The sequence below is a fragment of the Nonomuraea sp. NPDC003804 genome, from assembly GCF_040610675.1.
In the GTDB taxonomy this organism is placed as follows: Bacteria; Actinomycetota; Actinomycetes; order Streptosporangiales; family Streptosporangiaceae; genus Nonomuraea.
This window is the reverse complement of sequence record NZ_JBEXMT010000018.1, coordinates 56,230-112,021: the sequence shown is the minus strand read 5'-3', so window position 1 is coordinate 112,021 and position 55,792 is coordinate 56,230. Positions and strand designations below refer to the sequence as shown.

At 72.0% G+C, this 55,792-nt stretch carries 55 protein-coding genes (2 of these 55 running past the window's edge); 33 read left to right on the top strand and 22 right to left on the bottom strand.

The window, feature by feature from the left end; translation table 11 throughout:
* Nucleotides 1–778: the 5' portion of an aryldialkylphosphatase gene (locus ABZX22_RS24700; protein WP_354913065.1), read on the bottom strand. It extends 125 nt beyond the left edge of the window; the window shows 778 of its 903 coding nt (coding positions 1–778); its start codon is at nt 776–778; the stop codon falls past the left edge of the window.
* A gap of 158 nt (nt 779–936) precedes the next feature.
* Here ABZX22_RS24700 and ABZX22_RS24695 point away from each other — a divergent pair, with 158 nt between their 5' ends.
* The 3 genes from ABZX22_RS24695 (at nt 937) to ABZX22_RS24685 (ending at nt 3,218) form a co-directional block, all read left to right on the top strand.
* Entirely contained in the window at nt 937–1,371 is a 435-nt protein-coding gene (locus tag ABZX22_RS24695; RefSeq protein ID WP_354913197.1) for a TIGR02611 family protein, read from the top strand.
* Nucleotides 1,372–1,432: 61 nt separating this feature from the next.
* Nucleotides 1,433–2,299, top strand: coding sequence for a hypothetical protein (locus tag ABZX22_RS24690; protein WP_354913064.1), 867 nt, complete (start codon nt 1,433–1,435; stop codon nt 2,297–2,299).
* 13 nt (nt 2,300–2,312) lie between these two features.
* The gene (locus ABZX22_RS24685; protein ID WP_354913062.1) at nt 2,313–3,218 is read left to right on the top strand and encodes a hypothetical protein; all 906 of its coding nucleotides are present in this window, start codon (nt 2,313–2,315) and stop codon (nt 3,216–3,218) included.
* A gap of 28 nt (nt 3,219–3,246) precedes the next feature.
* Here the strand turns inward: ABZX22_RS24685 and ABZX22_RS24680 are convergent, their stop codons facing one another.
* Nucleotides 3,247–3,567, bottom strand: a complete 321-nt coding sequence (locus ABZX22_RS24680; RefSeq protein WP_354913060.1) for a co-chaperone GroES — start codon at nt 3,565–3,567, stop codon at nt 3,247–3,249.
* Nucleotides 3,568–3,679: 112 nt separating this feature from the next.
* On the opposite strand from ABZX22_RS24680, the gene ABZX22_RS24675 reads away from it, so the two are divergent.
* Together ABZX22_RS24675 and ABZX22_RS24670 are read left to right on the top strand one after the other, a co-directional pair.
* Complete coding sequence (locus tag ABZX22_RS24675; RefSeq protein WP_354913058.1) at nt 3,680–4,351, top strand: spherulation-specific family 4 protein; 672 nt, start codon at nt 3,680–3,682, stop codon at nt 4,349–4,351.
* Nucleotides 4,352–4,361: 10 nt separating this feature from the next.
* Complete coding sequence (locus ABZX22_RS24670; RefSeq protein ID WP_354913057.1) at nt 4,362–4,934, top strand: DUF1349 domain-containing protein; 573 nt, start codon at nt 4,362–4,364, stop codon at nt 4,932–4,934.
* A 48-nt stretch (nt 4,935–4,982) separates the two neighbouring features.
* On the opposite strand, the gene ABZX22_RS24665 is transcribed toward ABZX22_RS24670, so the two are convergent.
* Together ABZX22_RS24665 and ABZX22_RS24660 are read right to left on the bottom strand one after the other, a co-directional pair.
* Nucleotides 4,983–5,912, bottom strand: coding sequence for an endonuclease/exonuclease/phosphatase family protein (locus ABZX22_RS24665; RefSeq protein ID WP_354913055.1), 930 nt, complete (start codon nt 5,910–5,912; stop codon nt 4,983–4,985).
* Nucleotides 5,913–5,987: 75 nt separating this feature from the next.
* Nucleotides 5,988–6,323, bottom strand: coding sequence for a rhodanese-like domain-containing protein (locus ABZX22_RS24660; protein ID WP_354913053.1), 336 nt, complete (start codon nt 6,321–6,323; stop codon nt 5,988–5,990).
* A gap of 36 nt (nt 6,324–6,359) precedes the next feature.
* Here ABZX22_RS24660 and ABZX22_RS24655 point away from each other — a divergent pair, with 36 nt between their 5' ends.
* Nucleotides 6,360–7,049 (top strand): TetR/AcrR family transcriptional regulator, encoded by a 690-nt coding sequence (locus ABZX22_RS24655; protein WP_354913051.1) that lies wholly within the window; start codon nt 6,360–6,362, stop codon nt 7,047–7,049.
* 68 nt (nt 7,050–7,117) lie between these two features.
* Here the strand turns inward: ABZX22_RS24655 and ABZX22_RS24650 are convergent, their stop codons facing one another.
* From ABZX22_RS24650 to ABZX22_RS24640, 3 genes are read right to left on the bottom strand one after another with little or no spacing between them, the layout of a single operon-like run.
* A complete protein-coding gene (locus ABZX22_RS24650; protein WP_354913050.1) occupies nt 7,118–7,918 on the bottom strand; it encodes an ABC transporter ATP-binding protein in 801 nt (266 codons plus the stop codon).
* Complete coding sequence (locus ABZX22_RS24645) at nt 7,918–8,931, bottom strand: iron chelate uptake ABC transporter family permease subunit (protein ID WP_354913048.1); 1,014 nt, start codon at nt 8,929–8,931, stop codon at nt 7,918–7,920. Before ABZX22_RS24645 ends, ABZX22_RS24650 begins: the two co-directional genes overlap by 1 nt.
* The gene (locus ABZX22_RS24640) at nt 8,928–9,983 is read right to left on the bottom strand and encodes an iron ABC transporter permease (RefSeq protein ID WP_354913046.1); all 1,056 of its coding nucleotides are present in this window, start codon (nt 9,981–9,983) and stop codon (nt 8,928–8,930) included. Before ABZX22_RS24640 ends, ABZX22_RS24645 begins: the two co-directional genes overlap by 4 nt.
* A gap of 145 nt (nt 9,984–10,128) precedes the next feature.
* On the opposite strand from ABZX22_RS24640, the gene ABZX22_RS24635 reads away from it, so the two are divergent.
* A complete protein-coding gene (locus tag ABZX22_RS24635; RefSeq protein ID WP_354913044.1) occupies nt 10,129–11,136 on the top strand; it encodes an ABC transporter substrate-binding protein in 1,008 nt (335 codons plus the stop codon).
* Here ABZX22_RS24635 and ABZX22_RS24630 read toward each other — a convergent pair.
* The gene (locus ABZX22_RS24630; protein ID WP_354913042.1) at nt 11,120–13,522 is read right to left on the bottom strand and encodes a helicase-associated domain-containing protein; all 2,403 of its coding nucleotides are present in this window, start codon (nt 13,520–13,522) and stop codon (nt 11,120–11,122) included. The genes ABZX22_RS24635 and ABZX22_RS24630 overlap by 17 nt on opposite strands.
* Before the next feature lie 247 nt (nt 13,523–13,769).
* Nucleotides 13,770–14,279: an ATP-binding protein gene (locus tag ABZX22_RS24625; protein WP_354913040.1), complete on the bottom strand. Its 510-nt coding sequence runs from the start codon at nt 14,277–14,279 to the stop codon at nt 13,770–13,772.
* A gap of 224 nt (nt 14,280–14,503) precedes the next feature.
* On the opposite strand from ABZX22_RS24625, the gene ABZX22_RS24620 reads away from it, so the two are divergent.
* From ABZX22_RS24620 to ABZX22_RS24605, 4 genes are all read left to right on the top strand, one after another.
* Nucleotides 14,504–15,325: a helix-turn-helix transcriptional regulator gene (locus tag ABZX22_RS24620; protein WP_354913195.1), complete on the top strand. Its 822-nt coding sequence runs from the start codon at nt 14,504–14,506 to the stop codon at nt 15,323–15,325.
* The gene (locus ABZX22_RS24615; protein ID WP_183658472.1) at nt 15,326–15,562 is read left to right on the top strand and encodes a DUF397 domain-containing protein; all 237 of its coding nucleotides are present in this window, start codon (nt 15,326–15,328) and stop codon (nt 15,560–15,562) included.
* Nucleotides 15,563–15,649: 87 nt separating this feature from the next.
* Complete coding sequence (locus ABZX22_RS24610) at nt 15,650–15,907, top strand: hypothetical protein (RefSeq protein ID WP_354913038.1); 258 nt, start codon at nt 15,650–15,652, stop codon at nt 15,905–15,907.
* Nucleotides 15,908–15,950: 43 nt separating this feature from the next.
* On the top strand, nt 15,951–16,715 hold the full coding sequence (locus ABZX22_RS24605; RefSeq protein ID WP_354913036.1) for a hypothetical protein: 765 nt from the start codon (nt 15,951–15,953) through the stop codon (nt 16,713–16,715).
* Here ABZX22_RS24605 and ABZX22_RS24600 read toward each other — a convergent pair.
* Nucleotides 16,712–17,293: a histidine phosphatase family protein gene (locus ABZX22_RS24600; protein ID WP_354913034.1), complete on the bottom strand. Its 582-nt coding sequence runs from the start codon at nt 17,291–17,293 to the stop codon at nt 16,712–16,714. The genes ABZX22_RS24605 and ABZX22_RS24600 overlap by 4 nt on opposite strands.
* Nucleotides 17,294–17,425: 132 nt before the next feature.
* Here ABZX22_RS24600 and ABZX22_RS24595 point away from each other — a divergent pair, with 132 nt between their 5' ends.
* On the top strand, nt 17,426–18,370 hold the full coding sequence (locus ABZX22_RS24595) for a zinc-binding dehydrogenase (protein WP_354913032.1): 945 nt from the start codon (nt 17,426–17,428) through the stop codon (nt 18,368–18,370).
* A 53-nt stretch (nt 18,371–18,423) separates the two neighbouring features.
* On the opposite strand, the gene ABZX22_RS24590 is transcribed toward ABZX22_RS24595, so the two are convergent.
* Both ABZX22_RS24590 and ABZX22_RS24585 read right to left on the bottom strand, forming a co-directional pair.
* A complete protein-coding gene (locus ABZX22_RS24590) occupies nt 18,424–19,335 on the bottom strand; it encodes a TIGR03621 family F420-dependent LLM class oxidoreductase (RefSeq protein ID WP_354913030.1) in 912 nt (303 codons plus the stop codon).
* 62 nt (nt 19,336–19,397) lie between these two features.
* Nucleotides 19,398–20,060 (bottom strand): hypothetical protein, encoded by a 663-nt coding sequence (locus tag ABZX22_RS24585; RefSeq protein ID WP_354913029.1) that lies wholly within the window; start codon nt 20,058–20,060, stop codon nt 19,398–19,400.
* Between the two features lie 89 nt (nt 20,061–20,149).
* Between ABZX22_RS24585 and ABZX22_RS24580 the strand changes: the two genes are divergently transcribed.
* From ABZX22_RS24580 to ABZX22_RS24540, 9 genes are all read left to right on the top strand, one after another.
* Nucleotides 20,150–20,914, top strand: coding sequence for a phytanoyl-CoA dioxygenase family protein (locus tag ABZX22_RS24580; RefSeq protein ID WP_354913027.1), 765 nt, complete (start codon nt 20,150–20,152; stop codon nt 20,912–20,914).
* Entirely contained in the window at nt 20,899–21,900 is a 1,002-nt protein-coding gene (locus tag ABZX22_RS24575; protein WP_354913025.1) for a phosphotriesterase-related protein, read from the top strand. The genes ABZX22_RS24580 and ABZX22_RS24575 overlap by 16 nt, the downstream gene beginning before the upstream one ends.
* Nucleotides 21,846–23,033, top strand: a complete 1,188-nt coding sequence (locus ABZX22_RS24570; protein WP_354913023.1) for a cytochrome P450 — start codon at nt 21,846–21,848, stop codon at nt 23,031–23,033. The genes ABZX22_RS24575 and ABZX22_RS24570 overlap by 55 nt, the downstream gene beginning before the upstream one ends.
* Entirely contained in the window at nt 23,030–23,143 is a 114-nt protein-coding gene (locus tag ABZX22_RS24565; protein WP_354913021.1) for an SDR family NAD(P)-dependent oxidoreductase, read from the top strand. Before ABZX22_RS24570 ends, ABZX22_RS24565 begins: the two co-directional genes overlap by 4 nt.
* Nucleotides 23,144–23,181: 38 nt before the next feature.
* Nucleotides 23,182–24,042, top strand: a complete 861-nt coding sequence (locus ABZX22_RS24560; protein WP_354913019.1) for a Gfo/Idh/MocA family oxidoreductase — start codon at nt 23,182–23,184, stop codon at nt 24,040–24,042.
* A gap of 200 nt (nt 24,043–24,242) precedes the next feature.
* Nucleotides 24,243–25,208, top strand: coding sequence for an ABC transporter substrate-binding protein (locus ABZX22_RS24555; RefSeq protein ID WP_354913017.1), 966 nt, complete (start codon nt 24,243–24,245; stop codon nt 25,206–25,208).
* An 8-nt stretch (nt 25,209–25,216) separates the two neighbouring features.
* Nucleotides 25,217–26,236, top strand: a complete 1,020-nt coding sequence (locus ABZX22_RS24550; RefSeq protein WP_354913193.1) for an iron ABC transporter permease — start codon at nt 25,217–25,219, stop codon at nt 26,234–26,236.
* Entirely contained in the window at nt 26,233–26,997 is a 765-nt protein-coding gene (locus ABZX22_RS24545; RefSeq protein ID WP_354913015.1) for an ABC transporter ATP-binding protein, read from the top strand. Before ABZX22_RS24550 ends, ABZX22_RS24545 begins: the two co-directional genes overlap by 4 nt.
* Complete coding sequence (locus ABZX22_RS24540; RefSeq protein ID WP_354913013.1) at nt 26,994–27,629, top strand: adenosylcobinamide amidohydrolase; 636 nt, start codon at nt 26,994–26,996, stop codon at nt 27,627–27,629. Before ABZX22_RS24545 ends, ABZX22_RS24540 begins: the two co-directional genes overlap by 4 nt.
* Here the strand turns inward: ABZX22_RS24540 and ABZX22_RS24535 are convergent, their stop codons facing one another.
* Nucleotides 27,630–29,498: a hydantoinase B/oxoprolinase family protein gene (locus tag ABZX22_RS24535; RefSeq protein ID WP_354913011.1), complete on the bottom strand. Its 1,869-nt coding sequence runs from the start codon at nt 29,496–29,498 to the stop codon at nt 27,630–27,632.
* Nucleotides 29,495–31,651, bottom strand: a complete 2,157-nt coding sequence (locus tag ABZX22_RS24530; RefSeq protein WP_354913009.1) for a hydantoinase/oxoprolinase family protein — start codon at nt 31,649–31,651, stop codon at nt 29,495–29,497. The genes ABZX22_RS24535 and ABZX22_RS24530 overlap by 4 nt, the downstream gene beginning before the upstream one ends.
* A 92-nt stretch (nt 31,652–31,743) precedes the next feature.
* Here ABZX22_RS24530 and ABZX22_RS24525 point away from each other — a divergent pair, with 92 nt between their 5' ends.
* The 3 genes from ABZX22_RS24525 to ABZX22_RS24515 all read left to right on the top strand — a co-directional run bounded on the left by ABZX22_RS24525 (nt 31,744) and on the right by ABZX22_RS24515 (nt 35,501).
* Nucleotides 31,744–33,231 carry a hypothetical protein gene (locus ABZX22_RS24525; RefSeq protein ID WP_354913007.1) on the top strand — a complete coding sequence of 496 codons (1,488 nt, stop codon included), beginning with the start codon at nt 31,744–31,746 and terminating at the stop codon, nt 33,229–33,231.
* Nucleotides 33,231–34,775 (top strand): serine/threonine-protein kinase, encoded by a 1,545-nt coding sequence (locus tag ABZX22_RS24520; protein WP_354913005.1) that lies wholly within the window; start codon nt 33,231–33,233, stop codon nt 34,773–34,775. Before ABZX22_RS24525 ends, ABZX22_RS24520 begins: the two co-directional genes overlap by 1 nt.
* Before the next feature lie 63 nt (nt 34,776–34,838).
* A complete protein-coding gene (locus ABZX22_RS24515) occupies nt 34,839–35,501 on the top strand; it encodes a response regulator transcription factor (protein ID WP_354913003.1) in 663 nt (220 codons plus the stop codon).
* Here the strand turns inward: ABZX22_RS24515 and ABZX22_RS24510 are convergent.
* Nucleotides 35,441–36,142 carry a hypothetical protein gene (locus ABZX22_RS24510; protein WP_354913001.1) on the bottom strand — a complete coding sequence of 234 codons (702 nt, stop codon included), beginning with the start codon at nt 36,140–36,142 and terminating at the stop codon, nt 35,441–35,443. The two genes, ABZX22_RS24515 and ABZX22_RS24510, sit on opposite strands and share 61 nt — an antisense overlap.
* 176 nt (nt 36,143–36,318) lie before the next feature.
* Between ABZX22_RS24510 and ABZX22_RS24505 the strand changes: the two genes are divergently transcribed.
* The 3 genes from ABZX22_RS24505 (at nt 36,319) to ABZX22_RS24495 (ending at nt 40,143) form a co-directional block, all read left to right on the top strand.
* The gene (locus ABZX22_RS24505) at nt 36,319–38,373 is read left to right on the top strand and encodes a DUF6421 family protein (protein ID WP_354912999.1); all 2,055 of its coding nucleotides are present in this window, start codon (nt 36,319–36,321) and stop codon (nt 38,371–38,373) included.
* 73 nt (nt 38,374–38,446) lie between these two features.
* Entirely contained in the window at nt 38,447–39,076 is a 630-nt protein-coding gene (locus ABZX22_RS24500) for an SDR family NAD(P)-dependent oxidoreductase (RefSeq protein ID WP_354912997.1), read from the top strand.
* A complete protein-coding gene (locus ABZX22_RS24495) occupies nt 39,073–40,143 on the top strand; it encodes a low specificity L-threonine aldolase (protein ID WP_354912995.1) in 1,071 nt (356 codons plus the stop codon). The genes ABZX22_RS24500 and ABZX22_RS24495 overlap by 4 nt, the downstream gene beginning before the upstream one ends.
* On the opposite strand, the gene ABZX22_RS24490 is transcribed toward ABZX22_RS24495, so the two are convergent.
* Together ABZX22_RS24490 and ABZX22_RS24485 are read right to left on the bottom strand one after the other, a co-directional pair.
* A complete protein-coding gene (locus ABZX22_RS24490; RefSeq protein ID WP_354912993.1) occupies nt 40,113–40,406 on the bottom strand; it encodes a DUF3467 domain-containing protein in 294 nt (97 codons plus the stop codon). The genes ABZX22_RS24495 and ABZX22_RS24490 overlap by 31 nt on opposite strands.
* A gap of 82 nt (nt 40,407–40,488) precedes the next feature.
* The gene (locus ABZX22_RS24485) at nt 40,489–41,112 is read right to left on the bottom strand and encodes a DUF305 domain-containing protein (protein WP_354912991.1); all 624 of its coding nucleotides are present in this window, start codon (nt 41,110–41,112) and stop codon (nt 40,489–40,491) included.
* A gap of 95 nt (nt 41,113–41,207) precedes the next feature.
* Between ABZX22_RS24485 and ABZX22_RS24480 the strand changes: the two genes are divergently transcribed.
* Nucleotides 41,208–41,927 (top strand): DUF3105 domain-containing protein, encoded by a 720-nt coding sequence (locus tag ABZX22_RS24480; RefSeq protein WP_354912989.1) that lies wholly within the window; start codon nt 41,208–41,210, stop codon nt 41,925–41,927.
* 48 nt (nt 41,928–41,975) lie between these two features.
* Here the strand turns inward: ABZX22_RS24480 and ald are convergent, their stop codons facing one another.
* The gene (ald, locus tag ABZX22_RS24475) at nt 41,976–43,091 is read right to left on the bottom strand and encodes an alanine dehydrogenase (RefSeq protein WP_354912987.1); all 1,116 of its coding nucleotides are present in this window, start codon (nt 43,089–43,091) and stop codon (nt 41,976–41,978) included.
* Between the two features lie 137 nt (nt 43,092–43,228).
* Here ald and ABZX22_RS24470 point away from each other — a divergent pair, with 137 nt between their 5' ends.
* The gene (locus ABZX22_RS24470) at nt 43,229–44,299 is read left to right on the top strand and encodes an excalibur calcium-binding domain-containing protein (RefSeq protein ID WP_354912985.1); all 1,071 of its coding nucleotides are present in this window, start codon (nt 43,229–43,231) and stop codon (nt 44,297–44,299) included.
* 22 nt (nt 44,300–44,321) lie between these two features.
* Here the strand turns inward: ABZX22_RS24470 and ABZX22_RS24465 are convergent, their stop codons facing one another.
* Genes ABZX22_RS24465 through ABZX22_RS24455 form a run of 3 tightly spaced genes read right to left on the bottom strand, consistent with a single transcriptional unit; the run spans nt 44,322 to nt 48,210 of the window.
* Nucleotides 44,322–45,695 carry an NCS2 family permease gene (locus ABZX22_RS24465; RefSeq protein WP_354912983.1) on the bottom strand — a complete coding sequence of 458 codons (1,374 nt, stop codon included), beginning with the start codon at nt 45,693–45,695 and terminating at the stop codon, nt 44,322–44,324.
* Nucleotides 45,696–45,748: 53 nt separating this feature from the next.
* Nucleotides 45,749–46,006, bottom strand: a complete 258-nt coding sequence (locus ABZX22_RS24460) for an EF-hand domain-containing protein (RefSeq protein ID WP_354913191.1) — start codon at nt 46,004–46,006, stop codon at nt 45,749–45,751.
* Between the two features lie 41 nt (nt 46,007–46,047).
* Nucleotides 46,048–48,210 (bottom strand): molybdopterin cofactor-binding domain-containing protein, encoded by a 2,163-nt coding sequence (locus ABZX22_RS24455; protein WP_354912981.1) that lies wholly within the window; start codon nt 48,208–48,210, stop codon nt 46,048–46,050.
* 93 nt (nt 48,211–48,303) lie between these two features.
* Between ABZX22_RS24455 and ABZX22_RS24450 the strand changes: the two genes are divergently transcribed.
* Nucleotides 48,304–49,821 carry a helix-turn-helix domain-containing protein gene (locus ABZX22_RS24450; RefSeq protein ID WP_354912979.1) on the top strand — a complete coding sequence of 506 codons (1,518 nt, stop codon included), beginning with the start codon at nt 48,304–48,306 and terminating at the stop codon, nt 49,819–49,821.
* On the opposite strand, the gene ABZX22_RS24445 is transcribed toward ABZX22_RS24450, so the two are convergent.
* Nucleotides 49,822–52,635 carry a BTAD domain-containing putative transcriptional regulator gene (locus tag ABZX22_RS24445; protein ID WP_354912978.1) on the bottom strand — a complete coding sequence of 938 codons (2,814 nt, stop codon included), beginning with the start codon at nt 52,633–52,635 and terminating at the stop codon, nt 49,822–49,824.
* Between the two features lie 392 nt (nt 52,636–53,027).
* On the opposite strand from ABZX22_RS24445, the gene ABZX22_RS24440 reads away from it, so the two are divergent.
* The 3 genes in view from ABZX22_RS24440 to ABZX22_RS24430 are tightly spaced (at most 44 nt apart) and all read left to right on the top strand, a layout consistent with a single transcriptional unit that may run on beyond the window.
* A complete protein-coding gene (locus tag ABZX22_RS24440) occupies nt 53,028–54,314 on the top strand; it encodes a helix-turn-helix transcriptional regulator (RefSeq protein WP_354912976.1) in 1,287 nt (428 codons plus the stop codon).
* 44 nt (nt 54,315–54,358) lie between these two features.
* On the top strand, nt 54,359–55,009 hold the full coding sequence (locus tag ABZX22_RS24435) for a copper resistance CopC family protein (RefSeq protein WP_354912974.1): 651 nt from the start codon (nt 54,359–54,361) through the stop codon (nt 55,007–55,009).
* Nucleotides 55,006–55,792, top strand: partial view of a cytochrome c oxidase assembly protein gene (locus tag ABZX22_RS24430; protein WP_354912972.1) — the start only. Its footprint extends 1,205 nt past the window's final position; only the first 787 of its 1,992 coding nucleotides appear in the window; its start codon is at nt 55,006–55,008; the stop codon falls past the right edge of the window. The genes ABZX22_RS24435 and ABZX22_RS24430 overlap by 4 nt, the downstream gene beginning before the upstream one ends.

Below are 55,792 nucleotides of genomic sequence, written 5' to 3'. Positions count from 1 at the left end.
CGTACCGCTGGAGCTGGGCGACGCGGGAGACGCCGCTGGCGAGCAGCAGCCGGTCGGCGTGCCCCTCGGAGATGAGCTCCCGCGCGATCGCGGCCGCCTGGGTGGCGCCGAGCGTCACCGACGACAGGCCGACGTAGGCGCCGGCCTCGGCGACCTTGCGCGCGACGGCGGGGTCGGGGGCGGTGCAGGCGACGCTCACTCGCGACGCCGGCAGCCCCTGGCCGAGCAGGATCTCCAGCAGCGCGAGGCCGTTCTGGCCGTGGGTGGCGACGGGCAGGCGGGTGGAGAGCGAGGCCCTGGCGGCGGCCACCAGGCAGCGCTCCTCGGTGGGCGTGGGCTCGGCGCCCCAGGCGCCGACCTCGCCGATGACTCCGGGCAGGATGCCGGTGCCGTCGAGGCCCGAGGTGATCTCGTCCATGAGTCGCGCGGTGAGGGTGTCGACGTCGTCCTCGCGCACCTGCGTGAACGGTTCGGCGAACAGGCCGGTCGAGGCGATGACCGGCACCCTGCTGCCCGCGGCGACGCGGGCGAGGGAGGCGGCGTCCCTGCCCATGCCGATGCAGGACAGCTCGACGGTGAGCCCGAGGTCGTCCGACTGGCGCAGCTCGCGGAGCTCTTCGGTGACGGTGCGCTCCTCGTCGAGCCAGCGGTGGGGGTCGGAGTCGATGCCGACCGCCCAGCGCAGGTCGCAGCGCAGGTGCTCGTGGGGGAGGACGGCACCGGTGATCGCGTCGGCGCGGATCGGACCGGTGACGGTGCGTATCAGAACCTCGGGCATGCACGACATTAACCGACGTTTGCCGGTAGAGGCCTAATGTCGGCAGAAAGTTTTACCCGGCGGAGGTTTCACCGCTGACCTGCGGTGACAAGCCGCGCCACTCCGGCGCGATGTCTGCCGTGGCGCGGCTTTTCCCCCATTAGGCTGGATGGGTGGCAATGGACTCCGAAACCGGTGACGCCGACCAGCTGAAAGACGAGGCGGCGCGTCGCTCCGGCATACACGGCTGGCTCGACGGCATCAGGTCGACCAGGACCGGCGCCCTCACGCTCAAGATCGTCATCGGTGTGATCGGCGCGGTGATGGTCGTGGGCGGCCTCATCATGGTGCCGTTCCCCGGCCCCGGGTGGCTGGTCGTCTTCGCGGGCCTGGCGGTGCTGGCCACCGAGTTCCACTGGGCGCACAACCTCCTGGTGTTCGGCAAGCGCGTCCTCGGCGCCTGGACCGTCTGGTACAAGCAGCAGGGCTGGACGGTACGGATCCTCGTCCTGCTCGTCACGCTGGCCACGATGGGTGTGATCATCTGGGCCGCGATGAAGCTGAGCCTCGGCATCGACCTGGTGGTCGAAGGCCGCAAGATCCTCGGTATCTGACATTCATGCCCATTCGTTCTGCCGGCGGGACGAAGAGGTGATTGCTGCCTAGGCTGCCGCCGTGCTCTCCGTCCTCGTGGCCCTCGCCCTCATCCCCCTTCCCGGGACATCCGTGGTGCTCCAGGAGAAGCCCGGCGACCCCGTACGGCTGACCGCGTACGGCCTCGGCACCCGGCAGGCCTACCTCCGCGGTGCCACCGCCTTCGTCCGGCAGCGCGGCGCCGCCGAGGTCGCCGTCTCGCCCGACGGCCGGTTCGCCGCCGCCGTACCGGCCGCCTACACGGGCGGGCGCGACGCCCTCGTCGTCACCGACCGCACGACCGGCAGGGTGAAGCGCATCCCCACGGTCGCCAGGCCGCTGATGGCCTCCTACGCCTCCTGGTCGCGCGACGGCACGAAGGTGCTGCTCACGCTGGAGCGGAAGACCGCGGGCAAGTGGCGCACCGGCGGCTACGTCACGGTCGACGTGGCCGCGGGCACCGCGCGCACGACCGTGGTCGCGGACGCCGACCCGGCCGCCACCTACTGGTGGACCCCGGACGGCGGGGTGATCGCCCAGCAGGGTGGCGGTGCGATCGTCCTCCGGGCGGGGCGACGGCCCCGGCTCCTGCCCGGTGCCGGCACCCCCGCGGGGCCCGACCTCTTCTCACCCTCGGGCAGGCGGATGGTCACCTGGTGTCCCGCCCGGTACGCCGAGCACGTGTGCCTGGCCGACCCGGCGACCGGGAGGATCGTGACGCGGTCGCGGCTGAAGCCCGAGACGGTGGTCGGCTGGTGGAACGAGAGCAGGCTGATCGCCGTCGTGCCACATCAGAAGGGCTACCGCCTCGTCGTGGCCGACACCGCCGGCCGGGTCAGGCGGGTGCTCGCGGCGATTCCGTCCGGCACCTGGCAGGCCGAACTCTGGCTGAGCTTCACCCGCAAGTGAGAGGGTGCCTCCCGTGAGCTTAAGCACCCTCCTTCTCGCGGCCACGCTCGCCCTCACCGGGGCGGACGTCAAACTGCCAGGGGTCGACGTGACCCTGCGCGAGCAGCCGGGCGACCCGAAGCGGGTCACCGCCTTCACCACCGCCGGCTCGGCCTACCTGCGGACCGGCGGCTCGTTCGCGTGGCAGCGCTCCTACAACGACCTCTCGGTCTCCCCCGGGGGCGGGTTCGTCGCCGCCGTCCCCAGGAAGTTCGCCAAGGGCTACGACCGGATCGCCATCGTCAACCGCGCCACCGGCAGGACCACCAAGATCCGCACGGTCAAGGCGCCCATGGTGGCGGGCTCGCCGTACTGGTCGCCCGACGGGCGCAAGGTCGTGCTGACCGTCTCGAAGGGCGACGACACGGGCGGCGGCTGGCGCAGCGTCGGATTCGTCGTGGTCGACGTGGCCGCCAGGCGCGCCCGGGTGGTCAAGGTGCGTGACGCCTACCACGACGCGCTGTTCCAGTGGTCACCCGACGGCCGGCGCGTGGTCTCCGACTACTGGGACGGCGTCCGCTTCTACCTGACCGACGGCAGGGTGGCCTGGACCCTGTGGCGGACGGGCGGGCTCGTCGGCGGCGAGAGCGCCTTCTCCCCGGACGGCAGGCGGATGGCCACCTGGTGCCCCAAGCGGTACAAGGCCGTCCTGTGCACCTGGAACCCCTACAACGGCAAGATCGACAAGAAGGTGAAGGTCCGCGCCGTCGCCTCCTACGGCTGGTGGGACCGCGAGCACCTGATCGCGGTCGGCAGGCAGGGCCGCGGCTACCTGGGCGTGGTGGTCGACCTGAAGGGAAAAGTCGTGCGCCCGCTGGCCGAGATGGGCCGTTCCGCGTGGCGCGACCAGGACGTCTACCTGAGCTACACGCGCGACTGAGGGCCCGCCGGCGGCCGGCGGGCGGACGTCAGAGGTAGAGGCCGGTGCCGTGGTCGGTCTCGTGCGTGGCCACGGCATGCAGGTCACGCTCGCGCATGACGAGGTAGACCTTGGTGTGCAGCTCGACTTCGTACTGGTCCTCGGGGTTGAGCAGCACCTTGTCGCCCACCTTCACCGAGCGCACGTTGGCTCCCACGCCGCAGACCTCGCCCCAGGCCAGCCTGTTGGCCATCTTGACCGTCGCGGGGATCACGATGCCGGCGCCGCTGCGCCGTTCCTCGCCGTCCTTCTCCAGCCGGATCATCACCCGGTCGTGAAGCATCTGGATCTCGAACTTGGGGTCTGCCACGAATGTCAGTCTACGCGGGCCCGTAGGGCCGATTCCCCTGACAGCCGGGTCAGCGGGCGATAACGTGCCGAGAGCCAGGGGGCGGGCGAGGGTTTGCGGGGGGCGGCGCGCTGTGACCCGGTTGTGCGGCGGGGGGTCGCCGGGCGCCGAGATCGGTCCGGTCTCGCTGGTGCCCGCCTACTTCCATCCCCGCACCGCGGGCGAGGCATGGCGGCGCCTGCTGGTGGATCCGCCGCGCATGGCGGTGGTCTCCGTCGACCACGGGCCAGGCCAGGCGAGGGATCCGGGGTGCGCGGCCGCCGTGGCCGCCCTGGTGGCCGCCGGCACCCAGGTCCTCGGCTACGCCGACACCGACTTCGGCCTGCGCCCGGCCGCGCAGGTCCGCGCCGACCTGCGCCGCTACCTGGTCTGGTACGGCATCCGCGGCGCCTTCCTCGACCAGGTGGCCGCCTCGGCCGAGCGCCTGGCGCACTACGCGGAGCTGGTGGCGGAGGTGCGGGGGCCGGTCGTGCTCAACCCGGGCGTCTACCCCGACCCCGCCTACGTCTCGCTCGCCGACATCCTCGTCACCTTCGAGGGCCCGCTGCCGGCCTACCGCGCGATGCGCGTGCCGGCCTGGGCGCGGCGCCTGGCCAGGGAGCGGTTCTGCCATCTGGTGCACGGCGTGCCGTACGAGCAGGTGGCGCCGACCCTGCGCAAGGCCGCACGGCATGCGGGCACCGTCCACGTGACGGACAGGACGGGGGCGGCCCCCTGGCGGGATCTACCCACATATTTCGGGTGAGCATGGCAGGATGACCGCCATGATCATGGCGTTCGGGTCCGCGGACTGGCAGTGGATCAACCCGCCCCGCGAGTGGACCGCCGACGACGGCCTCAGCCTGGTCTGCGACGCCGGCACGGATCTGTGGCGGCGGACCCACTACGGCTACACCTACGACACCGCCCACCTGTTCGGCCGGATCGTCTCGGGCGACTTCCTGCTGACGGTGACGTTCTCGGGGGGTTACGCCGAGCAGTACGACCAGGCGGGCGCCGTCCTGCGGATCGACGAGGAGAACTGGATCAAGGCGGGCGTCGAGTACGTCGACGGCGCCTTCCACCTCAGCACCGTCGTCACCCGCCAGGTGTCGGACTGGTCGGCGCTGCCGCTGCCCGCCGCCGCGGAGAGCGTCACGTTCACGCTGGAGCGCAGGGGGGACGCGGTGACCGTCGGCTACGGCCTGGACGGCGCGGCCCCCGCGTCGACGCTGCGGCTGGCCTACTTCCCGCCGGGCGCGCCCGTGCTGGCGGGGGCGATGGCCGCGGCTCCGGTGGGCAAGGGCTTCCCCGTCCGCTTCGACGCCCTGAGCGTCACCCCCGCCTGACCGGTCACGACAGCGGTCCGCCGTTCACGGCGCCCGGTCCGCCTCCGCTCATGGCAGGGTCAGCTCGGCGAACACGGGCCGGTGGTCCGTACCCGCCAGCTGATGGACGCTGAAGGACCGCACCCCCATCCGCTGGTCGGCCAGCACGTGGTCGATCGTCACCCCGGGCACGGGCCGCCACCCCTGCTGCGGCCAGGTCGCGGTGAACCCCAGTCCTACCGCGTCGGCCGCGTCGCGGTAGCCGGAGGCGAGCAGCTCCCCGACCGGCCAGTGGTCCAGCGTGGCGTTGAAGTCGCCCGCCAGCACCGTCAGCCGCTGTCCCGCCCTGGGCAGCGCCGCCAGCCCCGACCGCCAGCAGGCCATCTTCGCGGCGTGGCTGGGCGCGCACGGATGCACGGAGACCACCTCGATCTCCGGCCCGCCCTTGACGCCGACCACGGCGCGGGCCTGCCGGAAGCCGCCGAGCGCGATCATCGGCTGTTCGGTCAGCGGGTGCGTGGCGTAGATCCCCGACCCCCAGACGCCGGTGTGGGACCTGTCGACGACGTACGGCATGCGCTCGCGCAGTCCCAGCTCGTCGAGCCGGTCCCGGGCCGCGGGCGTCAGTTCCTGGATGGTGAGCACGTCGGGCCGCAGCCGCTCGACCAGGCGCATCAGCTCCGTGCCGTCTCCCGCGCCGACGGCGAGGTTGGCGGCCAGCACCCTGAAGGTGGTGCCGCCGGAGGGGCCGGCGTCGGCGAAGGACCGCGGCAGGACGGCCAGCGCCAGCGCCCCCGCCGTCACCGCGGCCACCGCCAGGGGGACCCACCGCCTCAGCAGGCCGGCCGCCAGCACCGGCACCGCCGAGGCGGCGGCGACGTACGGGGTGAACGCGACGAGCTGGATCCACCGGTCACCCACGTCCGCCCCGGTCACCCTGAGCAGCGCCCAGGCGGCGAACGGCAGCACGAGCACCCAGGCCAGCACGGTACGGATCATGGAAGGGAACCTACCTGGCCGGTGTGCAGAAACCGTGAAGACCGCCCGCGATCCCGGTGCAGCCGGATAGGAGCCTCAGACGGTGACCGAGGACTCCACCGGCAGCCCCGCCTCGACCCAGTCCTGGATGCCCTCGCGGTACTTGCGTACGTCGGTGTACCCGAGAGCGGTCAGCCGGTTGGCCACGGCCTGGCTGTTGGGGCAGGCGGGGTTGGAGCAGTAGGTGACGATCGCCGCGTCCTTGTCGGGCAGCAGGGCGGCGGCCCGCTCCTCGACCTCGCTCTCGACCAGGGCGACGGCGCCCGGCAGGTGCTGCTGCGCGTAGTAGTCGCCGCCGAGCGCGTCCACCACGGTGACGGTGCCGGCGTCGATCGCGGCCTTGAGCTCGTCGCGGGAGATGAGCTGGGTCATTGCGACCTCCTGAAAAAATGGACTACAGTCCGGTTTGTGGATGGCACGGAAATTACCGGACCGCAGTCCGGTTCGTCAAGCGAGGTTCTGGAGATCCTGCGCAACCGCCCGCCCCAGGAGCGGGCCGACGCTGCCCGCAACCGCGAGAAGGTGCTGGCCGCGGCGGCCAGGCTGTTCGCCGGCAAGGGCGTGGAGGCGGTCTCCATGGACGCGATCGCCGCCGAGGCGGGAGTGGGGAAGGGCACGCTGTTCCGCCGGTTCGGCGACAAGTCGGGGCTGGCGGTCGCCCTGCTCGACGCCCGCGAACGCGATCTGCAGGAACGCGTCCTGTCCGGGCCGCCCCCGCTGGGCCCCGGGGGTGCCGGCCGCGGCGTCGCACCGGCCGAACGGCTCGCCGCCTTCGTCGCCGCCTACCTCGACTACCTGTTCGCCCACCTCGACCTGGTGCGGATGTCGGAGACGGCCAGCCCGGGGGCGCGCTACCGGATCGGCGCCTACGTCTTCTGGCACCGGCACGTGGCGATCCTGCTCGGCCAGGCGCTGCCGGGCGCGGACGCCGACGCGCTGGCGCACGCCGTCCTCGCGGGGCTGGGGGGCGAGCCCGCCACCATGCTCAAGGACAGGTACGGCGAGCCGCGCGCCCGCGCCGCGCTCACCCAGGCGGCGCTGGCGGTCTGCGGCACCGGCGAGCCGCGGGACGACGGGGCCGCGCACGACCCCGGGTGACCGCCGGCGAGCCGCGGGACGACGTGGCCGCGCCCGACCCCGGGTGACCGCTGGCCGATCCCGATGACCTACAGGGCGACCGGGTTGCGCGCCCTGCGCGCCTCGGGGACGATCAGCGGAGTCCCGGTCTGCGGGTCGGTGATGATCTCGCACCGCAGGTCGAAGACCTGCTCGACCAGCGCGGCCGTCATCACCGCCGCCGGGTCGCCCTCGGCCACGATCACCCCGTCGCGCATGACGACGAGGTGGGTGGCGTAACGGCAGGCCTGGTTGAGGTCGTGGAGCACGGCCACCATGGTCCGTCCCGCCTCGTGCAGGTCGGCGCACAGGTCGAGCACCTCGACCTGGTGGGCGATGTCGAGGTAGGTGGTCGGCTCGTCGAGCAGCAGGATCGGCGTCTCCTGGGCCAGCGCCATCGCCAGCCACACGCGCTGCCGCTGGCCGCCGGACAGCTCGTCCACGATCCGCTCGGCCAGCGAGGCGACGTTCGTGGCCGCCATGGCCGCGGCCACGGCCAGCTCGTCCGCCTTCGACCACTGCCGCATCAGCCGCTGGTGCGGGTAGCGCCCCCTGGCGACCAGGTCCGCCACCGTGATCCCGTCGGGCACGATCGAGGTCTGCGGCAGCAGCCCGAGCCGCCGCGCCACCTCCTTCGACGGCAGCGAGGTGATCACGCTGCCGTCGAGGTGCACGGCGCCCGCCCGCGGTTTCAGCATCCTGGCCAGCGCGCGCAGCAACGTCGACTTGCCGCACGCGTTCGGGCCGATGATCACGGTGAACGAGCCGTCGGGGATCTCCACGTCGAGCGAGGTCGCCACCACCCGCTGCTCGTAGGCGAGGGTGAGGCCGGAACCGGTCAGCCGAGCCATCAGCGGCGTTCCTTTCGCAGCAGCAGGGCCAGGTAGGTGCCGCCGATGGCGGCGGTCAGCACGCCGACGGGCAGCTGGGTGGGCGCGAACAGGCGCTGGGCGGCCAGGTCGGCCGCGGTCAGGAGCACCGCGCCGGTCAGCGCGGAGGCGAGCAGGGTGACGCCGGGGGAGCGGGTCATCCTGCGGGCCAGCTGCGGCGCCGCCATCGCCACGAAGATCACCGGGCCCGCGGCCGCGGTGGCGACCCCGCACAGCAGCACGCCCGCGACGATCGCCGCCGCCCGGACGGGCTCGACCCTGATGCCGACGGCTCTGGCCGCGTCGTCGCCCATCTCCATCATCCGCAGCGGCCTGGAGACGGCGCAGCAGACGGGGACGATCAGGGCGAGCGCGACCGCGACGGGGATCGCGTGGTCCCAGCCGCGCCCGCCGAGGCTGCCGGTCAGCCAGGCGCCCGCGGTGGCGGCGTCGTTGATGTTCGCCTTGGTCAGCAGGTAGGAGTCGACCGACAGCAGCAGGGCGTTGACGCCGATGCCCACCAGGACCAGCCGGTAGCCCTGCACGCCCCTGCGGAAGGCGAGCGCGTAGACCAGTGCCGCCGAGATCACGCAGCCGAGCATCGAGCCCGCGGCGATCTGCGTCGCCGTACCGCCCAGGACCACGGACAGCACGCCGCCGGTCGACGCGCCGGCGGTGAAGCCGATGAAGTCGGGGCTGCCCAGCGGGTTGCGGGTGAGCGACTGGAAGATCGCGCCGCTCAGGCCGAAGGCGGCGCCGACGGCCAGTCCGGTGACCACGCGGGGCGCCCGCAACTCGCTCACGATCAGTTCCGCCACCGGCGAGCCGTCGCCGAACAGGGCGGCCAGGATGTCGCCGACGGGCACGGTGAACTCGCCGGTCGAGACCGCGACCAGCGCGATCGCGACCGCCGCCACCAGCAGCGCCATGCTCACCAGGACGGCGCGGGGGGCCGGCCGTACCGAGTAGGGGCCGAGCCGAACGGGGGAGGTCATAGCGCGGCCAGCCTCCTGCGCCGGGCCAGCAGGATGAAGACGGGGGCGCCGACCACCGCGCACATGATGCCGACCTGCACCTCGCCCGGCGGGGCTATCACGCGCCCCACGATGTCGGCGACGAGCACGAGGGCGGGCGAGAGCACCGCCGCGTACGGCAGCAGCCACCGCTGGTCCGGCCCCACCACCGCCCGGACGGCATGCGGCACCGCGAGGCCGACGAACCACAGCGGTCCCGCCCCTGCCGTGGCCGCCCCGCACAGCAGCGTGACGGCGAGCGCGGTCAGCGTCCTGGTGCGGCCGACGGCCACGCCGAGCGCCCTGCCGGCCTCCTCGCCGATCGCCAGCGCGTTGAGCGGCCTGGCCAGCAGCAGCCCGAGCACGATTCCCACGCCCATGAACGGCACCAGCCGCCAGATCACGTCGGCCGTCTGGGCGGCCAGCGACCCGGTGAGCCAGAACCGCATGCGGTCGAAGGTCTGGGAGTCCAGGCGCAGGATCGCCTGGCAGACGGCGGTGAAGACCATGCCGAGCGCCACGCCGGCCAGCGCCAGCCGTACGGGGGAGGCGCCGGAGCGGGCCGCCGAGCCGAGCGCGTAGACGACCGCCGAGGCCAGCGCGGCGCCGCCGAAGGCGAACCAGACGTAGGCGGCGGGGTCGGTGAGACCGAGCACGCCGATCGCGACGGTCGCGCCGAGCGCGGCCCCCTGGTTGATCCCGAGCAGTCCCGGATCGGCCAGCGGGTTGCGGGTCAGGCTCTGCATGAGCGCTCCCGCGAGCCCGAGCGCCGCTCCGACACCGAGGCCGAGGACCGTGCGCGGCACCCTGAGCTCGCGGACGACGGTGTGGTCGCTGGAGCCGTCGGGGGCGGTGAAGGCGCTGATGACCGTCGACACCGGCACCGAGCGCGCGCCGAGCGCGACGCTCAGCAGGGCGACCAGCGCCAGCAGCCCGAGCGCGGCCAGCAGCCCCGCCGCCAGGACGGCGGAGCGGCCCCGCGCGGGGGCGGCTGGCTCCTTCGTGGCGGAGCCGGTCAGCGGAGGCGCGGTCACGGTGTCCTCTCGTGGTAGATCCTTAGGCAAGGCTAATCTAACTCGGCGCCACAGCCTCGCAGGAGGGTGGGTCCTGGGAAAAGGGAAGGTAAGGCTATGCTAACCGCCGTCTGGTTTAGGTAAGCCTCGCCTAAGGAGTAGGAAGATGTCGGTATCCCGTAGAGGACTGCTCGCGGCGGCCGCCGGCCTGGGCGCCGCTCTGGCCCTCGCCGCGTGCGGCGGGGAGTCGGCGTCCGCCCCCGCCGCCCCCGCGCAGGCCAGCGCCGCGGCCGCCCCCTTCACCTACACCGACGACCGCGGCAGGAAGATCGACCTGCCGAAGACCCCGGCGAGGATCGTGGCCCAGGTCGGCTCGGCCGCCGCGCTGTGGGACTTCGGCGTCAAGCCGATCGCCGTCTTCGGCCCGCACAAGCTGTCGAACGGCGAGCGCGACCCCCAGGTGGGCAATGTCGACATCACCAAGGTGACGGGCCTCGGCAACGTCTGGGACGAGTTCAACGTCGAGCAGTACATCGGCCTGCAGCCCGAGCTGCTGGTCAGCAGCATGTACCTGAAGGACACGCTGTGGTACGTGCCGGAGAAGTCCAAGGACACGATCGAGAAGGTCGCCCCGACGGCGGGCGTCATGCTCACCGGCAGGAACGCCACCGAGGTGATCGCCAAGTACGGTGACCTGGCGGCCAAGCTCGGCGCCGACCTCGCCGCCCTCGATATCACCCAGGCCAAGGCCCGCTACGAGGCGGCGCTGGAGGCACTGAGGAAGCTCGCGGCCAAGGGCCTGACGATCGAGCTGGTCTCCGGCAGCCCCGACGCGATGTACGTCTCGACCCCGGAGATGGTGCCGGACTTCAAGCTGCTGAGCGACGCCGGGCTCGACATCGTGAAGCCGAAGGTCGACGCCCAGGGCTACTTCGAGTCGCTGAGCTGGGAGAACGCCGACAAGTACGAGGCGGACGTCATCCTGTTCGACAGCAGGACCCAGGCCCTCGGCCTGGAGGAGATGAAGAAGAAGCCCACCTTCGCCAAGCTGCCCGCCGTGGCCAAGGGCCAGGTCTACCCGATGTGGGTCGAGACCCCCTACAGCTACCAGAAGTGGGCCGACCTGCTCGAGGGCCTGGTGGCCGACCTGGGGAAGGCTAGTAAGCTCCCCTGACCTCGACGATCTCCGTCAGCGGGAACTCCAGGTAGTCGCCCGCCTCCTCGCACCAGGCGTCGAGTGTGCCGCCGCGCAGCTCGCCGTGGCTGATCGTCGCGGTCAGCCCGTCGGTCAGCGTGATGCCGGCCCGTACCCCGCGGTCGACCACGAGGCCCAGCAGCGACTGCTGGGCGGTGGGCAACCTGGTGGCGTTCCTGCCGATGACCGCCCAGGTGCGCCCGCTCTGTTCCGCGCTGTCGTGGGCGCCGAGCAGGCGGCGGGCGTGCTCGTGAGGGTCGGGCGCGGGCTCGGCGAGGATGTGCGCGGGGGTGTCGACCTCGGCGACCTGCCCGCCGGGCAGCAGGATGAGCTTGCCGTTCTGCGGATCCTCGGAACCGGCGACCCTGGTGCGCCTGACCGCGATCTCGCCGGTGTCGGCGATCGGCACGGGCGCGTAGCCGTTCTCCCGCAGCGCGGCGAGCGTGGGCTCGGCCGGCGTGGAGCTGACCAGCACGGTCGGGGCCAGCAGCCGCAGGCCCAGCCGGGACAGGCCGCGGTTGTGGGCGATCTCGGCCAGCAGGGCGGGATCGGAGGCCTGCACGATGCAGGCGACCGTCGTCACCGTCACCTCGCCGTGCCGGCGCGCCATGTCGCGGACGAGATAGTCGAGCGGCTGCGGGATCGTGCCGACCTCGCCCAGCTCGGCCAGCAGCTCGTCGGCGTCATAGCCCCGGTCGAGCGCGCCGCGCACGCTCTCGGCGGTGAAGCGCCACACCGAGGCGGCGCCGCGCGACTCCCGCTCGGCCACCCTGTCGAGCAGCTCGGCCAGCTCGGTGGAGGGCGGCCCGGTGACCACGGCGGTCAGGTCGGCGCCGAACAACGCGCTCCTGCGCACGCTGGCCAGCGCCCGCGTCGAGACCTCGACCAGGACGGGATCGTGCTCGACCAGCGGCACCGCGTCGTCGTTCTCCTCGCCCGCGTGGGCGCTCAGCCCGGCCAGCGCCCGGCCGAGGTCGGTGAGGGCGTCGTTGGCCAGCAGGCCGAGCAGCGTGGCCTCCTCCAGCACGGCGGCGGCGCAGTCGGCCAGCAGGGCCTGGTCGAGCAGGGGAGCGTGCCAGTGGGCGCTGCGCACGAGGCTGCCCCTGTCGGCGAAGGCCGTACCCGCCGGCAGGTGGGACAGCACGCCCAGCAGCGCCCTGCGCACGCGGGCGATCGCCGCGCCGCTCCGGTCGTCGCCGAGCACCGTGGGGTACTTGCCCTCGACCTTGCGCAGCGACGAACGCTCCATCCGCCACCAGGCCGACAGCAGCAGCCGCAGCCTGGCCGAGCCCTCGTCGAGCCGCCACCTGTCGTACCGGTCGGTGGGCACCATGCCGCCCGACTTCTCGTCCCACGCCAGCAACCTGGCGACCGCGCAGATCTCCAGCAGCAGCCGGGTCTCGTCCTCGTCGCAGCCGGTCTCCCTGGCGACCCTGCGCACCTCGCGCACGCCCACCCCGCCGGTCTTCAGCAGCGGCAGCGGCGTCTTGGCGGTGTTGTCGAGCAGGGTGGCGCAGCGCTCGACCATGTGCGGGGCGGCCAGCGTCATCAGGTGGTCGACCTCCTCGGGGTCGACCGGGATCGTCGGCACCTCGGGTGGCTCGGGGGTGAAGGGCGGGTGGTAGCCGGGGCCGCGGATCGACAGCGCCACCTCGCGCGGCATCTCCGCCACCTCCCAGCGGGGCCGGTAGAGCAGGCCGTGGTCGGCCGCCCACTTCTCCGGGGTGCCGAGCGTCACGAACGCGCCGCCGTCGACGTCGCGGACCGGACCGTCCCACGCGAAGTCGGCCAGCAGGCGCTCGGTGCCCTCGGGCGCGTTGCGCAGCAGGGCGGCGAGCCGCTCGCCGTCGGACAGCACCTCCGTCGCCCTGATGATCGTGCGGCGCTTGCTGCCGTGCGCGGGCAGGCCGAGGTTGCGGGCCAGGGCGCGCAGCGTGTCGTTGTTGATGGTCCAGGAGTTGAGGTAGTGGTCGAGCGGCTCGCCGAGGCCGAGCGGCGCCGCCCACCAGCGCGCGACCGCCGCGGCCAGGTGGATGCCGCCGTCGGCGTCGGGCCAGGCCAGCGCGTGGTCGTAGCTGACGTCGAGCCAGGGGACGACCTGCTCGACCGGGGCGTCCAGGAAGCGCGCCAGCCGGTCGGGCGGCACGCCGTCGCCGAGCACCAGGCACGCCTGCGCGATCTCCAGGCAGGGCAGCGGCAACGCCCGCATCGCCTCCATGACGGCGAAACCGTTGCCCAGCCGCTGGGCCAGCGTGTCGAGCCGGCGCGGCCAGGGGGCCGCTATGGCATCCGGTCGGTTGGACAGGACGCGGGCGAGCCTCGCTTCGTCCAGTGTTCGCAGCCAGCCGAGCAGGTGATCATCCATCTGTCAGCACTCTCAGTGGGTCGCGCGCGGGGACTCGCCGTGAGCCTTGATCATCCACGTGGGCCTCACTACGAGGCAGACCTCAGCATACGCGCTCCATGCCGGGGTGTCCGGGCCTTCGCGTGCATGCGACAGAGCGTGGAGAAGGCGTGGGGAGAGCGCATGGAGAGCGCATGGAGAGCGCATGGAGAGCACAGGGACAGTGCAGGGAGAGGTCACCGGGAGCGCGGGGAGGGCCGCGCCGACCTCAGGAGAGCACCGCCCAGACGATCTTCCCGTACGGCGCGAGCGCCGACCAGCCCCAGCGCATGCTCAGCGACTCCACGATGTGCAGGCCGAGCCCGCCCACGTCGAGCGGCCCGGGGTAGCGCAGCACGGGCACGGCCGCGGCCGGGTCGGTGAAGGCGCAGGTGACCAGCGCGCCCCTGCGCACCAGCGACATGCGCACGGGTTCGGGCCGGCGCGGCTCGTCGAGCGTCAGGCCGTGGCGCAGCGCGTTGGTGGCGAGTTCGGAGACCACCAGCTCCATGCTGTCGACCATCTCCTCCAGCTTCCAGCCGGCGAGCGTGCCGGCGGTGAAGCTGCGGGCGGAGTGGACGGAGGAGGCCGCCGGGGGGAGGACGAAGGTCGCGCTTGCGCCGACCGCCGTGCCAGGGACGACGAGGTCGCGCGCCGCCTCAGGCCACCAGCCGACCGGGGGCCACCAGTCGAGCGTGGTCCACAGGCCGAGGGGTTTGGTGGACTGCACGGTGATCATTCTGAGGCAGAGTCTCGTGCAGGTGCAAGAGCGAATGCACGTGCAGAAGGGATGGGCAACCGCTACCGTTTGCCCTGTATCGGTGAATCAGGTGGCAAAGGGGGATCTTGCCGCGACCCATGATCTTTGGGGCGCGAAGTGACAGACTGTGTGGTACGGAAACGACCAAGGAGCAGCACGTGTCCATGGATCCGCCGGGTTCTGGCTCAACCGTTCGGCGCATCATGCTCGGCGCCAGCCTGCGTCGCCTGCGCGAGCAGCGCGGACTCACCCGTGATGTGGCCGGATTCCACATCAGGGCCTCCGAGTCCAAGATCAGCCGCATGGAGCTCGGCCGCGTCGGCTTCAAGACACGTGATGTGGAAGACCTGCTCACGCTGTACGGCGTCGTCGACGACGCCGAGCGGCGTGCCCTGCTGGAGATGGTCCGCGAGGCCAACACCCCCGGGTGGTGGCACAAGTACTCAGCCGTCCTGCCCCAGTGGTTCACCACCTACGTGGGACTGGAGGAGGCCGCCAGCCTGATCCGCACCTACGAGGTGCAGTTCGTGCCCGGCCTGCTGCAGACGGCGAACTACGCCAGGGCGGTCTACCAGCTCGGCAACCCCGACGCCTCTCCTCAGGACATCGACCAGCGCGTGCATCTGCGCATGCAGCGGCAGGAGCGCTTCACCCGGAAAGACGGCCCCCGGCTGTGGGCCGTCATCGACGAGGCGACCCTGAGGCGGACCATCGGCGGCCGAGAGGTCATGTCCGAACAGCTTCAGCATCTGCTGCACGTGGCGACCTTCCCCAACATCACCATCCAGGTGATGCCCTTCCGGTACGGCATGCACGCCGCCGAAGGGGGCGCGTTCAGCATCATGCGGTTTCCCGAGTCCGACCTGTCGGACGTCGTCTACGTCGAACAGCTCTGGGGTGCCCTGTACCTGGACAAGCGTGAGGACATCGACCCGTACCTCACCGCCATGGAGCAGCTGTGCGTGGAGAGCACCACGCCGGGCGGCACCGTGGAGCTCATCGACGGTCTTCTCAGAAAGATGTAGATGGAGCACACCTACAACGGCATGCCCGCCACCGACCTCACCGAGGTCGCCTGGCGGAAGAGCCGCTACAGCAACTCGCAGGGCAACTGCGTGGAGCTCGCGGAGCTCCCCGACGGCGGGATCGCGGTCCGCAACTCCCGCTTCCCCGAGGGCCCCGCGTTGATCTACACCCGTGACGAGATCCGGGCGCTGGTGCTCGGGGTGAAGGACGGGGAGTTCGACGGTCTGCTGGTTTAACACGGTGTTCACCTCCGGCGCACCCGCGTAACCCGGGTGCGCCGGACGGGAAATCCCCCGGTTTCGTCCCTCAAGCAGGATCTCTTCATGCTCGATCAGATGACGCTTTATCCCATCGCCGACGACGTGCTGATCGCACCGGGCGGCAGGGTCGTGATCCGCACCTACGGCGTGGGCTCCGCCGTGCCCGACGGGGTGGTCTCCTACCGCACCTGGGTGACCGGCGTGCGCGACCAGCCCCGCTACTGGCACTGGGGACACTTCGAGGACGCCGCCTCGGGGCACCGGCGCGTGCTGGAGTGGCTGACGGGGCGCGGGCCCCAGCCGGTTCCGGCCATCGCCTGATATCATCCCGAGCAATCGCTTGGTTCGATCTCGGGAGGCCGCCGTGCGGCGAGGCATCCACCTGCTCGAGGAAGTCGACTTCCGGCCGATGAACTCCCGCCGGCCGCTGGAGTACCTGACCTGGCTGACCCGCTACAAGCAGGAGGACGCCGCCCGCCAGGCGCCCGAGCTGACCGAGGGGATGTCCATCCGGTCGCGGGAGATCGATCTCGTCGGCGCCTTCTACGCCGTCGGGATCACCGGCCACCACCAGTTCAAGGCCGTCACGCTGTGGGACTGCCACGGCGGGTGGGAGGGCGGCTGGCGCCAGATGATGGAGATCTACTCGGGCGTCGACGCGCGCCTGTTCCTGTCGGACATCGACGACCTGCGCTTCTCGGCCTTCTCCCGGCCGCTCGGCGCGGTCCACGGCAGCCCCCCGCTCGCCTCGGCCGCGCCCGCGCCGCTGTTCCTGTTCGAGAGCGCCACGGTACGGCCCGGCGCCGCCCTCGACTACCTCGAAGCCGTCCGCGCCGAACGCCTGCCCATCCTGCGCGACCACGGGCACACGCTTGTCGGGCTGTACGAGGTGCTGATGTGCGACACCGAGGTCGTCACCGTGTGGGGCACCACCCTCGACGCGCACCTGGCCGTGCAGCGGGCCAGGGACGCGGCCCTCGGGCTCGACGACGAGGTCGCGCCCGACGAGCGGCTGCTCACCTGGGGGAAGCGGGCCCGCGACTACCTGTCGGGCCCGTGGCGGGAGACCATGCTGGTGCCCTTCCCCGGCAGCCGGCTGGCGCCCGAGCCGGCTGCTGCCCGCGCCTAGACCGGGGCGTTCCAGTTGAGGACGACCGGCTCGGCGTGCTCGAACCCGAGCCGCGAGTAGGTGCCCGTGTCCAGCCGGAAGAACCTGCCGTCACGCGGCGGCAGGCCCAGCCACCTGGCGGTCAGCACGCGCAGGAAGTGCCCGTGCGCGACCAGCGCCACCGAACCCTTCGCGGCCCTGGCCCGCTCGATCACCCTGTCGGCCCGCGCGCCCACCTGCTCCACGCTCTCGCCGGGATGCTCGGCGTCGCCGGGGATCACGCCGTCACGCCACAGGTACCAGCCCGCACGGGTCTCGCGGATGGTCGGCGTGGTGATGCCCTCGTAGCCGCCGTAGTCCCACTCCCACAGGTCGGGGTCCACCTCGTAGTCGGTCAGCCCGGCCAGCTCCGCCGTACGGCGTGCCCTGCCGGCGGGGCTCACCAGCACCAGGTCGAAGGCGCGCGCCTTCACCAGTGGCGTCAGCGCCCTGGCCTGTTCCTCGCCGTGGGGGGTCAGGGGCAGGTCGGTACGGCCGGTGTGGCGGCCCGTCCTGCTCCATTCGGTCTCGCCGTGTCTCAAGAGCATCATGTCATCCATAGCAGGACCATCATCGCCGACCGCCCGCGTCCGGCCCGCCGGGGGGCGTCCCACGGGCCGCCACGTTGACCTCAACCCCGCTTGAGGTTGCATCGTGGCGGTGGAACGACCACCCACCGGATGGAGAGCCTCATGCACGCCGTCGTCCTGCACGCCTTCGGGCCCGCGGAGAACCTGACCTACGAGACGGTCGACGACCCCGTCCCCGGCGCGGGCGAGGTGCGCGTCGTGGTGAAGGCCGCGGGCGTGCACCTCATCGAGACCCTGCTGCGCACCGGCGTCACCATCGGGCCGCCGGTCCCCGACCTGCCGACCGTCTTCGGCGGCGAGGTCGCGGGCGTGGTGGACGCGGTCGGCCCGGGTGTCGACGAGTCGTGGATCGGCCGCCGGGTGGTGACCGGCGCCAGCAGGCCAGGCGGCTACGCCGAGCTCAGCGTCGCCGAGGTGGGCGCGCTGCACGCCGTACCCGACGGCCTCGGGTTCGAGGAGGCGGTGGCCATGATCGTGACGGGCGCCACCACGATGGCCCTGATCGAGCTGGGCGCGCCCACCGCGGCCGACGTGATCCTGGTCAACTCGGCGGCCGGCGGCATCGGCCGCCTGCTCATGCAGCACGCCCGCCACATCGGCGCCGAGGTCGTCGGGGCGGCGGGCGGGAAGGCGAAGGTGGCGACGGTTCCAGGGCGCGCCGTCGACTACGACGTGCCCGGCTGGAGCGCGCAGGTCGGCGAGGTGACGCTGGTCTTCGACGGCGTCGGCGGCAGCCGCGGCAGGGAGGCGTTCTCCCTGCTGGGCGCGGGCGGGCGGCACATCGTGTACGGCAACGCCTCGCGCGAGGAGGCGGGCGCGCCGACGCCCGAGGAGATCAAGGCGAAGGACATCACGTCGATCTACGCGATCGAGCGGATCCTCAGCCGGCCCGGCGGGCTGCGCGAGCTGGAGGAGCGGGCCCTCGCGGAGGCGGCGGCGGGTCGCCTGGTGCCGGAGGTGCAGGCGTTCCCGCTGGCCGAGGCGGCCGCCGCGCACGCGGCGCTGGAGAGCAGGGCGACGTCGGGAAAGGTGGTCCTGATCCCCTGACCGGCAGGGGGAGTGCGCAGGCTTCCGCTCCTGGCCGGCCGGGCGACGTGGGGTCAGGTGCCCGCCAGCTCCTCCACCACCGGGGTGAAGGCGTCGAGGTCGCGCTCGTGGTGGAGGACGTAGTAGGAGACGTCGTGATCGTCCCGCCAGCGGCGCAGCTTGTCGACGACGTCCTGCCTGGTCCCGGGGAGCACCTGCGGCGTGTCGGCCTGCGGGGCGGAGTCGGCCGCGCTCCACGACTCCCTCGACCGCCTGGCGCCGACCTGCTGGACGCTCGTGCCGAGCTCCACCTGGTCGTACCGGCCCTCGGCGGCCGCCCGGACCACGTCGATCTTCGCGAGGAACGCGGACGGGCCGCCGTCGGCGTCGTCGGGCCCCGTCCCGTCGGCGCGGACGCGCATGCCGAGGTTGATCACGTCCGCCTCGCGGGCGGCCAGGCGGAGCATGCGCGGCCCGCCGCCGCCCAGCAGCAGGCGCGGGTGCGGCCGCTGGACCGGCTTGGGCTGCTGGTCCAGGGAGTCGATGCGGTAGTGCCTGCCGGTGAAGGAGAACGGCGCCTCGCCCCAGAGCCCCTTGAGGACGGTCACCGCCTCGGCCAGCCGGGAGACCCGCACGCCGGGCGGGTCGAGCTCCATCCCGGCGGCGACGTAGTCGGCCGCCATCCACCCGGTGCCGACCCCCAGCTCCAGGCGCCCGTCGGAGAGCAGGTCGAGGGTGGCCGACTCCTTGGCGAGCACCGCCGGGTGCCGGAAGTCGTTGGCGGCCACGAGCGTGCCCACCCTGAGCCGCGTGGTGGCGCAGGCGGCCGCCGTCATCGCCGCGAAGGGGGCCAGGCGGGGACCGACCAGGTGGTCGGGCACCAGCAGCGCGTCGAACCCCGTGGCCTCCAGCCGCCGCGCCTTCTCCGCCCATGCCTTGCCCGACTCGGCGTGACGGACGACCGCCGCGAACCTGAACCGCCGCATGACGCCTCCCGGCCAAGCGTTTGGTTCACACCTTAGACCGGGAAGGATCTTTCGGCCAGAAGTCAGGTTCCGCGCTGGTTCAGCAGGCCGAGCGCCACCCCGCCCATCCCCGCCGTCATGAGCAGCCACGCGACGCCGGCCGCCACGTTGCCCAGCCCGGCGAACCACGAGATCGGGATCGCCACGGGAGCCACGACCAGCGCGATGGCCGCCCACACCGGCGCGGTCCTGCCGAGGAGCGCGGCGACGCCCAGCAGCAGGAAGCCCAGCAGGCCGAACAGGAACGACATGCCCAGGACCGAGGTGGGCAGCCCCTCGTTGTAGGCGGCGTAGAGCTTGGTGAGCGTGCCCTGGTCCAGGCCCGCCACGATGCCGGCGTACAGGACGTCGTCGGAGTTGCCGCCGATCGGGACGATCAGGACGAACGCCAGGATCATGGCGACCAGGCCGAGCACCGGCCGGCCGGCGCGGGCGACCCTGGCCACGCCGAACGCGGCAGGGATGATCGTCAGGGAGCTGATCGCCGACAGCCAGGCGAGCAGCGGGTAGGAGCCGGCGTCGGCGACGAACTGGCGCACGTACGCCTCGCCCTCGGCGGTGACGTTGCCCGGCGCGAGGAGGATGGACGCGGCGATGGCCAGCGGCGAGATCACGGCGGCGGCGATCATGGCGTAGCGGGTGAAGGTATCGGCTCCCGACCGGGGAGTCGTGTCGAGACTGGTCATGGCCCGAGCGTGCGCCCGGCGCGGGTGCCGCGCATGAGTAGGTCCCTACTCATCTTGTTTTACCAAGCGCTTGCTCAGACACTGGGCTCATGGACGTGCGCGCGACGACCGCCGGCGAGACCGCCTTCTTCCACGCCAACGGGTGGGTACGGCTGGCCCGCCTGGTCGACCAGGACACCGTGACCGACCTGCGCGACCGCGCCCTCGCCCGGCTGGGCGAGCGCCCCAGGTCCCGCGCCACCCTCGTCGACCGGGCCTTCGGCCAGTCACGCGACATCGCGCAGGAGGACGAGAGGTTCGCCGAGCTGACCAGGCGCCTGGCGCCGAACGCGGTGCGGCTGCTGTCCGGCGTGAGCGCGGTCCGGATGCAGGTGACCAACCTGCTGGTGAAGGACGGCGGCGGCGCGGACGGCCACGGCGCCACGCCGTTCCACCAGGACTTCCCGTGGATGCCGATGGACCGCTCGGCCATGCTGACGGTCTGGCTGGCGCTGGCCGACGTGCCCGCCGACATGGGCGCGCTGCGCTTCTACAGCGGCTCCCACCGCCACGGCCTGCTCGGCAGGAGCTTCACCACCACCGGCGACGACCAGCTCACCCAGCACCCGTGGCTGAAGGAACTGGAGCTGTCACCGCCGCTGGACCTCGCGGCCGGAGACGCGACCGTCCACCACGCGCTGACCGTGCACGGCGCGCCCGCCAACCGGCACCGCTCGCCCCGGCTGTCGTTCACCGTGACCTACTTCGACGCCGACACGCTCTACACCGGCATGCCGTACGGCCAGACCGACGGCCTCGGCCTGGCCGTCAACAAGCCCTTCGACCACCCGAGGTTCCCGTGCCTTGGACGGTGAGCGGCTTCCGGGCCGACCTGGGCGCCACGCTGATGCACGAGCACGTCTTCGGGCTGAGCCCCGAGATCCTGTGGAACTGGCCCGACATCCCCGAAGGCTGGGACCTGGAGACGCGGGCCCGGCAGGCGGCGGCCAAGCTCGACGCGCTCAAGGCGGCCGGCATCGACACGATCGTCGACCTCACCGTGGTCGGCCTCGGCCGCTACGTGCCCGCCGTCCAGCGGGTGGCCGAGCTGACCGAGCTGACGATCGTCGCCGCCACCGGGCTCTACACCTACGACGCGCTGCCGCCCTACTTCGCCAACCGCGGTCCCGGCAGCCTGTTCGGCGGTCCCGACCGGCTGGCGGAGTTCTTCGTCAGGGACATCACCGAGGGCATCGGCAGGACGGGCGTGAAGGCGGCGATGCTCAAGTGCGCCACCGACCACGCCGGCATGACGCCGAACTGCGAGCGGGTGTTCAGGGCGGTCGCCGAGGCCCACGTGGCCACGGGCACGCCCATCACCACCCACAGCGCCCAGCCGGGCGGGCTGGAGCAGCAGCGGGTCCTGGCCAAGGCGGGCGTCGACCTGAGCAGGGTGGTGATCGGCCACGCGGGCGACTCCACCGACCTCGCCTACCTGGAGGAGCTCATCGCCAACGGCTCCTACCTGGGGATGGACCGCTTCGGGATCGAGACGATCAGCTCCTTCGACGACAGGGTGAGCGTGGTCGCCAGGCTGTGCGAGCGCGGCCACGCGGGCCGGCTCGTCCTGTCCCACGACTCCTACTGCTTCAACGACCGGTTCGACCACGACGTCGTACGGCGCCGCCACCCCAACTACCACCTGCTCCACATCACCACCGACGTCCTGCCGGCGCTGCGCGGACGAGGCGTCACCGAGGAGCAGATCCATCAGATGCTGGTCGACAACCCGCGGAGGATCTTCGGATGGACTTCGACGTCACCCAGGACTGGCACGTCGCCGCGCCGTACGACTTCCTGAGACGGCTGCGCCACGAGCAACCGGTCTTCCGCAGCGAGCACCTCGGCGCCTACGTCCTGACCAGGTACGCCGACGTGCGCGCCGCCTACGGCGACCACCGCGCGTTCTCCTCGCGGGGCTCGCTGACGATCTCGCGCAGCCTCACCGAGGAGACCAGGCGGAAGCTGGGCGAGCACGGCTCGTTCCTGTCGAGCTTCGTGGCCAACGTGGACCCGCCCGACCACACCCGCCTGCGCCGCTCGGTCTCGCGCGCCTTCACCCCCCGCGCGGTCGCGGCGCTGGAGCGGCGCTTCCGCGAGCTCAACGAGAGCCTGCTCGACCGCATGGCGGGCCGCCGCGCGGCCGACTTCGTCCAGGAGATCGCGCACGAGCCCTCGGTCAAGCTCACCGCCGCCTTCATCGGCGTGCCCGCGGCCGACGAGGAGTTCGTCCAGCGGCGGGTGAAGGAGTGGTTCCAGCTCTTCCTGTCGCCGCAGCCGCCGGAGCGGCAGCTCGAGCTCGCCGACGGCTTCCTGACCTATCTCGACTACGTGGACCGCCTGGTCGCGGCGAGGGCCAAGGACCCGCAGGACGACTTCACCTCGCTCATGACCGCGCTGATCGGCAAGGAGCTGTCGCACCGCGAGGTGGTCGAGCTGATCTCCACGATCCTGCTCGGCGGCAACGACACGGTGCCCAACCAGCTCGGCAACAGCGTCCTGCGGCTGCTCAGGGAGGGCCGCTGGCCGGTGCCGCCCGAGCTGGTGGCCGGCGCGGCCGAGGAGTGCATGCGCATCGACGGCGCCTCCCTCGGCTCGTTCAGGTTCGCCGCCACGGACATCGACCTGCACGGCGTGACGATCCCCGCCGGGTCGCTGGTGCTGCTGTCGACCGACTCCGCGGCCCACGACGAGACCGTCTTCCCCGACCCGGAGAGGTTCGTGATCGACCGGCCGAACGCCGACGCGCACATGGTCTTCGGCTACGGCATCCACTTCTGCGTCGGCGCCGCCCTCGGCCGCCTGCAACTGCGCACCGCGCTCGACGTGCTCGGCCGGCGGCTGCCGGGGCTGCGCCTGGCCGAGGGCGCGCCCGTCGCCTACCGCCGGTCGATCGTCGGCCGCGGCCTGCCGTCGCTGCCGGTCGAGTGGTGACCCGCTTCGCCGGCAGGGTGGCGCTGGTCACCGGCGCCGGCTCGGGCATCGGCGCGGCCTGCGCGGCGCGGCTGGCGGCCGAGGGCGCCAGCGTCGGCGTCGCCGACTAGCACGCGATCCACGCGCGGCAGGGCCTAGAGTGACGGCCGTGGAACCTGTGGCGGTGGGACTGGTGGGCGCGGGCCCGTGGGCGGAGATGGCGCACGCGCCCATGCTGGCGAAGGGGCCGCACACGCGGCTCGCGGGCGTGTGGGCGCGCCGTCCCGAGGCGGCGGCCCGGCTGGGTGCTCCCGTCCACGAGCGGATCGAGGACCTGTTCGACGCCGTCGAGGCGGTGGCCTTCTGCGTGCCGCCCGCCGTCCAGGCCGAGCTCGGCGTGCTGGCCGCCAAGGCGGGCAAGGCGCTGCTGCTGGAGAAGCCGCTGGCGGCCGACCTCGACGGCGCGCGCCGGCTGGCCGACGCGATCGGGGAGGCGGGCGTCGCGTCCCAGATGCTGCTCACGCTGCGCTACTCCCCGGGGACGCGTGACTTCCTGGCCGGGTGCGCCCGTATCGGGGCGTTCGGCGGCCAGGCCGCCGCCATCTCGGGTGTGCTGAGCGGCGGCGGCGACTTCGCCACGCCGTGGCGGCTGGAGCGCGGCGCGCTCCTCGACGTCGGGCCGCACGTCATCGACCTGCTCGACGCCGCCCTGGGCAGGGTGGTCGGCGTCCGCGCCCACGGCGACCCGCTCCGCTGGGTGGGCCTGCTGCTGGAGCACGAGGGCGGCGCCGTCAGCGAGGTGTCGCTGACCATGGCCGCGGTGGGCGACCTGCCGCCGCTGCGGGTCGAGGTGTACGGCACGCAGGGGAGCGTCCGGCTGCCCGCCTCCGACGACGACGAGTTCGCGCGCGTGGCCGAGGAGTTCGCCGCCACCGTACGGCGGGGCGGCGGCCACCAGCTCGACGCCGCGCGCGGCCTGCACCTACAGGAGATCATCGCCGCCGCGGAGGCCCAGCTCGCCACCCCTTGACTTCGGGCCCATCGGGAGAATTGATAGCGTTTGTCCGACGCGCAGCGTTGCAGCGAAGTCCGGTGCGAGTCCGGCGCTGTCCCGCAACTGTCATAGCCAGGTCGCCTGCCGCCGCGCCGACGTCATCAACCCTCGTGGAAAAGGGTGATCCGTCGCATCTTCGCGGGTCTCTCGGTTCCGACAGTGTGAAAGGACTACTCGTGAGGCCCGTACGCACGGCCTTCGCGGGCGCGCTGCTGGGAACGGTCGTCCTGGCCGGCTGCGGCCAGACTCCCGCTCCCTCCTCCGCCCCCTCGGCCACCGCCCCCTCGGCCGCCCAGACCACCGCCCCCGCCGCGCAGGGGGCCGCCTTCCCCGCCACCGTGCAGGCGGGCAACGGCGCGGTCACCATCGCCAAGAAGCCCGAGCGCATCGTCTCCATCTCGCCGACCGCCACCGAGACCCTCTTCGCGATCGGCGCCGGACCGCAGGTCGTCGCCGTCGACGACATGTCCACCTACCCCGCCGAGGCGCCCAGGACCGACCTGTCGGGCTTCAAGCCCAACGTCGAGGCGATCATCGCGCACAAGCCCGACCTCGTCGTCGCCTCCGACGACAAGGTGGCCGCCCAGCTCGCCAAGGTGAACGTGCCCGTCCTCGTGGAGCCCGCCGCCACCAAGATCGACGAGGCCTACGACGAGATCGTCGACCTCGGCGTGGCGACCGGCAACAAGGCCAAGGCCGACGAGGTCGTCTCCGGGATGAAGGCCACGTTCGACCGGCTGGCCGCCGAGGCGCCGAAGGCCTCGAAGCTCACCTACTACCACGAGCTCGACACCACCCCCTACGCCGCCACGTCCACGACCTTCATCGGCCAGATCTACGGCATGTTCGGCCTGGTCAACGTCGCCGACAAGGCGCCCGACGCGGCGGGCGGCTACCCCAAGCTGTCGGCGGAGTTCGTCGCGCAGGCCGACCCCGACCTGATCTTCCTGGCCGACGTGAAGTGCTGCCAGCAGAGCAAGGAGACGCTGGCCAAGCGGCCCGGGTGGCAGGACCTGAAGGCCGTCAAGAACGACCGCGTCACCCAGCTCGACGACGACATCGCCTCCCGGTGGGGTCCGCGCATCGTGGACCTGGCCACCACGATCGGTGACGCCGTGCGGAAGGCCGACACGAGCCAGTGAAGCCGCACGTGCCCGCCAGGGCCAGGCCGCTGTGGGTCGCGGCCGCTCTCGCGGTCCTCGCGCTCTCGATGATCGCGGGACTGCTGGGCGGCGCTGCCGACATCTCGCCCTGGCAGGTCGTGCTCCAGGCCGCCGACTGGCTGCCGTGGGTCCACGTCGACTCCGGGCTCGCCCCCGTCGAGCAGGGCCTGCTGTGGCAGCTGAGACTGCCGCGCGTGCTGGTGGCCGCCACCGTGGGCGGCCTGCTGGCCGTCGCGGGCGGCGGCTACCAGGGCGTCTTCCGCAACCCGCTGGCCGACCCCTACCTGCTGGGCGCGGCCTCGGGCGCGGGCCTGACGGTCACGATGGTGATCGTCTTCCTGCCCGGCAGCGTCGCGAGCGTCCCCCTGGCCGCCTTCGCCGGCGCGGTCGGCGGCGTCTTCCTCGCCTACGCCCTCGGCAACACCGCCGGGCGCTCCGGCGGCACCGCCACGCTGGTGCTGGCGGGCGTGGCCGTCACCTCCTTCCTCACCGCCATCCAGACCTTCGTCCAGCAGCTCAAGGTCGAGGAGCTCGAACGCGTCTACGCCTGGATCCTCGGCGACCTGCAGGGCGGGTGGGACAAGCTCGCGCTCGTCGCGCCGTACGCGGTCGGCTCCAGCGCCCTGCTCCTGCTGCACGGCCGGATGCTGGACGTGCTGTCCGTCGGCGACGACGAGGCGACCACCCTCGGCGTCAGGGCGGCCAGGGTACGGCTGGCCGTGCTCTTCGGCGCGTCCCTGGCCACCGCCGCCGCCGTCGCGGTCAGCGGGCTCATCGCCTTCGTGGGCATCGTCGTCCCGCACGTGGTGCGCCGCCTGGCCGGCGGCTCCTACCGGATCGTGCTGCCGCTGTCGCTGATCGGGGGCGGCGCCTTCCTGGTCCTGGCCGACCTCATCGCCCGCACCGTCATCGCCCCCGCCGAGCTGCCCATCGGCGTGGTCACCGCCTTCGTCGGCGCGCCGTTCTTCGTCGGCGTGCTGCGCATGACCAGAAGGGCGGGGATGTGATCGAGACCCGTGAGCTGTCGGTCGTGCTGGGGGAGCGGCAGGTGCTGGCCGAGGTCTCCATGACCGTACGGCGGGGCGAGTGGCTGGCCGTGATCGGCCCCAACGGCGCGGGCAAGTCCACGCTGCTGCGCGCGATCATGGGGCTGGTGCCGTTCGCCGGATCGGTGCTGTTCGACGGGGCGCCGCCGGGCCGGCCGCGCGAGCGGGCCAGGACGGTCGCCTTCGCCCCCCAGACGCCCGCGCTTCCCGCCGACATGACCGTCTTCGACTACGCGCTGCTGGGCCGCACGCCGTACATCCCCTATCTCGGGCGGGAGAGCAGGCGCGACAGGGACGTGACCGCCGCCGTGCTCGACCGGCTCGACCTCGCGGGGCTGGCCGGGCGGCGGGTGGAGAACCTGTCGGGCGGCGAGCGGCAGCGGGTCGTGCTGGCCAGGGCGCTGGCCCAGGAGGCGCCGGTGCTGCTGCTCGACGAGCCCACCACCGCCCTCGACCTCGGTCACCAGCAGCAGGTCCTCGAACTGGTCGACCAGCTCAGGCTGGCCGACGGGCTGACCGTCGTCACCACCCTGCACGACCTGAGCCTGGCCGGACAGTACGCCGACCGGCTGCTCCTGCTCGCCGAAGGGCGCGCGATGGCCTCGGGCGCGCCGGTCCAGGTGCTCACCGAGGAGCTGGTGGGCAGGCACTTCGACGCGCATGTCAAGATCGAGCCGGGCCCCGACGGGCGGCCCGTCGTCCACCTGGTGAGGGGCCGTTGAAGCTGTCCTACCGGACCGAGGAAGGGGCCAGGCTCGGCTCGCTGCTGTGGGAGTTCGGGCCCGGCTGGCGGATGATCTCCTCCGCGATGCTCGGCGGCGGCATCGGCCCGCGTTCGTGGGTGCTGAACGCCCAGGTCGTCGCCGGATACTCGCGCATGGACCCGGTCGACCACCTGGTCTCCCTCGGCCCGGCCGGGGAGGGCGTCGGGATGATGACCGCGGCCTCCGTCGACCGCTACACGACCGGCTCGGACGGCGGGGTCGAGGCGGTCGCGACCGTCGGCCTGCGCGTCCCCACCTGGGCCGCCGCCGCTCCCGACCACGTCGATCCCGAACTGGCGCCCCTGCGGGTCGGCACGATCAACCTCATGATCACCATCCCGGTGGCCATGACCGACGCGGCCCTGGTCAACGCGGTCATGACCGCGACCGAGGCCAAGACTCAGGCGCTCATCGAGGCCGGCTTCCCCTGCACGGGCACCGCCTCCGACGCCGTCTGCGTCGCCGTTCCCGCGGCGGGCCCGGCGGAGCTGTTCGGCGGCCCGCGCTCCGACTACGGCTCCAGGCTCGCCCGTGCCGTCCACACCGCCGTACGGCAGGGCGCCGCCGAGTGGCGTCCGCGCGCGCACTGATCACCCGCGCAGGCCGTAGTCCTCCCTGGCCGCCCGCGCGCTGACCCGGCCCGCCCGGACGTCGGCCGCCACCAGGGCCCGGTCCCTGAGCAGCGGCGAGCCCAGCCCGCCACCGCCGGTCGTCTCGACCACGAACGCCTCTCCCGCCTGGAACAGCACGTTGTTCGCCTTGGCCGGCAGCCGTTCGAGCGAGCCGTCCGCCCGCCGCCGGAAGAAGCCGCCCAGCCTGCCGGGCAGCCCGCCGTCCCGGCCGGGAGGGGCGTGGCGCAGCCGGTCGCCGCGCGTCGTGACATGGCACGGCGCGAGGAAACGCAGGACCGTGCGCGAGCCGAGCCCGCCCCGGTACGCGCCGGGACCGCCCGAGTCGGTGATGGTCTCGATCGACTCGACGACCAGCGGGCAGCGCGTCTCCACCGGCTCGGCCTGCGGCACGGAGTTGCGGCCGATGCCGAAGTGCACGCCCGTCGCGTCGGGCCCGTCCAGCCCGCGCCGCGCGCCCACGCCGCCGAAGTCGTAGGACAGGTGGATCCAGTACGGCGCGCCGACGGCGGCGATCGAGAACGGCTGGAGGATGCCGCTGGCGGCGATGGCCCGCTCCGGCATCGCGTCGGACAGCGCCTGGAAGATCGACTCCATCGCCGCGTAGATCGGCACGAACCTGCCGCCGCACGGGTGCGGTGGCAGGGCGTTCAGCAGCGACCCCTCCGGCAGCAGGACGCTGATGGCGCGCAGGCAGCCGTCGTTCATGGGGATCGTGGGGTCGAGGAAGCAGCGCACGGCGAAGACGGCGGCGGCCAGCGACTGCGACGCGGAGGCGTTGATCGCGGCGGGCACCTGCGGGTCGGTCCCCTCGAAGTCCACCACCACGTGCGCGGCGGCCCCCGACGGCGGGGGACCTGATGGCGAGCGGCCCGGTGATGAGCCGCCCGATGGCGAGCCGCTCGGTGACGAGGGCCCCGATGGCGAGCCGCCCGATGGTGAGTGGCCCGGTGACCAGGGGCCCGATGACGAGGGGCCCGATGACGAGGGGCCCGATGACGAGGGGCCCGATGACGAGGGGCCCGATGGCGAGGGGTCCGTGGACGGCGGGCCCGTCGTGACCGCGACCCTGACCGTGTGCGTCCGGTCCGGGTGGACGCCGTCGTCGTCGATCGGGTACGACCCGGTGAAGCGGCCACGCGGCAGGTCGGCCAGCGCGGCCCTGGTGCGCGCCTCGGTGTAGTCCAGGTAGGCGTCGATGCCGCGCGCCAGGCCTTCGGCTCCGTGCTCGGCGACGAGCGACGACATCCGGGCGGCGGCGACGGCGGTGCCCGCGACGAGCGCGCGCACGTCGCCCATCACCTTGTCGGGCGTGCGCGAGTTGGCGCGCAGGATGGCCTCGACGGCGGGATCCAGCCCCGCCGCGGTGGCCAGCCGTACGGGAGGGAGCTGGAGACCCTCGAGGAAGATGTCGGTCGCCAGCGGCGCCATGCCGCCCGCCGACAGGCCGCCCAGGTCCGAGACGTGGATCATGGTGGCGGTGAAGTAGGCCGGCCCGCCCGAGACGAAGACGGGCCGGTAGACGAGCAGGTCGTTGGTGTGGACGCCGCCGCGGTAGGCGTCGTTCAGCACGTAGACGTCGCCCTGCCGCATGGTGACGGCGGGATGGTCGGCCAGCAGGTACGGCAGGGCGACCTTGAGCGCCATGCTGTTCATCAGCGTGGTGGCCGTCGACTGGGCGATCAGCCGTCCCCTGGCGTCCAGGAGGGCGGCGGAGGCGTCGGAGCCCTCGACGATGAACGTGGAGTAGGCCGAGCGGACGACGACGATGCTCGCCTCCTCGGCTGCGACGACCAGGGCGTTGCGCAGGACCTCCGCGGTCAGGGTCATGCCTGGTCCTCCTGCCCGGTCGTCCTGGTGAGGACCACGGCCCCGTCGGACGCGAGGGCGGCGCTCCAGCCGGGCGGGACGACGATGGTCGACTCGGGGTCCTCGACGATGGCGGGGCCCGCCAGCCGGGTGAGCGCGGCGCGGGTCAGCACGGGCACCTCGGCGTAGCCGCCGCACTCGGCGAAGTAGGCGACCCTGCGGCCAGTGCCCCCCGCTCGTGCGACCCCGGCCCCGGCCCCGGCCCCTGTCGCCCCGGCCCCTGTCGCCTCGGTCCCTGTCGCCTCGGCTCCTGTGACCTCGGCTCCTGTGACCCCGGCTCCTGTGACCCCGGCTCCTGTGACCCCGGCCCCGGCTCCGGGGAGCTCGCCGGTGGCTCGGGTCCCGGCAGCACCGTTCGTGGCGGGGACGCTCAGCCGGAGGCGGAAACTGACCAGCTCGATCTCGCCCTCCTGCGCGATGCCGTACACCTGCCGGTACTTCTCGTGGAAGGCGCCGGCCACCGACGGCCCCCACGGGACGGTGAGCTCGTGCGCCTGGCCGCGGAAGCGGACGTCCACCGCGCGCTCGGCCCGCACGCCGGGAGCGCCGGCGGCGACCGCGAGGTCGTCGCCGGCCGCGGCCTCCAGGGCGGCGAAGACGGCCTCGGGATCGGCGGCCGACGGCGCGGACCGCACGCGCTCGGCCGTCAGCTCGCCGGCCAGCAGCCCGGCGGCCGAGGCGACGCCGCACAGGGCCGGCACCACGACCGTGCCGATGCCGAAGCGCTCGGCGACCCTGGCCGCGTGCATCGGGCCCGCGCCGCCGAAGGCCACCATGACGAACCCGCGCGGGTCGATCCCCCGCTGCACGGTCACCACGTGCACCGCCGATCCCATCGCCGCCGCGACGATCTCGTGGACGGCGTGCGCCGCCGCCGCGCGCGACACCCCGAGCGGCCCCGCCACCCTGTCCAGCGCCTTGTCCGCCAGTTCGGCGGAGAGCGGGAAGGCCGAGAAGGAGGCGGGGGAGAGGTAGCCGAGGACCAGGTTCGCGTCGGTGACCGTGGGGGCGGAGCCACCCAGCCCGTAGCAGGCCGGGCCGGGGGAGGAGCCCGCCGAGCGCGGCCCCACACGTAACGCGCCGGCCTGGTCCACCCACGCGACGCTGCCGCCGCCCGCGCCCACCTCGGCCAGGTCGATGGCCGGGGTCTTCACCGGCACGCCGGTGCCCGCCCGGCGGCCGCCGAAGCTGCCCTTGCCGCCGACGTGGAACTCGTGGGTGATCTCGGGTCTGCCGTTCGTGATGACGCAGGTCTTGGCCGTGGTGCCGCCCATGTCGAAGGAGATCACCCGGGGGTGCCCGGTGCGCGCGGCGGCCAGCACGCCGGCCGCGGGGCCGGACTCGATCGTCGCCACCGCTCTGCGCGCGGCCTGGGCGGCGGACATGACGCCGCCCCCGGACTCCATGACGTGCACGGGGGCGGTGATGCCCAGCGCGGCGAGCCCTTCGCGGAGCCTGGTGAGGTAGGACGACATGAGCGGCCCCACGTAGGCCGACATGACGGTCGTCGTGGCGCGTTCGTACTCCCTGAGCTCCGGCCACACCTCCGACGAGATCACCACCTCGGGCACGTACTCCTTCAGCACGGCGGCCACCTGCCGCTCGTGGGTGGGGTCGGCGTAGGAGTGCACCAGGCACACCGCGGCCGAGGTGATGCCGCGGGCGGCGATCTCGCGGCCGGCCCGCCGTACGGACTCCTGGGAGAGCGGCACGAGCACCGAGCCGTCGGCGGCCACGCGCTCGTCCACCTCGAAGCAGTCCTCGGCGGCCACGGGTGGTGGCGGCGGGGTGAAGCGGAGGTCGTAGCGGTCCTCCTCGACGCGCGCGTAGCGGCCGAGCGGGAGCAGCGAGCGGAAGCCCCGCGTGGTCACGAAGGCGACGCGCGCGCCGGTGCGTTCGAGAACGGCGTTCGTGGCCAGGGTGGTGGCGTGGACGACCCTCTTGACCTTCGAGGGGGTGGCATAAAACAGCACTTGGGAGATACTGGACATGATGCCAGTGAGGGGGTCGTCAGGGGTGGTCAGACACTTCGCGACGGACACCTCGCCGTACGGGCCGTGCAGCACGGTGTCCGTGAATGTACCGCCGACGTCAACCCCGATCTGGTATTCCACGTCGATACGGTAGGACTCAAGCAAGCGCTTGTCACGATTGACTTTCGGTGGGCGGTTGGGAGTCTGGTTCTGTCGTCGGTAGGGAGCTCGTTATGAGGCGTCTCGCAGTGCCCGGAGTGGCGGTCGCCGTCGCGATGTTGAGCGTGCCCCCGGCATTAGCGCATGAGCACCCCAGCGGCATCACCGACCTGGTCACGCCCGCGGTGGCGCGGGTCGAGGCCAAGGCGATCATCGACATCACCCTGCTCGACCACGTCGGCGAGCTGCTGCACATCGAGCGCACCTATGACGTGCCCATCGGGACGGGCATCGGCACCGTGGTCAATCCCGACGGCACGCTCGTCACGCTCACCCAGGTCGTCCACACCGACAACGACCTGGCGGTCTACGCCGCGAACAAGGTGTTCGGCGACTACCACAAGGTGAACGTCCCCGCCGACTTCGACCGGCACACGGTGTCGGACGATCAGCTCAACCACCATCTCCAGCTCTGCTACGACCTCAAGAGCAAGATGTCGACCTGCATCGTCGACATCAAGCAGGACATCACGGTGTTCCCGAACATCACGCCCGCCGGCCGGGGGTTCAAGGCCGAGGTCGTGAAGCTCGGCGACGACCCGCTGTCGCCGGCCGTCCTGCGGCCGACCTCGACGTCCGAGGGCGGCATCGGGATGCCCACGGCGCCGCTGGCCGACAAGGTGCCCGACAAGGTCGGCGCGCCGACCGCGGTCGCGGGATTCCTCGGCAGGCCGGCCGCCACGCAGCCCATCAAGGTCGACATCGCGCACCTCGGTCCCGGCGGAGCGGGTGAGGGCGGGCGGACCTTCGCCGACCCGCAGAAGAAGGTCGACGAGCCCGTCAAGCTCGGCAAGCTGATCGACCAGGGCATGCTCGGCGCGCCCATCATCGGTGACAAGGACGGCCACGTCATCGGCCTGCTGGTCGGTGGTGGCACGGTGGCACGGATGATCGGCGTCAGGGAGATCACCTCCGCGCTGGCCGCCGCCAAGACGCCCGCACGCAGGGGTCCGCTCGACGCCGCCTTCGAGGCGGCGCTGACCCGGTACCACACCCACAACTACACCGACGCCGCGCCGGCCTTCAAACGCGTGCTCGACTACTACCCGGGTCAGCCCGTGGCCCAGGCGCACCTGAAGGACTCACTGGCCAAGAAGGGCACGGCCCAGGACATCGGCGCCCGCAAGGCCGCCACCACGCCCCCGCCCACCAGCATCCCGCTGTGGCCGTTCGTCGTCGGGGCGGCGGTCCTGCTGGCGCTGGCCGCGGGGATCGCGGTGCTGCTGTGGCGGCGCCGCCGCAGGGCCGGACCCGAAGGAGAAGAACTGGAGGAGATGCAGCCGCAGGAGGTTCACGTCGGCGCGCCGCCGCCTGATGACGGCGCCAATCCGACCGTGATGGTCAGACGATCGCAGAACTTCCCTGCGGTCCCACCGCAACAACCGCAGTCGCAGCCTGTGCTGACCGCACAGCAACAGGCGAAGTTCTGCACGTCCTGCGGTATGAAACTGGGCCCCGCGCACCGGTTCTGTGGCTACTGCGGCCACCCGATCGAAACGTGATGCACTTGAACGAGAGATCCCTGATCGGCCAGGAGGTCGCGGGATACTACATCGAGGACGTCATCGGCAAAGGCGGCATGGCGGTGGTCTACCTTGCGCTGGACCCCCGCCTGAGCCGCCGCGTGGCCCTGAAGATCCTCAATCCGCTCCTCAGCGTGGACGACCGCTTCCGTCAGCGCTTCATCCTGGAGTCGAGGACCGTCGCCAGCATCGAGCACCCCAACATCATCCCGATCTACGAGGCCAACTCCGACGAGAAGGGCGTGCTCTACATCTCGATGCGCTATGTGGACGGCCTCGACCTGCGCAGGTTCATCTACGACCGGGGACCGATGCCGGTCGGTCAGGTCAACTCCATCGCCGCGCAGGTGGCCGCGGCACTGGACGCCGCCCACGCGCACGACCTGATCCACCGCGACGTGAAGCCGGCCAACATCCTGCTGGCGGGCGACCACGTCTACCTGACCGACTTCGGCATCACCAAGCACCGCACCTCGATCACCGGGCTCACGCAGACCGACCAGTTCATCGGCACACCGCGCTACATGTCGCCTGAGCAGATCAACAAGGAGCACATCGACGGCCGCGCCGACCAGTACGCGCTGGCCTGCGTCGTCTACGAGGCCCTGGCGGGGCGGATGCCGTTCGAACGCGACAACGACGTCGCCCTGCTGTGGGCGCACCTGGCCGAGGCGCCGACACCGCTGTCGCACCTGCGCCAGGAACTACCGCTCGAGGTCGACGGGGTGATGATGAAGGCGCTGGCGAAGTCGCCCGAACAGCGCTATCCCACCTGCACGGCGTTCGTCGGCGCGCTGCGCGACGCCATCAGCGGCGAGTACGCGCCCACGCGCCCGCAGCAGCAGACCGGCATCCCGCCGGAGGCCAAGACCCGTGCGGCCAAGCCCAGGACGGCCAAGCGCGCCGCCGGCGCCCCGCCGCGCAGGCGGAAGAAGCTGGTGCTCTTCCTGACCGGGGCGGTCGCCGTCCTCGCCGCGATCGCCGTCGCCGCCGTGCTCTTCCTGACCAACAGAAGCGAGGAGATGCGGGTCTACAAGCCGTCCGCCGCGGTGCCGATGAGCTTCGACTACCCCGAGAGCTGGACGGCCGAGACGCACCTGGACCTCTTCGCGCTGGCCTCGCCGAGCGCCCCGCAGTTCGAGTCGCTGTTCGTCGCGGGCCCTGACGCCGACTGGAAGGAGGTCCACACCCTGGATCCGGCCGACACCCAAGGCGTGTTCGTCCAGCTGGCCGACACCTTCGATCCGAAGGCCGACCTGCAGACCATGCAGGAGACGCTCAACACGATGATGCCGGGCAAGGTGACCTTCAACAGCGAACCCAGCAAGGCGCTGGTCGCCGGCCGGCCCGCCACCGAGTTCACGGGCTTCATGCAGAGCCCCGACCACTCCACCGAGCTGAACGTGACGGGCTATCTCGTCGAGACGCCCACCAAGCCGGCGCTCATCCTCTACTTCTGCGCGCCGGAAGCGTGCGACCCCGAGACGCTGGCGAAGATCAAGACGAGTGTGGCGCTCACTTGAGCCTGACTTGGAGCCCGCTGTACCCCTATGGGCAAGAGCGTCCCCAACGTCTACTCTCCGCGTGTGGGTATTCGCATCGTCATCGCGGACGACCAGGCCATGGTCCGAGTGGGCCTGCGCATGGTCGTCGACAGCGAAGAGGGCATGGAGGTCGTCGGCGAGGCCGCCGACGGTCATGAGGCGCTGGCCGTGGTCAGGCGGACGCGTCCGGACATCGTGCTGATGGACATCTCCATGCCCCGCATGGACGGCCTCGCCGCGGCCAGGAAGATCTTCGAGGAGCCCGCGCCGCCGAAGGTCGTCATGCTGACGACGTTCGACACCGACGAGAACCTCTACGCCGCCTTGCGCGCCGGCACCAGCGGCTTCCTGCTCAAGGTGTCGCCGCCCGAGCAGCTCGTGGAGGCGATCAGGGTCGTGCACGCCGGTGACGCCCTGCTCGACCCCGCGGTGACCAGCCGGGTCATCGCCTCCTTCGCCGGGCGGCACGACCCCACCCCGCCGCCGCAGCTGGCCGACCTGACTCCGCGCGAGCTCGAGGTGCTGCGCCTGCTGGCCCGCGGGCTGACCAACGCCGAGATCGCCCGCGAGCTGTTCGTCGGGGAGGCCACGGTCAAGACGCACGTGGCCCGCGTGCTGATGAAGCTGCACCTGCGCGACCGGGCTCAGGCCGTCGTGTTCGCGTACGAGTCGGGCGTGGTCCGGCCGGGCGCCGCCATCGGGTAGTAAGCGGCCCAGGCCGCGTCGCCCATGCGTAGCACCTTCAGGCCCGTCCAGCCCAGGGCGAGCACGGGCGCGCACCAGAAGGGCACGGTCAGCGGGCCGTACGGCACAGCGAAGGAGCCCAGGTAGCCTAGGGTGACGACCAGCGGCACCCACCAGCCGACGAAGCCGGACCGCCACACCGCCACGGTCAGCAGCGGCAGGCCGATCAGGCCGAGGAACATCCACGGCTGGAAGGCGCCCACGGTGATCGGCAGGCCGAGCATCTCGTCCATGATCTGCTGTGCCCGCTCCGGCGGGTGGTGCCGGCCCAGCCACCACTCGACCGGGTCGATGATCAGCATGCCGGACAGCGAGCTGTAGCCGATCACCGACATGGCGGCGGCCACGTGGCCGAGCCTGGTGTTGCGGCGCCGGGTGAGGTGGGCCAGGCCGAGCGCGGCCACGGCCATCAGCAGCCAGCTCCAGTGGTAGAGCGCGGACTGCAGCTGGGCGAGGGTGGGGTTGACCCCGAAGCTGACCGCCTCGCGGTCGTCGCCCCACGTGCCCGGATCGACGACGACGGCGACCGCCTGCAGCAGCGGTGCGGTGATGAGGAGCGTGCCCGCCGCGATCCTGCGGAAGGCGACCTGGTTGTTGAGCATGCCAGGCACGCTAGGTCGCGCCGGCCCGCCGGTCGTCCGTCTGCTGACCGATCCGCCGTCACCCGGCCGGGGGAGCGGGACGCCACCCCTGTCTCGCGATTCGGGAGGGTATGGCGGTCCATGCCCGTCTTATGTGTATATTTTCCGTAAGAGAGCGTCCGAAACAGGAGATTTTCATGCGAGCGTTCCCCAGGGTGCTGTTCGACGAAGGGCACAGCGAGTCGTGGACGATCAGGCGTGAGGTCGCCGAGGCCATCAATCCCGCCCACCCCGACGACAACAGCTACGCGCGCGCCGCCGACCTGCTGCGCCGCCTGGGGCACCGGGTCACCTCCGGCAGCCTGGAGCAGCTCGCCGACCACGACGTCCTGGTGATCGCCCACCCGTCGCAGCAGCGCTGGGAGCGGACCACCGGCCAGGGCAGCCCCGTCTTCACCGCCGACGAGCTCAACGCCATCGAGTCCTTCGTCGCCGACGGCGGCGGGCTCATCGTCCTGGCCGAAGAGGAGCAGGACAAGTACGGCAACAACCTGGCCGAGCTGCTCGCCCGCTTCGGCATCGGCATCACCCACACCACCGTCCGCGACCCCGGCAACGCCCACCGCGGCGTCGCCACCTGGGTGCTCGGCACCCCCGCCACCGGCGGCGTGCTCGCCGGCGTCGGCAGCGCCTGCTTCTACCGCTCCGGCGTGCTCACCGCCCGCGACGACGCCACCGTGCTGTTCACCACCTCCGCCACCGCCGACCCCGCGGGCGCGCCCCTGGCCGTCTCCGTCGAGTACGGCAAGGGCAAGGTCGTGGCCTTCGCCGACTCCGACCTGTTCGGCGACGACTCCATCGACGACTACGACCACCGCGCCCTGTGGGGCAACGTCGTGACGTGGGCGGCCCGGGTGCCGTCCGCCACCCGTCCGGCCGGCGCCCAGGACGAGGCCAAGTCCGAGCTGTTCGCCCAGCTCAAGGCCGTCGTCGAGGAGCTGCGCCCGCTCCAGGCCAAGGACGGCTCGGTCCCCGACGACAAGCAGGCCGCCGCCGCCCTCGTCGGCTACGTCTCCGACCTCGTGGGCCGCCTGTCCGGCTACTTCCCGCACGACGCCGCCTACCTGCAGGCCGTCCAGGCCGACCTGGCCAAGTGGCTGGAGCAGGGCCTCGGCGTGCCCGACTTCCTCGACTCCCTCAACCTCTTCCACCCCGACACCCAGCGCGTCGACGGCCTGGAGCACCTCGTGGTGTTCCCCATGTACACCCAGAACGGCAACCCCAACCGCAACCTCGAAGCGGTCTGGATCCGCACGATCTGGCCCGACTGGCTGGCCGAGCTCGAGTCCAACGGCTACGACAACCCGCTGTTCGTGCCGATCGCCTTCGAGGACTTCACCGCCGGCTACGACACCTTCTCGGCGGTGCTGTTCCCCGAGACCGTCGCGGTACGGCAGGCGCCCGAGCGCTTCACCTGGGGCGGCATCTTCGCCGACCGGGAGGCCGCGCGCTTCCGCTCGGTCAGCAGCGCCGCCGCCCTGACGCTCAAGCTGGACCTGCCGCCGGACGCGGCCAGGCTGCTGGAGTCGCAGGAACTGGCCCAGGACACCTTCGTCATGTGGGACCTCATCCACGACCGCACCCACAGCCACGGCGACCTGCCGTTCGACCCCTTCATGATCAAGCAGCGCATGCCGTACTGGCTGTACTCGCTGGAGGAGCTGCGCTGCGACCTCACCGCGTTCGGCGAGGCGGTCAAGCTGGAGGCGGCGGGCGTGCCGCACGCGCGCTACGTGCAGCTGGCGATCCTGTTCGACCGGCTCTTCCGCTTCCCCATCACCGGTGAGCGGGTGCGCAACTACGACGGGCTCGGCGGCCAGCTGCTGTTCGCCTACCTGCACCGCAACGACATCATCAGGTGGACCGACAACCGGTTGTCGATCGACTGGAACCGCGTCGCCGACGGCGTGGCCGACCTGCGCGGCGAGGTGGAGAAGCTCTACCGCGACAGCATCGACCGCGCCAAGATGGCGCACTGGATCGCCGCCTACGAGCTGGTCACCGCCTACGTCGAGCCGCACCCGCGCTCGGTGTGGAAGACCGGCCGGCTTCCCGAGGAGCAGAAGGCCATGGTCGACGCCGTGCTGCCCGACGAGTTCCCCCTGAGCATGTTCTACGAGGCCCTCCGCCGTAAGCTCGGTGACGTCGTCGAGTCCACGAAGGGGATCACTGGAGTGAGCCCGACGCAGTGAGCGGAGTGGAGAGGGAGCGGAGCGAGCTCTCCGCGGAGGGAACGAGGAGGGCGAACGACCGATGGAGCACAGCATGATCCTTCTGATCACAGGTGCGGCCGGGCCTACCGGGCAGGCCGTCGCCAAGCACTTCACCGAGAACGGTCACACGGTCATCGGCGTGGACAAGGATGACGTCGACCTGCTCGACCGCGGCGCCGTCCAGGCACTGGCCGAGCGCATCGAGGCCGAGCACGGCCAGGTCGACGGCGTCGTCCACCTGGTCGGCGGGTGGCGTGGCGGTAAGACGTTCGCCGACACCGACCTGGAGGACTGGGCCGTCCTGCACGACCTGCTGGTCCGCACCCTGCAGCACGTGACGCTGGCCTTCGAGCCGCTGCTCAGGAAGTCAAGCAACGGCCGGTTCGTCATCGTGTCGGCCAAGGCGGCCGAGAAGCCCACCGCGGGCGGCGCCTGCTACGCGGCGGCCAAGGCCGCCGCCGAGGCGTGGACGTTCTCGCTGGCCGACGCGTTGAAGGACACCGGTTCGGCGGCCACCGTCCTCGTGGTCAAGGCGCTGCTGAACGACGCCATGAAGGCCGCCAAGCCGGAGGCGAAGTTCGCCGGGTTCACCCACGTCGATACCCTCGCCGAGGCGGTCGCGCAGCTGTACGAGCGGCCCGCCGACGAGATCAACGGCATCCGATTGGACCTCACCCAGTGATTCCCCGCCACGACCCCGCTCTCAAGGCGTTCGCCAGCGACAACTACGCAGGCGTGCACCCGGAGATCCTCCAGGCCATCGTCACGGCCAACGAGGGCCACCAGATCTCCTACGGAGAGGACGTCTACACCGAGGCGTTGCAGGAGATCTTCAGGAGCCACTTCGGCGCCGGAGCCCAGACCTACCCGGTCTTCAACGGCACCGCGGCCAACGTCGTCTCGCTGCGCGCCATGACCCGGCAGTGGGAGGCCGTGGTCTGCGCCGACACCGCGCACATCCACACCGACGAGGGCGGCGCGCCCGAGGTCGTGGGCGGCATCAAGCTGTTCACCGTGCCCACGCCCGACGGCAAGCTCACGCCCGCCCTCATCGACACCCAGGCGTGGGGTTTCGGCGACGTCCACCGGGCCCAGCCCAAGGTCGTCTCGATCTCCAACACCACCGAGCTCGGCACCCTCTACACGCCGGACGAGATCGCGGCCATCTGCGAGCACGCCCACGGGCTGGGGATGACCGTCCACCTCGACGGCTCCAGGCTCACCAACGCCGCCGCCGCGCTGGACGTGCCGCTGCGCGCGCTGACCACCGACGCGGGCGTGGACGTGCTCTCGTTCGGCGGCACCAAGATCGGCCTGCTGTACGGCGAGGCCGTCGTCGTGCTCAACCCCGAGGCGGCCACCGGCGTCGACTACCTGCGCAAGACGTTCATGCAGCTGGCCTCGAAGATGCGCTTCGTCTCAGCGCAGTTCGAGGCCCTGCTGTCGGGCGACCTGTGGCTGCGCAACGCCCGGCAGGCCAACGCCATGGGGGCGCGGCTGGCCGCGGCCGTCCGCGACATCCCCGGGGCTGAGCTTTCGAGGGAGGCGCAGGCCAACGCGGTCTTCGTGCGCCTGCCCCAGGACGTCACCGAGCGGCTGCAGAAGCGGTTCCGCTTCTACACCTGGAACGCGGCCACCGGCGAGGTGCGCTGGATGTGCTCCTTCGACACCACCGAGGCCGACGTCGACGCCTTCGCCGCCGCCGTGGCCGAGGAGCTTCAGGGCGAGCCGCCGATCTCCTTCTCGTAGGCGGTCAGCTGCTGCTCCAGGGCCTTCATCAGTTCGAAGACCTGGCTCGGCGGAATTCTGATACGGCTGACGATCCGAGTCGGGACGCTCACCACGGGCTGTCCCGACTCGGGCTCCTCCGCCAGTTGCGGCGGCCTGGTGATCACCGCGAAGTCGAGCACGAACCCGTCGCGGGTGTGCCAGACAGAGGCGAAGTTGGCGTACTGCCCCGCCTCCACCTCCGGCGAGATGCTGACCTCAAGGCGGCTTTCGGGCTCTCCCATGTCGCCATCGTGCCCTATTTCCGGATCCACGGCATGGTCACGCGCCGCTACCGCAGAACCCACACGGCTGGGCCGCGCGCCGCTACCGGAGGATCGACGGCAGGGGCGCCGCGCCGCGCTGCTTCAGCAGGTCCGTCATCAGCTTGATCTCGCTGGTCTGGCTGTTGACGATCTGCTGGGCCAGCCCCTTCACCTCGGCCCGGTCCGACAGCTCCAGCAGGCCCTTGGACATCTCCACGCCGCCCTCGTGATGGCGGATCATCAACTGCAGGAAGAAGATCTCGGCATCCTTGCCCTGCAGGCTCCTGAGCCTGGCCATCTCCTCCGGGGTGGCCACACCCGGCATCGGCTCGGGCTTGTCCTGGGTGCCGCCGTGGCCCGCGTGGCCGACCATCCACGCCATCTCGGGACGGGCGCTCGCCTGGTCGAGCCCCCACTGCTGCAGCCACCCGATGAACATCCCGCGCTGCGCGGTCTGGGTGACGATGATGTCCTCGCTCAGGTTCCTGATGTCGGGGGAGGCCGACCTGTCGCGCGCGGCGAAGGCCATTTCGGTCGCCTGCGCGTGGTGTTTGCCCATGTCACGGGCGAATCCGGCCTCGGCGGACGAGTCGGTGGGGGTGCCGGTCCTGCCCATCACGAAGAACAGCAGGGCGGCGACCGCGAGCGCGGCGAATCCCGCGATCAGAAGAGGCTTTTTCGTCATCGTTTTCCCAGACTACTCACCGGTCCTTCCTTATTCGCCACATACGCCCCGAGGGCATAGGGTGACCCGCAGTTGGTGACCCCATGGAGGAACTGATGACGAAGGAGAAGGCGCAGGCGCGACGCGAGCATCTGGCGAAGATGCGGGCGGAGCAGAAGGCCAAGGAGCGCCGGTCCGCCATGCTGATGTGGGGCGTGGGCGGTCTCGTCATCCTCCTTCTGGTCGGCGGCGTCGGCTTCTACATCGTGAAGGACCGGCAGGCGACCTCGCTCGACGCGGTGACCAACGTCTCCTACGCGGGCGGCGAGCACGTCTGGAGTTCGGTCAAGTACAAGGAGAGCCCGCCCGTCGGCGGCAAGCACAACAACTACTGGCAGCAGTGCGCGATCTACGACAAGCCCATCCACAACGAGCACGGGGTTCACTCGCTCGAGCACGGCGCCGTCTGGATCACCTACCGCCCCGACCTGCCCAAGGCCCAGCTCGAGAAGCTGAAGACGATCGCCGAGTCGACAGGCGACTCCAAGTACATGCTGGTCAGCCCGTACCCCGGCCTGCCGGCCCCCATCGTGGCCAGCACCTGGGGACACCAGCTGACCTTCCAGGACGCCGGCGACGCCAAGCTGCCCAAGTTCATCACCAAGTACCAGAACGGGCCCGACACCCCTGAGCTCGGCGCCACCTGCGGCGGCGAGTACGCGATCACCTCGACCGCCGACCAGCAGCCGCTGCCGCCGGAGCCCAAGAACACGACGACGCCGCTGCCGCACGAGTCGCTCGCGCCCTCGGCCACGCCGTCGCCCGCCAAGTCCTGAGCCAGGAGCCGTCTCGCCGATCGCGGGTGACCGGCGCGACGGCTCCCGCTAGCCGAGCACCTCGGCGATCGGCGTCGCCACGAGCCCGTGCGCCTCGGCCACGGGCTCGCTGAGCAGCCGCCCCTCATGCGTGCTCAGCCCCCGGGCCAGCACGCGGTCGCTGCGCAGCGCCGCCAGCCAGCCGTTGTCGGCGATGGCCAGCGCGTAGGGCAGCGTGACGTTCGTCAGCGCGAACGTGGAGGTGTGCGGTACCGCCCCCGGCATGTTCGCCACGCAGTAGAACAGCGAGTCGTGCACCGGGTAGGTCGGCTCGGCGTGCGTGGTGGGCCGGGAGTCCTCGAAGCAGCCGCCCTGGTCGATGGAGATGTCGACCAGCACCGAGCCCGGCTTCATCCTGCTGACCAGCTCGTTGGTGACCAGCGTCGGCGCCTTCGCGCCCGGCACCAGCACCGCGCCGATCACCAGGTCGGCCTCCAGCACGGCCTTCTCGATCTCCAGCGTGTTCGAGGCGATCGTCTGGCAGTAGCCCTGGTAGATCATGTCGGCCTGGCGCAGCTTGTCGATGTTGCGGTCGAGAAGCAGCACCTCAGCCTGCATGCCGAGGGCGATCGCCGCGGCGTTCATCCCCGACACGCCCGCGCCGATCACGACGACGTTCGCCGCCCGCACACCGGAGACGCCGCCCATCAGCACGCCGCGGCCGCCCTCGGGGCGCATCAGGTGGTAGGCGCCCACCTGCGGCGCGAGCCGTCCGGCCACCTCCGACATCGGGGCGAGCAGCGGCAGGGCGCCGTTGTCCGCCTGCACGGTCTCGTAGGCGATGCCGGTCACGCCCGCGTCGAGCATCGCCCTCGTGCACGCCTCGGAGGCCGCCAGATGCAGGTAGGTGAACAGCACCTGCCCCTTGCGCATCCGGTGGTACTCCTCGGCGATGGGCTCCTTGACCTTCAGGACGAGGTCGCCCATGCCCCACACCTCGTCGGGCCCGTCGAGCACCACCGCGCCGACGGCGACGAAGTCCTCGTCGGGAATGGACGACCCCCTTCCCGCGTCCCGTTCGACGAAGACCTGATGTCCATGCCTGATCAGTTCGTGCGCGCCCGCGGGTGTGAGGGCCACGCGATACTCGTGGTTCTTGACCTCGCGAGGAACTCCGACCTTCATATCTCCAATGTCCCCCAGGCCGGGGGTGACACTCTGTATGGACCGTGCCAAGGTTCTTGGCAGACTGTCGATGATTTCCCGGTTCCTGCCGTCCTCGCTAGGCTCTGCGGAAGCACCAGTCAGGATGGGGTTCACGGATGGAGAAACCGCCGCCGCCGGGGCGTCCGCCCGGGGCGCAGCCCGCAGCGGTCCCCGAGGGGCCGAAGGCGAGCAGGCTCACCACCATCGTGCTGATCGTCTCCCTCGTCCTGGTCGTGCTGACCGCGGGCGTGCTCGGCACCGTCGCGGTGCTCATGACGAGGAACCCCGACTCGCCGCTGTTCGGCGGCAAACCGCCGATCAGGCTGGGCGAGCCGATCTACTTCGCCCCCGTCGAGGACCAGAAGGCCTCCCCGTGCCCGGGCCAGAAGGTGGCGCTCTCCCAGGATGGGAAGATCTGTTACTTCCTGTCCGAGGCGGTGCCCGTCTCGGCGGTGCAGGCGATCGAGACGGTGAAGGAGAAGGACAGCTACGGCGTCAGGATCGCGGTCGCCCCGGCCTTCCGCGACGCGCTGGCCGCGCTGATGAAGGAGCGCGTCGACCAGCAGATCGCCATCCTGGTCGGCCAGAACGAGACCGCCACCGTGCTGGCCGCGCCCACGGTCGCCCAGCAGATGAGCGGTGACAGCGTCAGCATCGCGGGCTTCACCAAGGACAAGGCCGACGCGCTGGTCAAGGCGATGCTGGGCGCCGCCGTCACCCCCACCCCGCCCCAGCCGGGCGTCCCCGGCACGAGCACCACGCCCCAGCCCGGCACCACACCCGGCACCACGCCCCAGCCCGGCACCACCCCGCCCGGTACGCAGCCCGGCGCCACTCCGCCGGGTACGCAACCGGGCGCCACGCCGCCCGGTACGCAGCCCGGCACCACCGGGACCGGGACGACCCCGCCCGGAGCCCAGCCGGGGACCACCCAGCCCGGCACCGGCCAGTCCGGGGTCCGCACGACCGCCACGGCGTCACCGGGCGCGGGGCTCGGCACGTCCGCCGACGCCTCCCGGAGCACGCGTTCCTCGCTCGACGCCGGCACCGAGAAGCGCTACTCCACCTGCAAGGAGGCGCGGGCGGCCGGGTACGGCGGGCCGTACCAGAAGGGCAGGCACCCGCAGTACTACTGGTACACCGACAAGGACGGCGACGGCTTCGCCTGCGACCCGCAGGACGGCTAGACGTCGTGCCGGTGCCGGGCCGTCAGAACAGGCCGCTCAGCGCGAAGTAGGCGACGAAGATCAGCGAGACCACCCACAGCAGCCCCGGGATCTCGGCGTACTTCCCGCGCGCCGCCTTGATGACGGTGTAGACGATCACCCCCGCGCCCACCCCGTTGGTGATGCTGTAGGTGAACGGCATCAGCACGATCGTCAGGAACGCCGGGATCGCCAGCTCCAGGTCCTCCCACGGCACGTTGCGGCTCTGCGTCATCATCAGCGCGCCCACCAGCACGAGCGCCGGCGCGGCGGCAGCGGCGGGCACCACCTCGGCCAGCGGCGTGAACAGCATGGTCAGACCCAGCAGCGCGCCCGTCGCGACGCTGGCCAGGCCGGTGCGGGCGCCCTCGCCCACGCCGGCCGCCGACTCCACGAACACCGTGTTGGCCGAGGCGCTGCACAGGCCGCCGATCACGCCCGCCATGCCGTCCACGGTCAGGATCGCGCCCAGCCGCGGCACCTGGCCCTGGGTGTCGACGAGTGACGCCTCGTCGGCCACCCCGATGATGGTGCCCATCGCGTCGAAGAATCCAGACAGCACCAGCGTGAACAGCACGATGGTGGCGGTGACCGCGCCCGCGGTGACGAACCCGCCGAACAGGTCGACGTTGCCGATCAACCCGAAGTCGGGCGGCGAGATGACGGCCTCGGGCACGTGGGGCACGACGATGCCCCACTGCTTCGGGTCGATGGTGGCCACGGCGTTGACTAGGATCGCGACCAGCGTGGTGATCACGATCGAGAGCAGGATGGCGCCGGGCGTCTTGCGGACGAACAGGATGATCATCAGCAGCAGCCCGAAGGAGAAGACGGCCACCGGCCAGCCCGTCAGCCGCCCGGTGGCGCCGAGCTGAAGGGGAGTGGCGCCGGTACCGGAGACGAACCCGGCGTCCACCAGGCCGATCAGCGTGATGAACATCCCGATGCCCACGCTGATGGCGTGTTTCAGCGCCAGCGGGATCGAGTCCATGATGAGCCTGCGGATGCCCGAGACCGCCAGCAGGATGATCACCAGACCTTCGAGCACGACCAGGCCCATCGCCTGCGCCCACGTCATGTGCGGCGCCGCCTGGTAGGCCACCACCGCGTTCAGCCCGAGGCCGGCCGCCACACCGAAGGGCGCGTTGCCGACGAAGGCCATCAGCAGCGTGCTGACCGCCGCCGCCAGCGCGGTCGCGGTGGTCAGCTGGCCGATGTCGAGCCGCGCGCCCGTGACGTCCCTGGCGCCGGCCAGGATGATCGGGTTGAGCAGGACGATGTAGGCCATCGCCATGAAGGTCGTGATCCCGCCGCGGATCTCGCGTCCGACCGTCGCCTCGCGGGCGGACAGTTCGAACAGCCGGTCGAGCACGATCATCCCCCTTACGCACGCAGGGGGATGATCGTTTTCCTACCCCGTTTCCCCTGCGGCTATCGCTGCTCGTGCTTGCCGCCGCCGACCAGGGCGACGAACTCGTCCAGCGTGATGTTGCCGTCGCCGTCCCGGTCGGCCGACGCGACGAACGCCTCGATCTCCTCGTCGGTGACCCCGTGGCCGCCCAGCGCCTGGTTCACCTGCCGGATCTCGCCCGCCGTGAGCACGCCGTCGTGGTCGGTGTCGAACTTCTCGAACTCGGCCTTGGCCGCCTCGCGCGCTTCGGACATGTGGGCCTTTTCCTCCGTGTTCAGTCGTGCTGTCGAGCATCCAACCTAGCGTGGCCGCGCCCTTGTCAGGCAGGGACCCCGACGATGTGCTCCGGCCGTACCGGAACCCTGGTCAGCGCGACGCCCGTGGCGTCACGGACGGCGGCCACGATGGCGGGCGTGGAGGAGAGCGTCGGCGGCTCGCCCGCGCCCCGCAGCCCGTACGGCGCGGCGGGGTCGGGGTTCTCCTTGATCGACGTCTGCATGGGCGGCATGTCGAGCACGGTCGGGATGAGGTAGTCGGTGAAGGACGGGTTCAGCACCTGGCCGTCGCGCACCTGGATCTCCTCCATGAGCGCCAGCCCCAGCCCCTGCGCCGAGCCGCCGTGGATCTGGCCCTCCAGCGCGACCGGGTTGAGGATCCTGCCGACGTCCTGCACGGCCGCCAGCTCCACGACCTTGACCAGGCCGAGCTCGACGTCCACGTCGACGACCGCGCGGTGCACGCACAGCGCGAGCTGGGTGTGGGAGTCGGCCTGTCCGGTGACCGGGTCCATGGGATAGGTGGGCCGGTGCCGGTACTCCCTGGTCTCCTCGATCGGCCCGTACTTCTCCAGCGCCTCGACGACCGGCAGCCCCTCGAACCGTGCCCGTACGGCCTCGCAGGCCGCCTTGACCGCGCCGCCCGTGACGTAGGACTGGCGCGAGGCCGACGACGATCCGGCCGAGCCGACCCGCGTGTCGGCCGTGGCCACCGTCACCCTGTCGACGCCGAGCTCGGTGCGGGCGATCTGGGCCTGGATCGTCACCAGGCCCTGTCCAACCTCGGCGGCCGCGGTGTGCACGGTCACGTGGGGCTCGCCGCCGATCAGCTCGACGCGCACCCTGGCGGTGGAGTAGTCGTCGAAGCCCTCCGAGAAGCAGATGTTCTTGATGCCGACGCCGTAGCCGACGCCCCGCCGTACCCCCTCGCCGTGGGTGGTCTGGGAGACGCCGCCCGGCAGGTCGCGCAGGTCGTCCGTGGCCGGGCCCGGCAGGGGCATGGCGGCCAGCTCGCGCAGCATCTCGGCCAGCGGCGCGGGCGAGTCGATGATCTGGCCCGTGGCCAGGGCGGAGCCCTGGGAGACGGCGTTGCGGACGCGGATCTCGACCGGGTCGAGGCCGCAGGCGGCGGCGAGCTTGTCCATCTGCGACTCGTAGGCGAAGCAGGCCTGCACCGCGCCGAAGCCGCGCATCGCGCCGCACGGCGGGTTGTTGGTGTAGACGCCGGTGGCCAGGATGTCGACGTTGGGCGCCTCGTAGGGGCCGACGCCGAGGGAGGCCGCGTTGCCGACGACGGCGGGGGAGGAGGAGCAGTAGGCGCCGCCGTCCAGGAGGATCTCGGCCTTGACGTAGACCAGCCTGCCGTCGCGGGTGGCGCCGTGCTCATATCGCAGCCAGGCGGGATGGCGGTGCACGTGGCCGAAGAACGACTCCTCACGCCCATAGACGATCTTGACGGGCCGGTTCAGGCGGAGCGCGAGCATGCAGGCGTGCACCTGCATCGACAGGTCCTCGCGGGCGCCGAACGCACCGCCGACGCCCGCCAGCGTCAGCCGTACCTTCTCCGGCGGCAGGCCGAGACAGGGCGCCAGCTGGTCGCGGTCGACGTGCAGCCACTGGGTGGCGATGTAGAGATCGACCCCGCCGTCCTCCGCCGGTACGGCCAGCCCCGACTCGGGTCCGAGGAAGGCCTGGTCCTGCATGCCCACCTCGTACTCGCCGGTGACGACGACCTCGGCCGTGAAGGTGTCGCCCACCTTGACCGGCTGCCTGCGGACGAACTCGGTGGCCAGCCGGGGGTCGGTGACCGCCTCCCGCACCTCGTAGTCGACGACGACGGCCGCCGCGGCCCTGCGCGCGGTCTCCGGATGATCGGCCGCCACGAGCGCCACCGGCTCGCCCTGGTAGCGGACCTGGTCGATGGCCAGGACCGGCTGGTCCTTGTGCTCCAGGCCGTAGAACTTCTCGCCGGGCACGTCCTCGTGCGTGAGCACCGCCAGCACCCCCGGCATGGCCAGCGCGGGGCCGATGTCGATCGACCTGATCCAGGCCGACGGGTGCGGGCTGCGCAGCGTCACGCCCCACACCATGTCGTCGAGCCACAGGTCGGAGGAGTAGGCGAACTCGCCCGTCACCTTGAGGACGGCGTCGGGGCGCCGGACGCTCTCGCCCACGCCCTGCCGCGTCGTGCTGGCCGTCTCCGTCATCTTCCGAGTACAGCACCCGGCGGAGGGAGGGCCTATGTGTGCGATGTGAAATCGCGGTAAGCCGTCCTTGGGCCGACTTGTATATTCCTCCAAGTGCGCATCAGGGACCTGCTCGCCGCCTCGGAACTCGGCCTCGTCCTGCTGGCGGGGGACGAGGACACCGAGTTCACCGCCGTGCACGTCACCGACCTGCCCGAGCCCGGCCGCTATCTGAGCGGCGGCGAGCTGGTGCTCACCGGCCTGATGTGGCGGCACGAGGCGGCCGACTCCGCCCGCTTCGTCGCGGCCCTGCGCGCCGCGGGGGTCGCCGCCCTCGGCGCGGGCCAGGCGTGGCTCGGCCACGTGCCCGACGACCTCGTGGCCGCCTGCGCGCAGGCGGGCATGCCGCTGCTGGAGATCCCGACCGCCGTGGCCTTCCGCGCCGTCGAAGAGGCGGCGGCGCCCCGGCTGTCGGGCGAGGTCAGGGCGGCGCTCGGCCGCCAGCGCAGGATCGTCGACGCCGTCGCCGAAGGCGCCGGCCTGGGCGAGCTGTTCGCGCTCACCGCCGCCGAGCTGGGCGTCACCGGCGCGGTGCTGTCCTCCACCGGCGAGATCGTCGTCGGCTCGTGCCCCGACCCGGTCCGGCTGGCCCGCGCCTACCTGTCGGCGTCCCGGCTGCCGTGCGCGGCGCACGGCCACACGCTCTTCGGCGTCGGCCGGGGGCATCGCGCCGCCGGCTGGGTGCTGGCCTGCGAGGGGGACCTGCTCGGCCGCGCCGACCTCGGCTTCGAGCTGGCCGCCTGCGTCGCGCTCGAACGCACCAGGATGGAGGAGGGCAGGCGGGTCGAGCGCCGCCTCGTCGAGCAGCTCGTCGGCGCCGCCTTGTCCGCCGAGGCCGATGCCGCCGAGCTCAACGCCCGGCTGCGCACGTGCGGGCTGGGGCCCGGCCAGCCGTACGCGGTGGTGACGGCGACCGCCCCGCGCCCCGGCGCCACCCGCGGCCCTGACCCGGCCACGCTGGGCGGGCAGGTGCTGGAGGAACTGCTCGGCCGGGACGTGGTGGCCGCGGCGGGCACCGACAGCGCCGTCGCCCTCGTCCCGCTGCCGGCCCCGGCCCCGGCCCCGGCCCCGGTCTCGGTCCCGGTCCCGGTCTCCGCGCTCGCCGACCGGCTGCGGGCGGGGCTCGGCGTGCTGTCGGCGCTGCGCGACACCCGGGTGTCGATCGGGGTGAGCGGCGCCCTCACCGGCGCCGCCTCGCTCAGGGGCGGGATCGAGGAGGCGGGCCACGCCCTGCGCATGGCCGCCGCACGCTCCGGCGGCGTCGTCACCAGCGACGAGATCTACACCCACGACCTGCTGCTGGCCACCGTGCCTGGCGACGTCCGGCGCTCGTTCACGCAGCGGCTGCTCGACCCGCTCGTCGACTACGACGCCAAGCACCAGTCGGAGCTGGTGCGCACCCTCGGCGCCTTCCTCGACACGGCGGGCTCGTGGAACGCCTGCGCCGAGCGGATGCACGTGCACGTCAACACGGTCCGCTACCGGATCAGGCGCGTCGAGGAGCTGACCGGCAGGGACCTGTCGACCATGGCCGACCGGGTGGACTTCTTCCTCGCCCTGCGGGCCCGCTGATCAGACCAGGCCGGCCTGGGGGAGCGCGGCACCCGCTCCCTGGGCCTCCCGCTCCTCGGCCACCTGGCGGCGGACCTCGTCCGTCTGCATGCTCTGGGAGAGCACGGCGGCCTCGCTCAGGTAGGCGCGCGCCCTGCGCTGGTCGCCGAGCAGCCGGTACGCCCTGGCCAGCGCGATCAGGCAGTCCATCTCGGTGCTCAGCAACCGCACGGTTCGGGCGGCCCTCAGCCCTGCCGACAGCGCCTCGACACCCGCTTCGACATCGCCCTTGTCCACCTTGACCAGGCCCAGCACGCCGAGAATGGCGCCCTCGTGGCCGAGATCGCCGACCCGACGCGCCATCGCCAGCGCGCTGGTCAGGCACTCCTCCGCCGCGGCGAACCTGCGCAGGCGGCCGTTGGCCTGGCCCGCCATGAGCAGGGCGTAGCGCTGGCCGACCTGCGAGCCGATCTCCGTGGCGATCTCCAGCTGCGCCATGGCGTGCCGCAGCGTCAGGTCGTGGCGGCCCACGTCCACGTAGGAGTTGGCCAGGTTGCCGAGCGCGCGCTGCTCGGCGAACCGGTCGCCGAGCCGCCTGGCCAGCCTGAGCTCCTCGTTCAGGTGGCGGACCGCCGCGTCGACCTGGCCCTGGTGGCCGAAGCCGCTGGCGATCCCGCCGTGGGCCTCCAGCGCCATCGCCTCGTCGCTCAGCCGCCTGGCGACCGCGAGGGCCCGCTGGCACAGCGAGATCATGTCCGCCAACCGGTAGGAGTGCCGCTGGAACCACCGCAGCGCGATGCTGAGCGCCGCCCCCAGACGGGCGATCCGCTCGTGCGGATCGTCCATGGCCTGCGCGGCCGCGGCCACCAGGTTGGGCTCCTCGGTGTTGAGCCAGTCGTGGGCCTCGTCGCGGTCGGCCAGCGGGTGCGGGCGCATGTCGACGGCCGGGATGTCGGCCTGCACCCGGTGCGGGTCCAGCAGGCGGGTGGCGTGCTCGACGGTGACGAGGTAGTAGCCCAGCACCCGCTCGAGGCACGCCGCGCGGTCGGTGACGGCGTGCTCGCCGGCGAACAGCCTGACCAGGTCGTGCATCTGGTAGTGCCACGCGCGGCCCCGCTCGAGCAGGTTGGCGTCGACCAGCCGGTCGAGGGCGCGCTCGGCGTCGGCGGGCGCCGCGTCGAGGAGCGCGGCGGCGACCCGGGTGCTCACGTCGGGCACCCGGATGAGGGCCAGCAGCACGAGCAGCCTGGCGGCCGTCCGGTCGGTGGGATGGTCGCTGTCGTGCAGGGCCTGCCAGCTGGCCGTCAGCCCCGACCGGACGGCCAGGTCGCCGGCCTCCAGCTCGTGGAGCCTGCGCTGCTCGTCGGCCAGGCGGTCGACCAGCATGCCGACCGTCCAGTCGGGACGGCTGGCCAGCCGGGCGCCGGCGATGCGCAGCGCCAGCGGGAGCCCGTCGCACAGCCGTACCAGCCGGGTGGTCGCCGCGGGGTCGGCGGAGGTACGGCCGGCCTCGGTCAGCCTGGCCAGCATGGTGACGGCCTCGGCGTCCTGGAGGGTTCCCAGGCGTACCTGGACGCAGTCGTCGGCGGGTGTCAGCGTCTCCCTGCTGGTCACCAGCACCGAGCAGCCGGCGGGAACCGACAGCAGCGGCCGTACCTGGGCGAGGTTGGCAGCGTCGTCGAGCAGCACCAGGATCCGCCGGTCGCTGAGGAGGTCGCGCCACAGCGCCGCGGCCTCGTCGAGGTCCAGCGGCACCCGTTCAGGCGCGGTGCCGAGCGCTCTGAGCAGCCGGCCCAGCGCCTGGGAGGGGGTCAGCCGTTTGACGCCCGGAGTGCCTCCGCGCAGGTTGACGTAGAGGTGCCCGTCGGGGAAGCGGTGACCGACGGCGTGCGCCACCCGGACGGCCAGCGCCGACTTGCCGGCGCCCGGCGGCCCCGAGATCGCCACGACCGGCGCGGGCGGCGCCTCGTCCCAGGGCGCGAGGTGCGAGCGGATCCTGAGCTGCTCGGTGGTGCGGCCGACGAAACCGAGCAGGTCGCGGGGGAGCTGGCGCGGGACCGCGACGACGGCCTGGGCGGGTGGCGCGGTCTGCCCGCGCAGGATCACGTCGCGATAGGCGCGCAGTCGCTCGCCGGGATCGACGCCCAGCTCCTCGGCCAGCACGCGCTCGCCCTCCCTGAAGACCTCCAGCGCCTCGGCCTGGCGCCCGCCCAGGTGCAGCGCCCGCATCAGCGACTCGCGCGGCCCCTCACGCAGCGGATGCTCGGCCACCAGCGCCATCAGCGCGGGCAGGATCTCCTGGTGCCTGCCGAGCTCGACCATGACCTCGGCCCTGCGTTCCATGGCGGTGACGCGCAGCTCGTCGAGGTGCTGCCGGCGCCCCTCGGCGAACGGCCCCGGCACGCCGGGCAGCGCGGGCCCGCGCCACAACTCCAGCGCCAGGTCCAGGCTGCGCAGGCAGCCGCGCAGGTCGCCTTCCGCGCGCCGGCGCGCCGCCCCGTCGAGATGGCCGGCGAAGGCCACGCAGTCGACGTGGAGGGGATCGACGCGTAAGGAATAGCCGCCGGGGACGCCGACGAGTATCCTCGGCTCCTCACGGGAGCCGCGACCGGGTTCGAGCACGCTGCGCAGCCCGGCGACGTAGGTGTAGACGCTCTGCTCGGCGCTCTTCGGCGGGTCCTCGCCCCAGAGCCCGTCGATGAGGTGCTCCTTCAGCACCACCTCGCCGGCAGAGCAGGCGAGGATGGCCGCGATCGCCTGCTGACGCGGCGCGCCCAGCGAGACCTCGCGTCCATGAAGCCGTCCGAGCATCGGGCCCAGGAGAGCGATGAACACACGAGCCTCCGGATTCGCCGCGGGGGATGGTGAAACGGCAACCACATTCAGGAACGCAGACGATCGAAGATCGATATGGCCTGTAGTTGAAATGTAGACGGGTTGGTTACGCTGTTAATCCCCCATGGGAATGCCGAAGCCCCCGAATTGTGGCGATTCGAGGGCTTGACCGCGGCACTTTCCAGCAAGGACTGAAGGGCACTAGCAGCAGAGGTAGTCGTAGCTCGGTCCCTTAGGCGACACCTCGGCACCTGCGGTCGTACCATGTCCTCCAACCGTGGCAATTGCCGCGACGAGGACAGTGAGTGCGGACATGACAAGTCGCTTGCGCATGGGGGGTTCTCCCTCGCTCAGGTGGTGCTTGAAGTACATCATCCCAGGGAGACGTTGCCGTGACCACATCTGATCTGGTCGGACTCCGCATCAAGACGGTCCGCCGCCAGCGTGGCCTGTCACAGGCCCAGCTCGCCCACCCTGAACTGTCGGACAGCTACGTCTCTCTGATCGAGAGTGGAAAGCGCACGCCAACCCCCGCGGTACTTGAGCTCCTGGCCCAGAAGCTCGACTGTTCGCTCAGCTACCTCGTCAACGGCGTGACCGCCGAGCAGCTGAACGATCTCGAACTCGGCCTGGGTTACGCGCGGCTCGCACTGGAGAACGGCGAGGTTCACGAGGCCCGGACCAGGTTCGCCGAGCTCGTTGCGGACAACAACCTGACGGGTCTGACCGCCCTTCGTCAAGAGGCGGAGTACGGCCTGGCGCTCGCGACCGAGGCGACCGGCGACATCGCCGAGGCCATCAGGATCCTCAAGCGGCTCGACGGCGAGGAGCTCAGCGCCGAGCGCCACGTGGAGATCGCGCTGGCACTGTGCCGGTGCTACCGCGACAAGGGCGAGCTGGTCGCCGCCGTGGCGGTCGGCGAGCGCGTCCTCGCCGGCGCGGTGCGGCCCACCTGGACCGACGGCCTGGTCGAGCTGGGCGCGACGCTGCTGTCGGTCTACTGGGTCCGCGGCGACCTGCTGCGCGCCCGCCAGTTCTCCGCCGAGCTGCTGGCCGCCGCCGAGCTTCTCGGCACCCCGCGCGCGGCCGTCGCGGCCAGCTGGAACGCCGCCAGGGTCGCCGAGTCCATCGGCCGGGCGGAGGAGGCTCTGAGCCTGATCGAGCGCGCCTACGCCATCCAGTCGGAGACCGCCACGGCCCCGCGCAACCTGGCCAGGCTCCGCGGCGCCGTGGCGGGCCACCGCGCCAGGCTGCAGCCCCACGACACCGACAAGCTCAGGGAGCTGTTCAGCCAGACCGCCAAGGAGATCGCCGAGACCTCGGCGGGCGTGACCGACCAGGCCATCGCCGAGCTCCAGCTCGCCACGGTGGAGCTGACCGCCGGCAACCCCGAGCGCGCGGCCGAGCACGCCAGGGCGGCCGAGGAACTGCTGGCCGACCAGACGCCCGAGATGGACGCGCACATGCGGATGGTCCTCGCCAGGGCCCAGGGTGCCATGGGCGACAGGGAGGCGGCGCTGGCCAGCGCGCGCGAGGCGGTGCGGTTCATGGACCGGGCCTCCACTTCGCGCCAGGCGGCCACCAAGTGGTACGCGGCAGCGGAGACCCTGGAGGCGCTCGGTGACGACGAGGGCACGGTCGAGGCCTACCACCGGGCGCTGGCCTGCGTGGGGTTGTAGCGACGTCACCACCGGGCAGGGTGGTGGGTAGCCTTGGGGATGCCATGAAGAGATCCCCGCTGCCGGCCCTCACCGCCCTGCTCGCCGTCCTGGTCGGCGCCGTCCTGACGGCGCCCCCCGCGCTGGCCCACGACGCGCTGAAGAGCAGCACGCCGAAGAAGAACGCCACCGTCGCGACCCTCGAACAGGTCGAGCTGGAGTTCACCAGTACCCCGAAGCTCCCGTTCGTCATCGTGCGCGCCGACGACGGCGCCGAGATGCAGGCGGGCAAGCCGGAGATCGACGGCAAGGTGGTGCGGCAGCGGCTCAAGGGCGTACTGCCCGACGGCGGCTACACGATCGCCTTCAGGGTGGTCTCCTCCGACGGTCACCCCATCGAGGGCGAGATCCCGTTCGCGGTGAAGGGCGCGCCGCGGCCCGAACCGACCGGGCAGCCGGCCTCCGCCGTACCGCAGAGCGCGTCACCCGGCCAGAGCGCCCCCGCGACCGCGCCCGCCGCGCAGTCCGCCCCCGCGACCGCCGCGCAGAGCGCCCCCGCGGTCACGCCCGCCGCGCAGTCCGCCGCGCCGCAGCCCGTCGCCGGACAGACGTCGCAGGCCGCGACCGGCTTCCCCGTCTGGCTCGTCATCGTCATCGGCGGGCTGGTCGGCATCGGCATCGGCTTCCTGCTGAGCGCCCGGAAGAAGAAGCCGTGACCAGGACCGCGCGGCTCGCGCTCGCGCTGGCAGGGGCCGCGCTCCTCGCCCTGGTCATCGCCATGGTCGCGGGAGGAGCGGCGTTCCCGCGCATCATCCCCGGCCTGCCGGACGAGGGCACGCTGACCCGGTGGGGCCTGCCCATCGCCAAGCTGGTGATGGACGTCGCGGGCGTCCTGACCGTCGGCCTGCTGCTGGCCGCCACCTTCTTCCTGCCCAGCGACAAGGGCATGCTGGGCAAGAGCGCGCTGAGCTACGTCCAGGCGGCGTCGTGGACGGCGCTGGTCTGGGCCGGCGCGGGCGTCGTCACCATGGTGTTCACGCTGTCGGAGCAGCTCGGCCTGCCCGTCGCCGACGTGCTCTCCGGCAACGAGCTGACCAGCTTCGCCAGCCAGGTCGGCCAGGGCATCGCGCTCACCCTCGTGGTGCTGTTCGGCGTGGCCATCGCGATGTTCTCCCGCGGGGCGATCACCGCGGGAGCGTCGGCGGGCCTGCTGGCGCTGGCGGTGGTGACGCTGCTGCCGCCCGCGCTGACCACCCACGCCTCCTCCTCGCCCAACCACGGGCTCGCCACCACCGGCGTCGCCGCCCACCTGGTGTCGCTGGCCCTGTGGGTGGGCGGGCTCACCATCCTGCTCGCCCACGGGCTGCGCAGGCAGCCGCAGCTCGAGGTCGCCGCCAACCGCTTCTCCCGGATGGCGCTGTGGTGCTACATCGGCGTCGGGCTGTCCGGCCTCTTCAGCGTCCTGGCCCGGCTGACCGCGATCAGCGACCTGTGGACCT

Bases quoted from the DNA above. Each gene is read 5' to 3' on its own strand.
- ABZX22_RS24600 (WP_354913034.1), bottom strand. From the start codon at position 17,293: ATGGATGACATGATGCTCTTGAGACACGGCGAGACCGAATGGAGCAGG.
- ABZX22_RS24500 (WP_354912997.1), top strand. From the start codon at position 38,447: ATGATCCTTCTGATCACAGGTGCGGCCGGGCCTACCGGGCAGGCCGTC.
- ABZX22_RS24595 (WP_354913032.1), top strand. From the start codon at position 17,426: ATGCACGCCGTCGTCCTGCACGCCTTCGGGCCCGCGGAGAACCTGACC.
- ABZX22_RS24585 (WP_354913029.1), bottom strand. From the start codon at position 20,060: ATGACCAGTCTCGACACGACTCCCCGGTCGGGAGCCGATACCTTCACC.
- ABZX22_RS24625 (WP_354913040.1), bottom strand. From the start codon at position 14,279: ATGATCACCGTGCAGTCCACCAAACCCCTCGGCCTGTGGACCACGCTC.
- ABZX22_RS24660 (WP_354913053.1), bottom strand. From the start codon at position 6,323: ATGACCCAGCTCATCTCCCGCGACGAGCTCAAGGCCGCGATCGACGCC.
- ABZX22_RS24670 (WP_354913057.1), top strand. From the start codon at position 4,362: ATGACCGCCATGATCATGGCGTTCGGGTCCGCGGACTGGCAGTGGATC.
- ABZX22_RS24465 (WP_354912983.1), bottom strand. From the start codon at position 45,695: ATGATCGTGCTCGACCGGCTGTTCGAACTGTCCGCCCGCGAGGCGACG.
- ABZX22_RS24635 (WP_354913044.1), top strand. From the start codon at position 10,129: ATGTCGGTATCCCGTAGAGGACTGCTCGCGGCGGCCGCCGGCCTGGGC.
- ABZX22_RS24645 (WP_354913048.1), bottom strand. From the start codon at position 8,931: ATGACCTCCCCCGTTCGGCTCGGCCCCTACTCGGTACGGCCGGCCCCC.
- ABZX22_RS24535 (WP_354913011.1), bottom strand. From the start codon at position 29,498: ATGACCCTGACCGCGGAGGTCCTGCGCAACGCCCTGGTCGTCGCAGCC.
- ABZX22_RS24630 (WP_354913042.1), bottom strand. From the start codon at position 13,522: ATGGATGATCACCTGCTCGGCTGGCTGCGAACACTGGACGAAGCGAGG.
- ABZX22_RS24525 (WP_354913007.1), top strand. From the start codon at position 31,744: ATGAGGCGTCTCGCAGTGCCCGGAGTGGCGGTCGCCGTCGCGATGTTG.
- ABZX22_RS24455 (WP_354912981.1), bottom strand. From the start codon at position 48,210: ATGACGGAGACGGCCAGCACGACGCGGCAGGGCGTGGGCGAGAGCGTC.
- ABZX22_RS24590 (WP_354913030.1), bottom strand. From the start codon at position 19,335: ATGCGGCGGTTCAGGTTCGCGGCGGTCGTCCGTCACGCCGAGTCGGGC.
- ABZX22_RS24615 (WP_183658472.1), top strand. From the start codon at position 15,326: ATGGAGCACACCTACAACGGCATGCCCGCCACCGACCTCACCGAGGTC.
- ABZX22_RS24470 (WP_354912985.1), top strand. From the start codon at position 43,229: ATGGAGAAACCGCCGCCGCCGGGGCGTCCGCCCGGGGCGCAGCCCGCA.
- ABZX22_RS24695 (WP_354913197.1), top strand. From the start codon at position 937: ATGGACTCCGAAACCGGTGACGCCGACCAGCTGAAAGACGAGGCGGCG.
- ABZX22_RS24570 (WP_354913023.1), top strand. From the start codon at position 21,846: ATGGACTTCGACGTCACCCAGGACTGGCACGTCGCCGCGCCGTACGAC.
- ald (WP_354912987.1), bottom strand. From the start codon at position 43,091: ATGAAGGTCGGAGTTCCTCGCGAGGTCAAGAACCACGAGTATCGCGTG.
- ABZX22_RS24480 (WP_354912989.1), top strand. From the start codon at position 41,208: ATGACGAAGGAGAAGGCGCAGGCGCGACGCGAGCATCTGGCGAAGATG.
- ABZX22_RS24580 (WP_354913027.1), top strand. From the start codon at position 20,150: ATGGACGTGCGCGCGACGACCGCCGGCGAGACCGCCTTCTTCCACGCC.
- ABZX22_RS24485 (WP_354912991.1), bottom strand. From the start codon at position 41,112: ATGACGAAAAAGCCTCTTCTGATCGCGGGATTCGCCGCGCTCGCGGTC.
- ABZX22_RS24520 (WP_354913005.1), top strand. From the start codon at position 33,231: ATGCACTTGAACGAGAGATCCCTGATCGGCCAGGAGGTCGCGGGATAC.
- ABZX22_RS24610 (WP_354913038.1), top strand. From the start codon at position 15,650: ATGCTCGATCAGATGACGCTTTATCCCATCGCCGACGACGTGCTGATC.
- ABZX22_RS24435 (WP_354912974.1), top strand. From the start codon at position 54,359: ATGAAGAGATCCCCGCTGCCGGCCCTCACCGCCCTGCTCGCCGTCCTG.
- ABZX22_RS24620 (WP_354913195.1), top strand. From the start codon at position 14,504: ATGCTCGGCGCCAGCCTGCGTCGCCTGCGCGAGCAGCGCGGACTCACC.
- ABZX22_RS24490 (WP_354912993.1), bottom strand. From the start codon at position 40,406: ATGGGAGAGCCCGAAAGCCGCCTTGAGGTCAGCATCTCGCCGGAGGTG.
- ABZX22_RS24505 (WP_354912999.1), top strand. From the start codon at position 36,319: ATGCGAGCGTTCCCCAGGGTGCTGTTCGACGAAGGGCACAGCGAGTCG.
- ABZX22_RS24665 (WP_354913055.1), bottom strand. From the start codon at position 5,912: ATGATCCGTACCGTGCTGGCCTGGGTGCTCGTGCTGCCGTTCGCCGCC.
- ABZX22_RS24510 (WP_354913001.1), bottom strand. From the start codon at position 36,142: ATGCTCAACAACCAGGTCGCCTTCCGCAGGATCGCGGCGGGCACGCTC.
- ABZX22_RS24650 (WP_354913050.1), bottom strand. From the start codon at position 7,918: ATGGCTCGGCTGACCGGTTCCGGCCTCACCCTCGCCTACGAGCAGCGG.